Source organism: Ruegeria sp. H9 (assembly GCF_056532915.1).
This window is the reverse complement of sequence record NZ_JBQFNX010000007.1, coordinates 1-54,760: the sequence shown is the minus strand read 5'-3', so window position 1 is coordinate 54,760 and position 54,760 is coordinate 1. Positions and strand designations below refer to the sequence as shown.

56 protein-coding genes and 1 tRNA gene (1 of these 57 cut by a window edge) are annotated in these 54,760 nt (G+C 56.4%); 24 read left to right on the top strand and 33 right to left on the bottom strand.

From position 1 onward, the window contains the following. Positions 1-91, bottom strand: the 5' portion of a protein-coding gene (locus tag ACR0CZ_RS19760) for a hypothetical protein (protein WP_170395992.1). The gene continues 98 nt to the left of window position 1, outside the view; only the first 91 of its 189 coding nucleotides appear in the window; it begins with the start codon at positions 89-91; the stop codon falls past the left edge of the window. Positions 92-420: 329 nt separating this feature from the next. Here ACR0CZ_RS19760 and ACR0CZ_RS19755 point away from each other — a divergent pair, with 329 nt between their 5' ends. Beyond that, positions 421-807 (top strand): excinuclease ABC subunit A, encoded by a 387-nt coding sequence (locus tag ACR0CZ_RS19755; RefSeq protein ID WP_480503983.1) that lies wholly within the window; start codon positions 421-423, stop codon positions 805-807. A gap of 238 nt (positions 808-1,045) precedes the next feature. Here ACR0CZ_RS19755 and ACR0CZ_RS19750 read toward each other — a convergent pair whose 3' ends face one another. Next, positions 1,046-2,482: an arylsulfatase gene (locus tag ACR0CZ_RS19750; protein ID WP_170395990.1), complete on the bottom strand. Its 1,437-nt coding sequence runs from the start codon at positions 2,480-2,482 to the stop codon at positions 1,046-1,048. 354 nt (positions 2,483-2,836) lie between these two features. Here ACR0CZ_RS19750 and ACR0CZ_RS19745 point away from each other — a divergent pair, with 354 nt between their 5' ends. Next, positions 2,837-4,681, top strand: coding sequence for a DUF3604 domain-containing protein (locus ACR0CZ_RS19745; protein ID WP_480503980.1), 1,845 nt, complete (start codon positions 2,837-2,839; stop codon positions 4,679-4,681). 197 nt (positions 4,682-4,878) lie between these two features. Here ACR0CZ_RS19745 and ACR0CZ_RS19740 read toward each other — a convergent pair whose 3' ends face one another. The 4 genes from ACR0CZ_RS19740 to ACR0CZ_RS19725 form a co-directional block, all read right to left on the bottom strand. Continuing rightward, on the bottom strand, positions 4,879-6,120 hold the full coding sequence (locus ACR0CZ_RS19740; protein ID WP_170395986.1) for a membrane dipeptidase: 1,242 nt from the start codon (positions 6,118-6,120) through the stop codon (positions 4,879-4,881). 51 nt (positions 6,121-6,171) lie between these two features. Beyond that, positions 6,172-7,350 carry a carbohydrate porin gene (locus ACR0CZ_RS19735; RefSeq protein WP_170395984.1) on the bottom strand — a complete coding sequence of 393 codons (1,179 nt, stop codon included), beginning with the start codon at positions 7,348-7,350 and terminating at the stop codon, positions 6,172-6,174. Further along, the gene (locus ACR0CZ_RS19730; protein ID WP_480503978.1) at positions 7,347-8,051 is read right to left on the bottom strand and encodes a DUF3299 domain-containing protein; all 705 of its coding nucleotides are present in this window, start codon (positions 8,049-8,051) and stop codon (positions 7,347-7,349) included. The genes ACR0CZ_RS19735 and ACR0CZ_RS19730 overlap by 4 nt, the downstream gene beginning before the upstream one ends. An 86-nt stretch (positions 8,052-8,137) precedes the next feature. Next, the gene (locus ACR0CZ_RS19725; protein ID WP_170395980.1) at positions 8,138-9,535 is read right to left on the bottom strand and encodes an amidohydrolase family protein; all 1,398 of its coding nucleotides are present in this window, start codon (positions 9,533-9,535) and stop codon (positions 8,138-8,140) included. 139 nt (positions 9,536-9,674) lie between these two features. Between ACR0CZ_RS19725 and ACR0CZ_RS19720 the strand changes: the two genes are divergently transcribed. Then, positions 9,675-10,679 (top strand): AraC family transcriptional regulator, encoded by a 1,005-nt coding sequence (locus ACR0CZ_RS19720; RefSeq protein ID WP_170395978.1) that lies wholly within the window; start codon positions 9,675-9,677, stop codon positions 10,677-10,679. Between the two features lie 111 nt (positions 10,680-10,790). On the opposite strand, the gene ACR0CZ_RS19715 is transcribed toward ACR0CZ_RS19720, so the two are convergent. Then, the gene (locus ACR0CZ_RS19715; RefSeq protein ID WP_170395976.1) at positions 10,791-11,126 is read right to left on the bottom strand and encodes a hypothetical protein; all 336 of its coding nucleotides are present in this window, start codon (positions 11,124-11,126) and stop codon (positions 10,791-10,793) included. Between the two features lie 440 nt (positions 11,127-11,566). On the opposite strand from ACR0CZ_RS19715, the gene ACR0CZ_RS19710 reads away from it, so the two are divergent. Together ACR0CZ_RS19710 and ACR0CZ_RS19705 are read left to right on the top strand one after the other, a co-directional pair. Beyond that, the gene (locus ACR0CZ_RS19710) at positions 11,567-11,809 is read left to right on the top strand and encodes a zf-TFIIB domain-containing protein (RefSeq protein WP_170395975.1); all 243 of its coding nucleotides are present in this window, start codon (positions 11,567-11,569) and stop codon (positions 11,807-11,809) included. Positions 11,810-11,870: 61 nt separating this feature from the next. Next, entirely contained in the window at positions 11,871-12,122 is a 252-nt protein-coding gene (locus tag ACR0CZ_RS19705; protein WP_480503975.1) for a hypothetical protein, read from the top strand. A gap of 137 nt (positions 12,123-12,259) precedes the next feature. Here the strand turns inward: ACR0CZ_RS19705 and ACR0CZ_RS19700 are convergent, their stop codons facing one another. From ACR0CZ_RS19700 to ACR0CZ_RS19690, 3 genes are all read right to left on the bottom strand, one after another. Then, a complete protein-coding gene (locus ACR0CZ_RS19700; RefSeq protein WP_170395971.1) occupies positions 12,260-12,973 on the bottom strand; it encodes a hypothetical protein in 714 nt (237 codons plus the stop codon). A 246-nt stretch (positions 12,974-13,219) separates the two neighbouring features. Beyond that, the gene (uvrB, locus tag ACR0CZ_RS19695) at positions 13,220-15,406 is read right to left on the bottom strand and encodes an excinuclease ABC subunit UvrB (protein WP_170395969.1); all 2,187 of its coding nucleotides are present in this window, start codon (positions 15,404-15,406) and stop codon (positions 13,220-13,222) included. A 77-nt stretch (positions 15,407-15,483) separates the two neighbouring features. After that, positions 15,484-15,954: an SRPBCC family protein gene (locus tag ACR0CZ_RS19690; RefSeq protein ID WP_170395967.1), complete on the bottom strand. Its 471-nt coding sequence runs from the start codon at positions 15,952-15,954 to the stop codon at positions 15,484-15,486. Between the two features lie 154 nt (positions 15,955-16,108). On the opposite strand from ACR0CZ_RS19690, the gene ACR0CZ_RS19685 reads away from it, so the two are divergent. After that, positions 16,109-16,420 (top strand): ETC complex I subunit, encoded by a 312-nt coding sequence (locus ACR0CZ_RS19685; protein WP_170395965.1) that lies wholly within the window; start codon positions 16,109-16,111, stop codon positions 16,418-16,420. Positions 16,421-16,433: 13 nt separating this feature from the next. Continuing rightward, complete coding sequence (locus ACR0CZ_RS19680) at positions 16,434-16,916, top strand: GNAT family N-acetyltransferase (RefSeq protein ID WP_170395963.1); 483 nt, start codon at positions 16,434-16,436, stop codon at positions 16,914-16,916. Positions 16,917-17,018: 102 nt separating this feature from the next. Here the strand turns inward: ACR0CZ_RS19680 and ACR0CZ_RS19675 are convergent. Further along, a tRNA-Arg gene (locus ACR0CZ_RS19675) sits at positions 17,019-17,096 on the bottom strand. 211 nt (positions 17,097-17,307) lie between these two features. Here ACR0CZ_RS19675 and ACR0CZ_RS19670 point away from each other — a divergent pair. Beyond that, on the top strand, positions 17,308-18,018 hold the full coding sequence (locus tag ACR0CZ_RS19670) for an ORF6N domain-containing protein (protein ID WP_480503970.1): 711 nt from the start codon (positions 17,308-17,310) through the stop codon (positions 18,016-18,018). A gap of 5 nt (positions 18,019-18,023) precedes the next feature. On the opposite strand, the gene ACR0CZ_RS19665 is transcribed toward ACR0CZ_RS19670, so the two are convergent. Next, the gene (locus tag ACR0CZ_RS19665; RefSeq protein ID WP_170395961.1) at positions 18,024-18,377 is read right to left on the bottom strand and encodes an MmcQ/YjbR family DNA-binding protein; all 354 of its coding nucleotides are present in this window, start codon (positions 18,375-18,377) and stop codon (positions 18,024-18,026) included. A 100-nt stretch (positions 18,378-18,477) separates the two neighbouring features. Between ACR0CZ_RS19665 and ACR0CZ_RS19660 the strand changes: the two genes are divergently transcribed. Next, on the top strand, positions 18,478-18,708 hold the full coding sequence (locus ACR0CZ_RS19660) for an aspartate aminotransferase (RefSeq protein WP_170396104.1): 231 nt from the start codon (positions 18,478-18,480) through the stop codon (positions 18,706-18,708). Between the two features lie 66 nt (positions 18,709-18,774). On the opposite strand, the gene ACR0CZ_RS19655 is transcribed toward ACR0CZ_RS19660, so the two are convergent. The 3 genes from ACR0CZ_RS19655 to ACR0CZ_RS19645 form a co-directional block, all read right to left on the bottom strand. Further along, on the bottom strand, positions 18,775-19,254 hold the full coding sequence (locus ACR0CZ_RS19655) for an excalibur calcium-binding domain-containing protein (protein ID WP_480537247.1): 480 nt from the start codon (positions 19,252-19,254) through the stop codon (positions 18,775-18,777). A 36-nt stretch (positions 19,255-19,290) separates the two neighbouring features. Beyond that, entirely contained in the window at positions 19,291-19,698 is a 408-nt protein-coding gene (locus ACR0CZ_RS19650; protein WP_170395959.1) for a universal stress protein, read from the bottom strand. Between the two features lie 65 nt (positions 19,699-19,763). Next, on the bottom strand, positions 19,764-20,090 hold the full coding sequence (locus ACR0CZ_RS19645) for an antibiotic biosynthesis monooxygenase family protein (protein WP_170395957.1): 327 nt from the start codon (positions 20,088-20,090) through the stop codon (positions 19,764-19,766). Between the two features lie 74 nt (positions 20,091-20,164). Here ACR0CZ_RS19645 and ACR0CZ_RS19640 point away from each other — a divergent pair, with 74 nt between their 5' ends. After that, complete coding sequence (locus ACR0CZ_RS19640) at positions 20,165-20,908, top strand: hypothetical protein (RefSeq protein WP_480537246.1); 744 nt, start codon at positions 20,165-20,167, stop codon at positions 20,906-20,908. 38 nt (positions 20,909-20,946) lie between these two features. On the opposite strand, the gene ACR0CZ_RS19635 is transcribed toward ACR0CZ_RS19640, so the two are convergent. From ACR0CZ_RS19635 to ACR0CZ_RS19620, 4 genes are all read right to left on the bottom strand, one after another. Continuing rightward, positions 20,947-23,232 carry a glycosyl hydrolase family 28-related protein gene (locus tag ACR0CZ_RS19635; RefSeq protein WP_480537245.1) on the bottom strand — a complete coding sequence of 762 codons (2,286 nt, stop codon included), beginning with the start codon at positions 23,230-23,232 and terminating at the stop codon, positions 20,947-20,949. A gap of 136 nt (positions 23,233-23,368) precedes the next feature. Next, positions 23,369-23,770, bottom strand: a complete 402-nt coding sequence (locus ACR0CZ_RS19630; RefSeq protein WP_170395953.1) for a DUF4864 domain-containing protein — start codon at positions 23,768-23,770, stop codon at positions 23,369-23,371. A 48-nt stretch (positions 23,771-23,818) separates the two neighbouring features. Beyond that, complete coding sequence (locus ACR0CZ_RS19625) at positions 23,819-25,393, bottom strand: lysine--tRNA ligase (RefSeq protein ID WP_170395951.1); 1,575 nt, start codon at positions 25,391-25,393, stop codon at positions 23,819-23,821. A gap of 238 nt (positions 25,394-25,631) precedes the next feature. Continuing rightward, positions 25,632-26,510, bottom strand: coding sequence for a LysR substrate-binding domain-containing protein (locus ACR0CZ_RS19620; RefSeq protein ID WP_170395949.1), 879 nt, complete (start codon positions 26,508-26,510; stop codon positions 25,632-25,634). Positions 26,511-26,628: 118 nt separating this feature from the next. Between ACR0CZ_RS19620 and ACR0CZ_RS19615 the strand changes: the two genes are divergently transcribed. Further along, positions 26,629-27,378 carry an SDR family oxidoreductase gene (locus tag ACR0CZ_RS19615; RefSeq protein ID WP_170395947.1) on the top strand — a complete coding sequence of 250 codons (750 nt, stop codon included), beginning with the start codon at positions 26,629-26,631 and terminating at the stop codon, positions 27,376-27,378. 93 nt (positions 27,379-27,471) lie between these two features. On the opposite strand, the gene ACR0CZ_RS19610 is transcribed toward ACR0CZ_RS19615, so the two are convergent. Beyond that, the gene (locus ACR0CZ_RS19610; protein ID WP_170395945.1) at positions 27,472-29,046 is read right to left on the bottom strand and encodes an arylsulfatase; all 1,575 of its coding nucleotides are present in this window, start codon (positions 29,044-29,046) and stop codon (positions 27,472-27,474) included. A gap of 157 nt (positions 29,047-29,203) precedes the next feature. On the opposite strand from ACR0CZ_RS19610, the gene ACR0CZ_RS19605 reads away from it, so the two are divergent. Beyond that, entirely contained in the window at positions 29,204-30,103 is a 900-nt protein-coding gene (locus ACR0CZ_RS19605; RefSeq protein ID WP_170395943.1) for a LysR family transcriptional regulator, read from the top strand. 325 nt (positions 30,104-30,428) lie between these two features. Beyond that, on the top strand, positions 30,429-30,851 hold the full coding sequence (locus ACR0CZ_RS19600; RefSeq protein WP_170395941.1) for a tellurite resistance TerB family protein: 423 nt from the start codon (positions 30,429-30,431) through the stop codon (positions 30,849-30,851). Here ACR0CZ_RS19600 and dacB read toward each other — a convergent pair. The 3 genes from dacB to ACR0CZ_RS19585 form a co-directional block, all read right to left on the bottom strand. After that, positions 30,848-32,326 carry a D-alanyl-D-alanine carboxypeptidase/D-alanyl-D-alanine endopeptidase gene (dacB, locus tag ACR0CZ_RS19595; RefSeq protein WP_170395939.1) on the bottom strand — a complete coding sequence of 493 codons (1,479 nt, stop codon included), beginning with the start codon at positions 32,324-32,326 and terminating at the stop codon, positions 30,848-30,850. The two genes, ACR0CZ_RS19600 and dacB, sit on opposite strands and share 4 nt — an antisense overlap. Positions 32,327-32,393: 67 nt before the next feature. Further along, positions 32,394-33,014 carry a nicotinate-nucleotide adenylyltransferase gene (locus tag ACR0CZ_RS19590; protein ID WP_223117575.1) on the bottom strand — a complete coding sequence of 207 codons (621 nt, stop codon included), beginning with the start codon at positions 33,012-33,014 and terminating at the stop codon, positions 32,394-32,396. A gap of 32 nt (positions 33,015-33,046) precedes the next feature. Then, positions 33,047-33,517: an MOSC domain-containing protein gene (locus tag ACR0CZ_RS19585; RefSeq protein WP_170395935.1), complete on the bottom strand. Its 471-nt coding sequence runs from the start codon at positions 33,515-33,517 to the stop codon at positions 33,047-33,049. Positions 33,518-33,655: 138 nt separating this feature from the next. Between ACR0CZ_RS19585 and ettA the strand changes: the two genes are divergently transcribed. Both ettA and ACR0CZ_RS19575 read left to right on the top strand, forming a co-directional pair. Further along, complete coding sequence (gene ettA / locus ACR0CZ_RS19580) at positions 33,656-35,323, top strand: energy-dependent translational throttle protein EttA (RefSeq protein WP_010442471.1); 1,668 nt, start codon at positions 33,656-33,658, stop codon at positions 35,321-35,323. Positions 35,324-35,365: 42 nt separating this feature from the next. Next, entirely contained in the window at positions 35,366-36,031 is a 666-nt protein-coding gene (locus ACR0CZ_RS19575) for a hypothetical protein (RefSeq protein ID WP_170395932.1), read from the top strand. Positions 36,032-36,367: 336 nt separating this feature from the next. On the opposite strand, the gene ACR0CZ_RS19570 is transcribed toward ACR0CZ_RS19575, so the two are convergent. Next, complete coding sequence (locus ACR0CZ_RS19570; protein WP_170395930.1) at positions 36,368-36,961, bottom strand: REP-associated tyrosine transposase; 594 nt, start codon at positions 36,959-36,961, stop codon at positions 36,368-36,370. 327 nt (positions 36,962-37,288) lie between these two features. On the opposite strand from ACR0CZ_RS19570, the gene ACR0CZ_RS19565 reads away from it, so the two are divergent. Next, positions 37,289-37,495, top strand: a complete 207-nt coding sequence (locus tag ACR0CZ_RS19565; RefSeq protein ID WP_010442474.1) for a cold-shock protein — start codon at positions 37,289-37,291, stop codon at positions 37,493-37,495. 167 nt (positions 37,496-37,662) lie between these two features. Next, on the top strand, positions 37,663-38,217 hold the full coding sequence (locus ACR0CZ_RS19560) for a L,D-transpeptidase (protein ID WP_170395928.1): 555 nt from the start codon (positions 37,663-37,665) through the stop codon (positions 38,215-38,217). On the opposite strand, the gene ACR0CZ_RS19555 is transcribed toward ACR0CZ_RS19560, so the two are convergent. Continuing rightward, positions 38,214-38,828, bottom strand: a complete 615-nt coding sequence (locus ACR0CZ_RS19555; protein WP_170395926.1) for an SOS response-associated peptidase — start codon at positions 38,826-38,828, stop codon at positions 38,214-38,216. The two genes, ACR0CZ_RS19560 and ACR0CZ_RS19555, sit on opposite strands and share 4 nt — an antisense overlap. Positions 38,829-38,837: 9 nt before the next feature. Next, positions 38,838-39,458 (bottom strand): arylesterase, encoded by a 621-nt coding sequence (locus tag ACR0CZ_RS19550; protein ID WP_170396098.1) that lies wholly within the window; start codon positions 39,456-39,458, stop codon positions 38,838-38,840. A 69-nt stretch (positions 39,459-39,527) separates the two neighbouring features. Here ACR0CZ_RS19550 and ACR0CZ_RS19545 point away from each other — a divergent pair, with 69 nt between their 5' ends. Together ACR0CZ_RS19545 and ACR0CZ_RS19540 are read left to right on the top strand one after the other, a co-directional pair. Then, on the top strand, positions 39,528-40,223 hold the full coding sequence (locus ACR0CZ_RS19545) for an ATP-binding cassette domain-containing protein (RefSeq protein WP_170395925.1): 696 nt from the start codon (positions 39,528-39,530) through the stop codon (positions 40,221-40,223). Then, complete coding sequence (locus ACR0CZ_RS19540; RefSeq protein ID WP_170423815.1) at positions 40,220-42,748, top strand: FtsX-like permease family protein; 2,529 nt, start codon at positions 40,220-40,222, stop codon at positions 42,746-42,748. The genes ACR0CZ_RS19545 and ACR0CZ_RS19540 overlap by 4 nt, the downstream gene beginning before the upstream one ends. 2 nt (positions 42,749-42,750) lie before the next feature. On the opposite strand, the gene ACR0CZ_RS19535 is transcribed toward ACR0CZ_RS19540, so the two are convergent. After that, entirely contained in the window at positions 42,751-43,197 is a 447-nt protein-coding gene (locus tag ACR0CZ_RS19535; protein WP_170423813.1) for an Rrf2 family transcriptional regulator, read from the bottom strand. 94 nt (positions 43,198-43,291) lie between these two features. Between ACR0CZ_RS19535 and ACR0CZ_RS19530 the strand changes: the two genes are divergently transcribed. After that, positions 43,292-43,903: a gamma-glutamylcyclotransferase family protein gene (locus ACR0CZ_RS19530; RefSeq protein ID WP_170395920.1), complete on the top strand. Its 612-nt coding sequence runs from the start codon at positions 43,292-43,294 to the stop codon at positions 43,901-43,903. Positions 43,904-43,918: 15 nt separating this feature from the next. Here ACR0CZ_RS19530 and gltX read toward each other — a convergent pair whose 3' ends face one another. Together gltX and ACR0CZ_RS19520 are read right to left on the bottom strand one after the other, a co-directional pair. Further along, complete coding sequence (gltX, locus tag ACR0CZ_RS19525; protein ID WP_170395918.1) at positions 43,919-45,244, bottom strand: glutamate--tRNA ligase; 1,326 nt, start codon at positions 45,242-45,244, stop codon at positions 43,919-43,921. Positions 45,245-45,304: 60 nt separating this feature from the next. Further along, positions 45,305-45,478 carry a DUF1801 domain-containing protein gene (locus tag ACR0CZ_RS19520; protein WP_480537244.1) on the bottom strand — a complete coding sequence of 58 codons (174 nt, stop codon included), beginning with the start codon at positions 45,476-45,478 and terminating at the stop codon, positions 45,305-45,307. Positions 45,479-45,854: 376 nt separating this feature from the next. Here ACR0CZ_RS19520 and ACR0CZ_RS19515 point away from each other — a divergent pair, with 376 nt between their 5' ends. Then, a complete protein-coding gene (locus ACR0CZ_RS19515; protein ID WP_170802397.1) occupies positions 45,855-46,787 on the top strand; it encodes an MBL fold metallo-hydrolase in 933 nt (310 codons plus the stop codon). A gap of 3 nt (positions 46,788-46,790) precedes the next feature. Here ACR0CZ_RS19515 and ACR0CZ_RS19510 read toward each other — a convergent pair whose 3' ends face one another. From ACR0CZ_RS19510 to ACR0CZ_RS19500, 3 genes are all read right to left on the bottom strand, one after another. After that, complete coding sequence (locus ACR0CZ_RS19510) at positions 46,791-48,122, bottom strand: NAD(P)/FAD-dependent oxidoreductase (protein ID WP_480537243.1); 1,332 nt, start codon at positions 48,120-48,122, stop codon at positions 46,791-46,793. Between the two features lie 149 nt (positions 48,123-48,271). Beyond that, positions 48,272-48,613: a hypothetical protein gene (locus ACR0CZ_RS19505; RefSeq protein WP_170395910.1), complete on the bottom strand. Its 342-nt coding sequence runs from the start codon at positions 48,611-48,613 to the stop codon at positions 48,272-48,274. Positions 48,614-48,831: 218 nt separating this feature from the next. Then, on the bottom strand, positions 48,832-50,490 hold the full coding sequence (locus tag ACR0CZ_RS19500; RefSeq protein WP_480537242.1) for an NAD+ synthase: 1,659 nt from the start codon (positions 50,488-50,490) through the stop codon (positions 48,832-48,834). A 142-nt stretch (positions 50,491-50,632) separates the two neighbouring features. On the opposite strand from ACR0CZ_RS19500, the gene ACR0CZ_RS19495 reads away from it, so the two are divergent. Next, the gene (locus ACR0CZ_RS19495; protein WP_170395906.1) at positions 50,633-52,138 is read left to right on the top strand and encodes a 2-isopropylmalate synthase; all 1,506 of its coding nucleotides are present in this window, start codon (positions 50,633-50,635) and stop codon (positions 52,136-52,138) included. Between the two features lie 7 nt (positions 52,139-52,145). Here ACR0CZ_RS19495 and ACR0CZ_RS19490 read toward each other — a convergent pair whose 3' ends face one another. Beyond that, on the bottom strand, positions 52,146-52,811 hold the full coding sequence (locus tag ACR0CZ_RS19490) for an SDR family NAD(P)-dependent oxidoreductase (RefSeq protein ID WP_170395904.1): 666 nt from the start codon (positions 52,809-52,811) through the stop codon (positions 52,146-52,148). Between ACR0CZ_RS19490 and ACR0CZ_RS19485 the strand changes: the two genes are divergently transcribed. Beyond that, complete coding sequence (locus ACR0CZ_RS19485) at positions 52,792-53,007, top strand: hypothetical protein (protein ID WP_170395902.1); 216 nt, start codon at positions 52,792-52,794, stop codon at positions 53,005-53,007. The genes ACR0CZ_RS19490 and ACR0CZ_RS19485 overlap by 20 nt on opposite strands. A gap of 80 nt (positions 53,008-53,087) precedes the next feature. Beyond that, positions 53,088-54,659, top strand: a complete 1,572-nt coding sequence (locus tag ACR0CZ_RS19480) for a 2-isopropylmalate synthase (RefSeq protein ID WP_170395900.1) — start codon at positions 53,088-53,090, stop codon at positions 54,657-54,659. Positions 54,660-54,760: the final 101 nt, after the last annotated feature.

Here is a 54,760-nt window from a genome sequence, read left to right as displayed (position 1 = left end):
TGGTTGACAAACGTTCTCCGGCGATTTTGCCGGAGGTTTGCATCACAGCTGTTGTGCTGGACTCTTCAGTCACAAAGGCAGACTTGATCATGCGTTTCCCCTTGTCAGCGATCAAACGGAACAACGTCCCTATTGATCCAACACCGTCACTATGCCTGAGACTGTTTGAACACTCTGAGAATACATTGTTCACGTTCAGTTAATGTTGTTCGCGAAATAAAGACAAACGAATAGGCGGGCGACCAGATGGAGGAAGAACATCCCGTTTTGATGCTTTAGTTGAATTTGCGATGACAATCGCAGCCGATGATTTCAGCTCGTGAACAAACTGCTGCATCGGAAAGCGACTCTTCGCTTATGAACTCGCTAAGGCCCATTCAAGATCATATCTAGGCTAAGAAGCTGAAAAAGGCGCTGGGAATGAAAAAGATTGTTGGGATTCTAGCGGTGGCACTTACCGTGCAAGGCGCGTCATTTGCGAACGCCAGTGTCAGCTTGTGGAGCCTTAGCACGGGGCACGTTAGCGGAACCGGCGCCACCTCGCCGATCCATGTGAAATCCAAATCCGGACATTGTCCGCCGGGCTTGGCAAAAAAGGCAATCCCGTGCGTACCGCCTGGACAGGCAAAGAAATATCGACGTGGCGATTACATCTATGATGGGTATGTCCGCATTGATGATCCCAGCCGTTGGGGACTACGGCGCAACGGATATTACGTGCGTGCCGGAGATTATGTTTACGAAGTAAACCGTGAAACACATGAAGTGCTGAACCTGATAGGGGCAATCACCGACATTCTGAATTGAGAGCTGGTATCGCTCACCACCTTGAAGCACTGTTTGCGGCCATTCGGTTGGATTGCGGCAGTCGAAAGTATGGACTCGCTACGGCCATTCACTGTGGTGCGCTTGGACTGGTGGTGAAAGCCCTGAGCGGACCTTGATCGCCGTTTAGGGCTTCGCTCTTGCAGCAAGTCGCGAACTGCAAAAAAAGGTCGTTAGACCTAATGACGACTAAAGGCGAGTGTGCAGACAAAGACGCCGTTCAGTTTTTGGGTGGTTCGTAGGGATCGGGCGTTCCCGGTGGAATCGGAGGGTATTCCTCGAAGGTAGCGATGTGCTCTTGCAGCTGCGGAAGCGCCTTTTCGACCGCCCACGTGTAAGGGAAAAGTACACTTTCGCGCTCGTGTGGATCGTTCAATAGATTGTAGACCCTTGGTGTGTCGAAAGACTCCGTTGCGCCAAAAGCCGTCGTATTCTCTTTGAAAAGAACTTTCCAATCCTTCCATTTTACGCCGAATATTTGCTCTCCCATGTAAACGATCACGCCTTCTCGGTTTGAATTTGGCTGGACACCAAGAAAGAACTTCGACTGGTCGATGCCATCAAAGGCCCTGTCATCAGGCACCTTGCCGCCTGCGAATGCCGCAAGTGTCGGATAGAGGTCCATCGAATGGACAACATCGTTGCTTGCTGAGCCCGCGGGAATCTTACCCGGCCACTTGATCGCAAAAGGCACGCGCATGCTTCCTTCGAGGCTCGTGAACAGAGTGCCACGCCAGGGCCCGGCGGTGCCATGTACCGCTGGCATGGGCGAGACATTTGCGTTTCCAACCGGAAGAGCTTCGGGGCCATTGTCAGCAGTAAATATCACCACAGTGTCGTCGGAAACACCTGCCGCCTCGATCGCATCCACGATGCGCCCGACATAGGTATCTGTTTGAAGCAGAATATCGGCCCAAACACCATTACCGGTGGCGCCATCAAATTCCTCGGACGCGATATTTGGATAGTGAGTCTGAGTATAGGCAAGATAGATAAAAAACGGCGCTTCTTCGGCACTCTTCGCTTTGATAAACTCGATAGCCTTTTTCGTCAGGTCGCCGTCTATCTCGCCGCGATAGTCGAGATCGTAGTCCCGCGCGATGGTTGCTGGCTCACCTGCAACACCCTGCATCACAACAGGCTCTTCCAAGTTGGCTTCAGCAAATCCCGGAAGCGTGCGCCAGACTGTAACGTCAGTGGTCTCAACTCCGAAAAATTCGTCGAATCCTTGATTCGTTGGATATCGTCCTTCGGTCCAGCCAAGGTGCCACTTGCCGTACATGGCCGTGTTGTATCCCACATCCTTTAGCATCTCGGCCATCGTGATTTCCCACTGAGTTAGGCCGTAGACACCGCCGCCTAGTGGGACCGTGTGGTTGCCGCTCCGGATGCCATATCGTCCCGTCATGGTCGCTGCGCGGGACGGCGTGCACTGGCTTTCCACGTTGAAGTTCGTGAGTCGCAGTCCCTCCGCGGCGAGGGCATCCATCTCGGGGGTCGCTGTACCTCGGATTATGCCACCTCCATTGAACCCGGGTTCACCCCAACCAAAATTATCTAGAAATATGAATACGATGTTTGGTTTATCTTGAGCTGAAGCTCCCGTGGCAAATTGAAGGGATAAGGCCAGTAGGAATGTTCGCGACAACCATTTCATAACAACGCCTCCAATCAAGATCACAGGTTCAAGTCTGACGATCCAGGCCACCACTCGTCAAGAACACCCACTCGTTGCGGTATTTTCTCACAACGGCTGAGCGTTAAAGAATTGGGCGAAGCTGCGATCCGATTTTGGTCGAACTTCGCCCGGGGTCCTTGTGCAAAACTAAGAAAAACTGTTGTTTTCCTTGACGAACAGCCGGCTCAGATGTTGCCATGGGCTGGCATTCAGCTCGGCTGGGAGGTTCAAATGAAGTTTTTTCTGACGACATCAACAGCAATAGTTTCCGCAGCATTCATAACAAGCTCTTCACATGCTCAAGAGGCCGCTCAAGGTGGGCAAGTTGGAGAGATGACCATATCAGTTGATGATATGCGTGAACCCGCGCCTGCTGATTTCTCACCTTATGCAGGTCGAAACTTTCCTACACGACCTCTGTGGGGTGACACTCACCTGCACACGTCAAATTCGCTCGATGCGCGGGGATTTGGCGTCATTCTGAGCCCCGACGATGCCTATAGGTTTGCACGTGGTGAGGAAGTCACCACCTCGCATGGCCTCCGTGTGCAGTTGTCGCGCCCGCTCGACTGGCTAGTCGTTTCCGATCACTCTGATGCCATGGGCGCCATGAATGAAATCGTAGCAGGGAACTCCACTCTGATGCGAGACCCAACGCTTCGAGACTGGAACGAGCGCCTAAACGCTGGTGGGGACGTTGCGCTTGGTGCAACAATGGAAGTTATTGAAACCTTTGCGGGCATCACCGGAGACGCTCTTCCCGAGGCTGTTTCAGATCGCAGGTTCGTACAATCCGTATGGGACGAGTTCACGCAAACTGCAGATCATCACAACGCCCCCGGCACATTCACTGCGTTCATCGGGTACGAATGGACGTCCACAGAAGGAGGCAACAACCTCCACCGCAACGTGATCTACCGAGATGATGCCATTCGCGCACGGCAGATGCTGCCATTCACAACCGCAGAAACTTTTAATCCCGAACGTTTGTGGGACTGGATGGAAACTTATGAACTAGAGACCGGCGGCCGTGTGCTGGCCCTTGCCCACAACGGTAACGTCTCCAATGGCCTGATGTTTCCTGTCGAGACCAACCCTGAAACGGGTGAACCATTGACAGAAGATTACGCAGAGCGGCGCGCCAAGTGGGAGCCGATGTATGAGATCACCCAGATCAAGGGCGATGGAGAAACCCACCCGTTTCTCAGCCCGAATGATGAGTTCGCGGACTATGAAACCTGGGATAAGTCAAATCTGGGTCCGACACCCAAAGAAGACTGGATGCTTCAGTACGAATACGCGCGTGAGGCTTTGAAGAATGGTCTTAAACTAGAGGCTCAACTCGGCACCAATCCATACAAGTTCGGAGTAGTGGGCTCGACCGACAGCCATACGGCTTTGGCAACGGCGGAAGAAGACAATTTCTTTGGCAAACACTCCGGTGTCGAACCGGAACCTGGCCGTTGGCAGCATGTCGTTGGCGAGTTCGATACGACAAGGATTCTTGGGTGGGAAATGGCAGCCTCAGGTTACGCTGCAGTCTGGGCAGAAGATAACACGCGCGAAGCGATATTCGATGCCATGGAGAGGAAAGAAGTATATGGGACGACTGGTAGTCGCATCGCGGTTCGCTTCTTTGGTGGCTGGGACTTTACTGAAGCTGATGCAAAATCTCGTTTGCCCGCCGACGTCGGATATGAAAAAGGCGTTCCGATGGGTGGGGACCTCGCAACCGCTACAGAAGGCGCGGACTCCCCGACATTCCTGGTCGCTGCCCTGAAAGACCCGTTTTCCGGCAATCTCGACCGTATTCAGATTGTGAAAGGCTGGTTAAATGCCAACGGCGACACTGAAGAGCGGGTTTATGACGTGGCATGGTCGGGAGACCGCGAACCTGATGCGGACGGCAACCTACCGGCGGTGGGGAATACCGTGGATGTTGCAACGGGTACGTTTACCAATTCGATAGGATCCCCGGAACTGATCACTGTTTGGACGGACCCTGAATTCGATCCTTCTGTGCGGGCTTTCTACTACGCCCGCGTCCTGGAAATTCCCACACCGAGGTGGACAATTTACGATGCCGTTCGGTTCGGAGACGAATTGCCTGCTGAAGTGCCGACCTCAACACAAGAACGCGCTTACACTTCGCCAATTTGGTATACTCCCGGGGGGTGAAATATACCAAATACCTACGTCGTTGCTGTAAAAGCCCGGCAGTTCAGGTCGCCGCAACATTAGGCTAATCCGTTCATGCGACCGTCCGCTAAGAGCTAAACTCGGTCATTCGCAACCGATCGTAAAAACGTCCGCTTTGGGACCGGACGAGAATTTAAGGCACATTTTTTGGGAGGGTAGAGGCAAGCTCCATACGGTTACCGCGAATAGAATCCATCACGAAGTTCTTGCCTCAGACGCAAACGCTCAGGGTATTCTTTCATGAATTGCTCGGGTGGTTTGCCTTCCCAAACTTGCGCATAAACCCGCATTTTGTTGCCGCCATAGATCTTTGCAAGGTCCTCGTTTGAATAGCCCCGCGCCCAAAGGTCATCGGTTATCGCCGCAAGGATTTTGGCGAGTTCGCCGTTGCCGGTAGCCCCTTTGTTGAACGCGTCGATCATGTAGCCGCCATCATCGTACATACTCGCATTGTCAGTCGCCCACTGCACGACGAGTTCAAGTGAGAACATGTCATCCGTTGCGATTCCGACATGGTCAACTCCTACAAGTCGGACGTAATAGTCGATCATGTCAGCGGCCTGCTTGGGTGAGATATCTTCAGGCCAGACGCCGTCCATCATCCATTCAGTGAAGGTCGGAGAAATGTAGCCGCCCGATTTGGCCGCGCGCAGCGCCTCGTCGTCGGGAATGGCACGATAACACCCGCGCAGCGTCGCATTCGGTTCATTCGCGTAAAGACCAGCAGGGACAGAGTGCGTGTAAACAAAAGGCACACCGGGATAGGTCTCATCCATGTAGTCCATTGCGTCATTGGCCGTTTTTGAGCCAGTATGGCTCAGGTCCAGCAGGATACCGAACCTCACCATTTCATCGATGACCGACTTCCCCCAAGGGGTCAGACCAATATCGCGCCCGTTGTAGGCCGCCAATTGTCCTGAACCTGTGCGGAAGATGTCATTGTAGGCCAGGATCATACTCTTGATCCCCATATCCTTGAGCACCGCCATCTTCTTAAGGTCGCCGTCAAGGATCGTGGCCGTTTGGCTGTTCCAGATGACCGCCGTTTTGCCTTGTAAATGGGCAGCTTCGATATCGCGGGTTTCATTCACAATCAGGTAGTTTTCCGGTTGCTGCGCCATGGCCGCACGGAAGTGGTAATGCTGATCCAGAAAGGTTTCGAAAGACATATCTGCAGCAGCCAGCGTCATTTCGTGCCCTGTGATACCGTTCTCGCGAGCACGCTCAAAGTATGTGTGAAGCTGCTCGTCTTCGGTCCAGCCGGTGCCGTGGGGGCTGGCCAACATGCCAAGGACAATTGCGTCCTGCACAAATTGCTTCGCCTCATCTGACGCTTCCCAAGTCTTGCTTTCCTCGCTGGCGTTCAATGCGCCCCCAATAGCAATCGCTATGGCACCTAGGGCTAACAAGGTCTTCATGTCCGAACCTCCCAATCTACTTTGCTTTTTGGTTGTCACTCTCGAACCATCTCAGAAAACGATCCGAGTTCTTAGACCGAACAGCATAATGCTATCCTGCGTGGGGTTCAGCAGCGGGTCAGAAATGAACTGCAGTGATGGCGTGATCTGCAGCCCGGGTGATATTGAAAAACGATAGAATGCTTCGAGCGTGAACTGATCACCGTCTATGCCCCTTGCCTCGGCCCAGTTCAGTCCCAGCCCGGCCAGATCGGTATTGCGACCGTAATATCCCAGACCCGCAGAAACGGACCGATCATAAAGCGCCGCTGTCCCTTTTGAGGCCCCTGCCCTGAAGAATGGCATCCATTTATTGCCAACAAACCAAGCCGCTGAGAAGGCAGCCCCATAATCTTCAGGGCGGCTACCATCGTCGGCTGCATCCGCATGCCAAAGGGTCAAATGGATATTGTCAAAGTAGATGCGATCAAAGCCGGAGGTGTAACCAAGCTCGAGTGACTTGAAGAGATTGCCATCGCTAAACACATCAAAGTTTGGATCAGACGGGTCGGCGTTTGCGTCTGAGATGCTCGCAACAGCGTAGAAGTTTTCGCTCAGCTTTACCCCACCGGCAATGCCAAGGCCTTGATTGGGTGTGTTAATAGTCGGATTGGTATTGAAAGACAGGTTCTGGAAACCGCTGTATGGGCTGACCAACCCATAAATGTCCACAAAGTCCGTTACATCAATCTGCCCGACTTGCAGCGTCCACGCGCCGTTCTCGGCCCTTTGCGTCCAGAATAGATTGGTCAGCAGCAAACCATTATCGTTGAAGGCTGTCCCAGTGATCGAAAGTGCTCCGCCATCCAGCCCAAGAAACTGTGGGGCAACATCAGTGTAACTGTGCCGATCTTCGATCTTGAATGTCAAAGAGCCGCGTTCAGTTGCCTGCCAACTACCGTAAAAACGCGCAATTCCGCTTGCCGCTTCGCCGGTTCCAAGATCAGCATTCGTGGATTGGCCCAATGCCAAGTAGTCAATATTGAAGCGAAAACCGTCCTCTGCCAGTCGGTCTTTCCACTGAAACCAACCTGGTGCGATATTGCGTGGAAAATCGGTACGGTATTGCGGATCGGTTAGCCCATCGCCGGGCTCTAGATCAGCTTCAACTGAAGATGGTCCGGATAGTCCTTGGGCCGACGCTGCGCCAGCAAAGGCAATACTCAATGCGGCAAACAGAAGTCTTATCATTCAGACGTCTTTGCCCCGCTGGTCTTGCGAGCTCCCGCCGCCCGGATGCGATCGGCGGCGCGCTGCCTCCATTCAAGCCTGTCTGCTTCAGTCTCCAGAGTTTCGACACGTTCCGTCTCCAACTGGAACGTCGCATTCATAGGCATAAGGCCGTCCACAACCATCATGTTCTGAACAGAAGGATTGATGGTCAAAGTGCCCGTCAGCCGAACGGGTTCGTGGAAATAGCTGGGCGTCCAGTCGCCGTTCAGCCGTACACGGATCATTTGGTTGGGCGGAGGTGGAGGCATGTGACTGCACATCCCGCGTTCCGGCACCAGATAGGCGACAGGTCGCCCATCCGGATCGCTCGGGGCGGGAATGGCAAAGCCCACGAGGGTGATTGTTTGACCGTCGAATTGCGGATTTCCATTTGTACCGGCTTTTCTTCGACGTTCCGTTACGACCTCTCGCTGATCCAGCAGCCAGTCGACATCAATACCATCTGCCGCCAAGGCATCCTCAGTCTCGGTCAGAAGCTCTTGCCATTTCTGCCTTTCTTCATTGCTACCAGATTCCCGCTGCAATCTGCCGCGCAGCCTTACGACGTAAAGAACATCGTCGAACTGTTCAGCGCTAAGTTCGCGATAGGGGTCTTCAAAGACCTGCGCGGACGGGTCAGGCAGGTCAGACCAGTCTAACGCGGTTCCTGGCGTCGCCATGACAGGATGAGCACACCAAACCAACCCTGCGAATACTATGGAGCGGAAGCAATGTCGCATAAATACTCTCCGGCTGTTCAGACAGGTCAATCCAGCGTGTTTTTGTAGATGACGCCGTCCTTCATGATCAGGCGGATCGTATCTGGGCTTTCAGGCCTCGGGTCGGCACCGAACCATTGATCACCCGTGCCAACAACCGTGAAGTCTTCAAGTGGGTTACCATCGATGAGCAGGATATCCGCATAAGCTCCTTCCTCGATAACGCCCAGTTTTCCGGCGGTATACGGGTTCATAAAGTCACCTGACAAAGCGACCACCTCACCACCCGTCGATGTCAGCGTCACCATCGACGTGTAGGGTCCAAAAAACTCATTGTTCAGGTGCTTCTCGTAGGCAATCTGGATATTGCATGCCTCGACCGAACCAACACAGTCGGTCTGGAACCCTCGCTTCACCGGGCATTCCTTCATATTGTCGATGTAGCCTGCAAATGTAGCCGAGGCGGACTTTGCCTTAGCAAGGCTCGACGGGACGTTTGCCACTGCCGGGATATCGAGCAATCCGGGATCGAAGGCCGTCAGGTTGGTGGTAATGTATGCCCCTTTTTCGTTCATGACTTGGGCAATTTCACAGTCAAACGAGAAGCCATGTTCGATCGACATCACACCCGCATCTAGCGCGCTCAGGATTGCTTCCTTCCGATAGGAATGCGCCATGACATAGCTGCCATACTCGTTTGCCACCTGTACCGCAGCTTTGATTTCCTCAGGCGATCCAGCCAGCAACTGCCACGGATCGAAGGCCGATACGACGCCACCAGATTGCATGAACTTCAACTGCGTCGCGCCCATGCGGAAATTGTTGCGTGCGAACTTGTAAACGTCATCAACACCGCTAATTTCCTGCGCCAAGTTCAGCCTGCTCATGTTTGTTTCAGACCCGGGCGGTGCGGTGAAATTCGCGAAGTCAGCGTGACCACCTCGCGTTCCGATAAATGCACCAGATGGAAAGTAACGCGGGCCGTCAATTTGGCCTGCGTCAATTGCGCGACGTAACCCGCCATTGGCGCCACCCGCATCCCTGACTGTGGTGAAGCCCTGCATCAAATACATCTCGGCCATCCGTGCACCGTGTATGGCAAAGTCCTCCCACGTTGTGTTGGCCTCCATCGCAGGTAACGTAGGCCCCATCAGCATGAGGTGCGCGTGCAGTTCAATAAACCCGGGGGTCAGTGTCCGTCCCTCTCCGTCAATGACCGTAGCATTGGGGGCATCGATCGCATCGGTTGATACGGCCTTAATCAGATTACCCTCGACCAATACGCTGGCATTCTCGATACGCTGTTCATTCACGCCATCGAAGACATGCACATTGGTAAACAGCGTTTGAGGTTCTTCTTGATCCTGAGCCTGCGCGGACGTTGAAAAAGATAGACCTGCAGCGACAATTACCGTCGAGCAAAGGGACATTCGTAGACCGGACATAAGCACTCCCTTCATATTCGTGTTTTGCAAACTGTAGTCCGGAAAATCTTGGCTCGGTTGCCACTTTCGAATTAGGATGTTCGAAAGTGATTGAAAAAATGGCCACTTCTTAAAACTAATCCAGACAAGGGTGACGAGCTTGCCTTTCAACTCCACCTCTCAAGAGCATAGCGAGGGCTTTATTCGCCTCTCCTTAGCTGCTCCGTTCCTGCAATATCTCACCGAACGTAAGATCAATCCGCAACCAGCATTGGATCAGGTCGGCCTGAAAGCTGAACTTTTGTCTGACCCAGCCGTGTTCGTGCACTCAGAGTTGGTCTACGGTTTGGTAAATGCCTTCTCAGAAGTGTCAGGAGATCGATACCTTGGACTGAAAGTAGGGGAGACGTTTGACCTGCAAGAGTGGCCTCCGTTCGCTCAGGCCCTGCAATCGACAAAGACGCTGTTCGAGTTCTTTACCCGTTTCGTCGGCCTTGTACCGCAGGAATCCAATTCTGTGCGACATAGCCTTGTCGTTGAAGCAGACAAAGCGACTTATCGAATCGAAAGGCAACAAGAGCCTACTGTGCCGCCGATTCAGGTGACCGGTTTTGGTGCCGCAATCTATGTACGCCTATTGCAGACCGTCGTCGGGGATGCCTGGGATTCTTCGCGTGTGCGATGGGAAAGCAGATACATCAACGGTCTGCCTATCGACTACAAGGGGATCGAGGTCGGCCTTGGGACCGATCCCGGAATGCAGATTAGTTTCCCTGTAGAATGGTTGTTTTTGCACCATGTCTCTGAGGGCTCTGCCAAGCCCATCGCCTCACCGCGACAAGATGAAGAAGTAACCGTAGTAGCTGCTTTGCGATCTGTTTTGCGCGATAAGCTGGATGAAACCGATTTGGGACCAGAGGTGGTGGCTGGATTGTTGGGAATACAGCCGGAACGGTTTCTTAAGGCGCTTCAGCAGCAAGGCACAACGCTGCCCCGCGAAATCAAACGGCTGCGTGTCGATGTCGCCAAGGAACACCTCGGAGAAGACAAAATGACAATAGCTGAGATCGGTCTGATGCTCGGCTACTCCGACAAATCCCATTTCACACGCTTTTTCAGGGGCCAGACCGGAATGACACCGACAAAGTTCCGTCTGGGTTCGTAATTACGTTGCAAATGCGCGGATCGACAGGGCGAACTCGACCTCGCAACAAAAGCAAAGGCGCGACCAGACTGCCGTCCCGACCGCGCCTTAAATCATTCTATTCGAACGCCATTATTGGCCCGTGGTCTCTACGCACGTTCCCTTGCCCCATCCTGACTTGCTGCCAGAGGCAGAGTAATCAAACGTGCCCTTCTCAGGGTGAACGTTATAATTCAGCGTGTAATCCTCACCGACATACAGATAGGTCAGGGTGTCGAGACCGGGAAACACATCCACATCCTTGTCGATATCCCCGATCGTGATGTGGCCCTTCTGCTGGCCATCATACTTCACAAGCCGAGCGGCCATTTCCGGGTGTTCCGCATCCGGTGCCTCACATTCAAACACCCGTTCCTCGGCGAATGCGGCTGCAGGCAATAGGGTAAGAAGCAGAGCTGCCTTTTTCATTGATTTCCAATCTGTATTCGATCTGTTGCACTGCGGCGGCTATTGACGATTTTGGGCGGAATTTTGTCCAAACTCGGGTCGTTCTGCGGTCTCGTTGCACGCATCTCGTTAGACCAATTCACGTTTGGGTTTCGCCTGCGTTTTGAGGTGAGCCCTAAGCACATTTCCATCGCGTTTTGGGGAGTATCCAACCCAGCATTGAGGGCTCGAAGACAGAGACAATGGGTCTATGCGCCCATCAGCTGCTGAGAAATTTCTTAGGGTTCATCATGGCAGCCATTTGGAACCTCAATTTGTGAATTCCAATGCTGAAGGGGGCAGCGCGGGACCGGGCCAACTCTGCCCTATAGCTTTGCCCATAGCGGGACGTGCGGTCGCAGTGGGGTGAAAATCCCTGCGCGCGCTCCCATCTGTTCAGGACAGAAAAAGGAGAGCGTCTGATGCAATGTCCGATTGATGGAACTCAGCTGGTAATCACCGAGCGGAGCGGGGTCGAGATTGATTATTGTCCGCAATGTCGTGGCGTGTGGCTGGACCGTGGAGAACTGGACAAAATCATCGATCGCTCTGCCGACCATACGCCGCCGCCACCGCCGCAGCGGGGTTTTGATGACCGATCTGATCACGGATACCGTAAAAAGAAGAAACGCGGCGGCTTTCTGGATGAGCTGTTTGACTTCTAAGACGTTGGCACCGTGATCTGAGAGGGTTTTATCGGTTGTTGTATAGTCACGGGTGAGATGGGTGCGAGCACCCATCCTACGCTTTCTGAACACTTTGAAATCCGAAATCATGGGCATGCCAGGCATGCACAGTTTCACCAATGCGATGAACGAGGATGGCACAGGCTTTGTGATCTCGGTTGTGGAAAGCGAGGAGACCTCGAACGCGAATGCGCCCAAAGTGGCCGAAATCTGGGGTCAGTTTGCGGAATATCTGGAAGGCCCGCCAACACCGGTTGGGTATGATGTGGTTGCCGTTTGGGATAAGGAGTGAAATGTGGGGCGGGTTTTCCCGCCCTTTCTTTTATGCAGGGTGTAGGATGGCGTTTCACCCATGGATGGTGACAAAAACAATGGGTTCAAGCAGCCATCCTAGCCTCGTTTTTGATCGAGGAGCAATTGGAGTAGATTTCAACTAAAGTACTTCTGTTCGCAAAAAAACGTTCGACCAACGGCATTTGTCGTGGTCAATACACAATCTAGTGGCTCCCAATTTGGTCTCTCCTCTAGTTCAATGTTCTCTCCGAGCATTGTCGAACCAGACATTAGACTTCTGACCCAGCCGAAGGCACTGCTGCAGGCTATGAATACGGCTGAAAACGCCGAGAAAGCGTCCTCTAAAGTTGGCTGGCAAGTAAGGTTATAAGCACTGTGTTTGGCTTTGTTGTAACGGTTGAACCAAGGTAGGCTTGCCGACGGCGAACTATCATCCCAATCCTTAAATGGACTCAAAACGATGCCAAACCTGGTAAAGCTCACAGAATGGTCTGCGAGACGCATCGGTTGCTTTAGTTTGACCAAATGCGTTGTATTTAGTTTTCTGGGCGAGTTTTCCCAGTTGGCTTTCAGAGCCGTTGCCAAGAGATTTTCTAACTGAATGCATGAACCTATAACGCTTCGTGAGATACGAGCGCCTGTAGTTTTCATATTGGCCTTTTCTGGAGAAACCGTTTGGCAAATTTCCAAAATATCGGAAAGTTGCATTTCCAGAAATACCACTAACTTTCTCTCTATTTCATCGGACTGCAAACTCGGGAACTTGTACATTGGAGCATTCGCCATCGAAAGCTGAAGAAGAGGTCGTGCGATATAGGGAAACGCGCAGTTCAGACCCAAGTTTGCCATAACGACTGAGGTCACCCTGTGGCCAATGTCTGTAACTCCGTTTTTGCAGATCACCTCATTCCAGTTTTTCAGTATCAGAGCCGGATCAGTAGTATTCAAGCTTCGCCTATCAAATTCGTCGCAGTATATACCAGTGTTCCAAGTAGCCTGAGATCTCGAGTAGACCTCTATCAAACCATGAGGGCCATCCTCGAATCCACACCGAACCCCATGCTCGCTCAATCCCCAAAAAATCGGCATCAGACTTTACCTCTTCCGCCGCTTCACATTTCCGCCCCTTTGCCCCGGCCTGCCAGCCGTTGACCTCCCGCGCGATTTCACGGCGTCTTCCGAGGCTTTCTCGACTGCCCATTGGCGGGCCATGGGATCGTCGGCGACGGCCAGATCGACCGCCTCCAGTCGTTTGATCTCATCCCGGATGTTGGCGGCCTCTTCGAATTCCAGGTTCTCGGCGGCTTTGCGCATCTGCTCGCGCAGGCCGTCCAGATGGGCCTCTAGGTTGGCGCCGTGCATCGGTTTGTCGATGGTGGCGGTGACTCGGTTCATGTCGACGTCGCCTTCGTAGAGACCGGCCAGAACGTCCTCGACGTTTTTCTTAACTGTCTCAGGTGTGATGCCGTGTTCCTCGTTATAGGCAAGCTGTTTGGCGCGGCGGCGGTTGGTTTCGCCCAGGGCGCGTTCCATCGAACCGGTGATCTTGTCGGCATACATGATCACCCGCCCATCGGCGTTGCGCGCGGCGCGGCCGATGGTCTGGATCAGTGAGGTTTCCGAGCGCAGGAAACCCTCTTTATCCGCGTCCAGAATGGCGACCAGCCCGCATTCTGGGATGTCGAGCCCTTCGCGCAGCAGATTGATCCCGACCAGCACGTCGAATGCCCCCAGCCGCAAGTCGCGCAGGATTTCGATGCGTTCCAGCGTGTCGATGTCCGAGTGCATGTAGCGCACTTTGATGCCCTGTTCGTGCAGGTATTCGGTCAGGTCCTCGGCCATGCGTTTGGTCAGCGTTGTCACCAGCGTGCGGAATCCGTTGGCGGCCACCTTGCGCACCTCGTCCAGCAGGTCGTCCACCTGCATCGACACCGGGCGGATTTCAACCTCTGGGTCCAGTAGACCCGTGGGGCGGATCACTTGTTCGGTGAAGACACCGCCGGTCTGTTCGATCTCCCACTTCGCCGGGGTGGCCGAGACAAAGACGGATTGCGGGCGCATGGCGTCCCATTCCTCGAACTTCAGCGGGCGATTGTCCATGCAGGATGGCAGGCGGAACCCGTGTTCCGCCAGCGTGAACTTGCGCCGATAGTCGCCACGGTACATGCCGCCGATCTGCGGGACGCTGACATGGGACTCGTCGGCGAAGACAATCGCGTTGTCCGGAATGAATTCGAACAGGGTTGGCGGCGGTTCGCCCGGCGCACGGCCCGTGAGGTAGCGTGAGTAGTTCTCGATCCCGTTACAAACGCCGGTGGCCTCGAGCATTTCCAGATCGAAGTTCGTACGCTGTTCCAGCCTTTGAGCTTCCAGCAGCTTGCCCTCGCCGACCAGCTGATCCAACCGGATGCGGAGTTCCTTTTTGATCCCAATGATCGCTTGATTCATCGTTGGCTTCGGCGTGACGTAGTGCGAATTCGCATAGACCCGCACCTGCTCCATCGTTGCCGCGCGTTCGCCGGTCAGCGGGTCGAACTCGGTGATGGTTTCCAGTTCCTCGCCGAAGAACGAGAATTTCCAAGCACGGTCCTCAAGGTGGGCCGGCCAGATTTCCAGGGAATCGCCACGCACCCGGAAGGACCCGCGCTGGAAAGCCTGATCGTTGCGGCGGTACTGTTGGGCAACCAGATCAGCCATCACCTGCCTCTGGTCATACTCATGACCCACCTTCAGATCCTGTGTCATCGCTCCATAGGTCTCGACCGAACCGATACCGTAGATGCACGAGACCGAGGCGACGATGATCACGTCATCGCGTTCCAGCAGCGCCCGCGTGGCCGAGTGGCGCATCCGGTCGATCTGTTCGTTGATCTGCGATTCTTTCTCGATGTACGTGTCCGACCGCGGCACATAGGCTTCTGGCTGGTAATAGTCGTAATAGGAAACGAAATACTCGACCGAGTTCTCTGGGAAGAAGCCCTTGAATTCCCCGTACAGCTGCGCTGCCAGCGTCTTATTTGGCGCCAGGATGATCGCAGGCCGCTGCGTTTCTTCAATCACCTTGGCCATGGTGAAGGTCTTGCCCGTCCCGGTCGCACCCAGCAGGACCTGATCTCGCTCACCATCATTCACACCGCCTGCCAGCTCTTTGATCGCCGTCGGCTGGTCGCCAGCCGGTGCGAACTCGGTGTGCATGACGAACTCCTTGCCGCCCTCCAGTTTCAGACGCGCGCGCACGTCGTCTGCGGTCAGTTGAGTCTTGTCGGAATGGGCATAAGGCATGGGCGGGCTCCGGGTCAGGCCCCTACATTTGTTCTTATTTTGTCCATCTGCAAGGGCTGATCTGGATTCATTTTCAGCTAAGCGGTCCGGGGTTGGGCGTCGGGGTGCGTTTGAACCTTCGCCGCCAAGGCCGACAGGTTCTCGGCCAGTACGCGACCCATCATCATCTTCAACAGGGTTTGTCCCATTAGCCAGCCCAACGGTCCATATTTCATACGAAAATCCATACTCCAGATAACACGGCTGCGCGTGTCGGACAGCGGTGTGATGGCAATCGCCGCCTGTGCTTCGCGCAGAGGCATCGCCATCTGCGACAACCGCACGGCGTAGCCGCGGTCAACCTGCCAATCCATCACCTCTTCGACCAATGATGTGCCGTTCGCGAAGTGACACCGGCGCTGTGACCCAACACCATCCGATCCGGCAGTCAAAGCATCAACCGATATCACCTGCGGGGCAAACTCATCGATATGCATAAAGCGGCGGAGGATGGCCCAAATCTCATTGGGTCGGGCGTTGATGTCGAGGTGGCGTTCTTGGTGAAGCATCCTGCTGTCCTTTTATGTCTGCGCGCTTTCTACCCCGAACTAATGACAATACCTGTCATTAGGCAGTCCATGCGACCCGCGACAATTGTCATCTTGTCCCGGCGCGCGCTCTGACGCATAAACGGCTTCAGCCAAGTGAGTACGGAGAGGCGACATGCGCGCACGGATTTACCAGCCTTCGCGAAACGCGATGACCTCGGGGATGGCCAAAACCCGCAAATGGGTTCTGGAATACGCCCCGGCTTCTGCGCGTGAGGTCGATCCGCTGATGGGCTGGACCTCGTCCAATGACACCCAAACGCAGGTGCGTCTGAAGTTCGATACCAAGGAAGAGGCGCTGGACTATGCCAAAGACAATGGTATCGACGCGCAGGTATGCGAGCCGCACAAGCGCAAGCCGAACCTGCGGGCGCGCGGCTATGGTGAGAATTTCGCCACTGACCGGCGCGCTCCCTGGACCCACTGACAAGGCCCAGTGAATGATCGACATCCGCCAAGCAGACCCCGGCGCCAAGGATCTGCGCCCGATCATTCAAGCGCATCTCGCCCATAGCTGGGACGCGACACCGCAAACCTCAAATCATACGCTGGACATTGATGCCCTGCGCGAGCCGGGCATTCGCTTTTGGGCTATTTATGAGGCGGGTAAGCCCTTGGGTTGTGGTGCGCTTAAGGCGCTGCCGGATGGCACTGCCGAAGTTAAATCGGTGCACGTGGTTACTGCTGCGCGCGGCCGAGGATTGGCGCGTGTGATCATGAACCATCTTGCCGATCTGGCCCGAGCCGAGGGCGTTTCCGCACTTGTCCTGGAAACTGGCGCAAATCATCTCTCGGAATATGACGCAGCACGCAAGCTATATGAAACATTGGGATATTCCTATTGCGGTCCGATCTACGGCTATGACGCCGATCCAAACAGCGCGTTTATGCGGTTGGACCTTACGTTCAGCCCAAAACGCTGAGGGAAAAGCTGAATGCACCCGCTTGGTGCAGTCTGACCGACCGCTTTGAATTCAGATATAAGGGCCGTACCCTTGCCCCGTTTCGAAAAACATCTGAAAAAATGGCGAGCCGTGGAGGACTCGAACCCCCGACCTGAGAATTAGAAGTTCCCTGCTCTAATCCAGCTGAGCTAACGGCCCGGTCTTGTTCCGTTTGTATCAGTCAATCCATTAGGATTGTCAACTTGATAGAGGGCAAGCTTGTTCTTTCAAAAAGGTTATTTCCATCAGGGTATTGGCCGAATCTGACAGACCTCTCGGCAAGAGACATCGAACCTACCTGCAGTTCAAACTTGCAGCCCAGCGCGCCCTGCGTCACGTTTGAAATCACAAATTGTGATTCCAAACGGATATGATGACGAACCCGGAAAACCTGCCCAGCCCTCAAGAGGTCCAAAACGCCATTCATCGGGTGCGCGGTGTACGCGTGGTTCTGGCAGAAGATCTGGCGCAGTTTTACGGGAAATCCGTCAGCGCCTTCAATCAGGCCGTCTCGCGCAATAAGGATCTGTTCGAAGGCTACCGCTTTCAGCTTTCCGACGCAGAGGTCGCGGATTTGCAATCACAGAATGTGATCTCAAAACCCGAAGGCCGCGGTGGCCGACGGGTCAATCCGTGGGTCTATACCGACTACGGCGTAGCTATTGCCTCGACTTTGTTTAAAGATCCGCGCGCGATCAGGATCACGCGGATGATCACCGAAGCCTTTGTTGACGGCACCAATGCGCTAGCGGAAACCCCGCGCAACCCGCCTGAGATTCTGCCACCGCAAAATGCCCCTACGCAGTTGCTTCCAAATGGGGATCAACTGCGTGATCTGGCCGAAAACATCCTTGATTCCGGACAGCAAAGCCTTGTGGACTACATCGCCAATCCCACCACCAAACGGCAGCAGGCGGTGGCAGTGATCATGAAGACCCTCGCGGAAACGGCGGGCGAAGAGGTTCGCACACAACATGACCGTCTGCGCCTGAGCATCGCCGAACGGCTGGCCAGCGGAGACTATGCCGACGATGATGACCGGAAAAAACTGCTTGAGCTGCTGCACGCCATGAAAGACTGACCGCCTTAAAGGCCCAGCTCTGCCCGCGCCTTTCTGGTCAGCTTAGCTACGACCAGATCGTATGAGATTACAATATGATCTCGCAGCGACGCGTCGCTCATGCCACGTTCATCGTAAACCTGCAGCCATTTCATACCTCGCGATGCCAGATAGGGCGCTGGGCGGATACCTGGCTCATCTCCGAGGACCTCAAGGGCAAGATCGGTGGCCTTGAAGGTAAACGCATCCTTTCCGTCGTTCCAACCACAGATGGCAAAGACTTTGCCGCCTACTTTCCAGACATCTGCGTTGCCCCACTGCACGACATGGCTGGTGGCTTTGAGGTCCGAGCAAAAGGCATTGAATTCATCACGAGTCATCGCGGCGACTGTGGCGCTCTGGTCAGGACAAGGCAAGACCCGCTTTGCGGGCGCAACTTTCTTTACCCAGCATTAACCTAGCTGCGCCAAATCATAGGTGATGTATAACTGTAATTCTCCCCTCTCGCCTGAGGTTTGGCTCAGTGATCTATTCGCCTCCAAGGCGGTGCAGCAAGGTGGCGTAATCCGTCGCAAGGCGCGCGATATAGAGCGATTTGCCGGGATGGAGCGTTTTATGGCCGAAATCAATCGTCGCGGTTATCAAGTGGCGGAAAACTCGGGCCAGATCGTAATCTTCTGCAACCGCGCACCCGTGCGTTGGCTCACCTGAGCCACGCAACGCTTTCTTGAAAAGAAAGCGCCCCGAAATCTTTTCAAGATTTCGCCCCCCACCGATTCAAGGCTTCAAAAACTTTGCCGTTCCGACAGTGCGCTGTTTCGGGGTCTGAAGATTCCGGGGATTGGCTTGGATATCTCCCGGCATCGCGACATTGCGTGGTTTCTGCAAGGCAAACGAGCCACAGGCGACACCATCGCCATCGGGATCATTGCGCTTATGATATCCGGGCCTCCCTTCGCGAAAAGGCCCGAAACCCAGCATCTCCACCGCATCACACCCAGCCAGCGCCACCAGATGGATCACCGCTTCATGACGTTCGTAGTCTGAAACGCGCAGGTAGACACCGATTGCGATCATTCCTGTGGTTAAGGGCAAGGCCAGCACCATCAGTAGAATACGCACCGGAGACAGAGCCTGCCTGCGCAACGCGTCTGCCCGCCGTTGCCGCCGTGTAAGACGAGGGTTCGGATCGGTGTCTTTCGTTTGTTTCCCGGTTGTCATGCCATAGGTCTTACACGCGGTATGTGGCAAAGCCATGGCCGCAATCGGGGTCGGCTTGGAAAAAGCTCGACCTTATCGCACCACATGCACGGCACATTTGGCGTGGCGCACCACATGGGTCGCTGTTGAACCCAACAACAGGTCCTGCATCCCCGGGCGGTGCGAAGCCAGGATGATCAGGTCAGGCTTATTAACTTCGGCCCAGTCCAGAATCGTTCGCCCGGAATGGCCTTCAACCACCAGCCCCTTCGCATTCGGGACGCGCGCCGCCAGAGCATCAAGCTCGGTCTGAATGGCCTTGCGGGCTTCGGACAGATACTCGGCAGGCATGTACGAGATCGCATAATCCGGAATGTGCTCTACCACATGCAGCAGCGTAACCGCAGCCTCGGGCGTCGACAGTAGTTCTGCCAGCTTCAACGCTGCCGAGCTGTCCCGTTCAGCATCAAAGGAAATGGGAACAAGAATGTTATGATACATGGCTCGCGCCTCCGTAGTTGTGCCGCTATACTGCGCGACCGGTGGTGGCCGTGCATTGACTCAGATCAGGTCTCACCGAATGTCTCGGCGACGTCGTACATCACGGGTTCAAAGCTCTTGCACAGCTCGTTAACCCTGCGATTCCGCTCTCGCATTTCCGGTGTGCGCAACATCGCCAGGAAATCCTCGCGGCGCTCCCATTGTGAATAATTGGCAATCCGCGTCTGGGCATCATTCACATGCAATCCGGCTGAAATGAAACCCGGCTGTTTCGAAATGAACTCGGCATAAGCATCGGTCAGCGCCTCAAGAAGGTCCTGGCAGGTTCCGGGGGTCATCTCGAAGGTGGTGATGACAGTCTGATAGCTGTTGGTTTTGGAAATCTGCGGCATAAGGCTCCTCCTTTATAGCTGACCCGAGCCTAGCACAGCTTTTGAAAACGCCACCCTTTTCCTGCACATAGACAATGTTTTTGGATCAAAAAATCTTTCTCGAAGATGAACAAGAAACTAACCATCCGTTAACCATGTCTGCCGATGCTGCCCCCATGGCTCGTCTGGTTCTCGTCATTCCGCTGCTTTTTATGGTGTGCACTCCGGCATGGTCCGGTGCGTGGCTCCGCGAGAAGGGGTCAAGCTTCACCGCGTTATCTGTGACCGCTTTCAAAGAGGAAGACGTCTACAAGTACAAAACCTCGCTTTATACCGAGTGGGGATTGCGGCCGAAACTCACGATCGGACTGGATGCCGAGGAGCATCAGGATTTGTATGGGCACGCGCTGGTCTTTGCACGCGTGCCGGTTGCAGACATGGGGTCAGCAGGGCGTCTGGCGGCCGAGTTCGGCGTTGGCGCGCACCATCGCCAGTACAGTAGTTGGGCAATGTACAAAGCAACACTTTCATACGGCAAAAGCATTCAAACCGGATTGGGAGGCGGATGGATCAATGTCGACGCAGCGCTCGAAAACCGCACCCATGAGGCAGTGATCCGCAAATTGGATTTCACGGCCGGTCTGTCCTCGGGTCGACGGTTTGACCCGCTCCTGCAGATCGAAACTTCTTATGTTTCGGACCGACCATGGTACTGGAGGGTGCGACCTTCGCTGATGTATCGCCCAAAGACGGGCAGACTCACCTGGATTCTGGGTGCCGAGCGCAATTCGGCTGATGATAACATCGGGATCAAATTTGGATTGTGGCGCAGCTATTAAAGATGGGCCGCCTACATTCAGGCGGCCCACCGCATCAATCAGGTATCAATCCGCAGAATGGTCGAAACCGCACCACGCAAGCCTTCGGACCAGCGCAGGCGGATATCGCTCTGGCCCGATCCCTGTCGCAACTCGACATATGGCGCGGTATAGCGCACCGCATTCAACGATGTCCTGAGGCTTCCCAGGGCAACAACCGCATCACACCCGCGCGCCCTGCCCCCGAACGGCAATTGGCCCTGCGAACTGACGGTCCAGGCTGATGACGGTGAGCTTTGCGTGTGCTGCAGCCGCAATGGATTGGCGCAAGGCGTATCGATGCCGTGAAACGTATTGTTCTCGAAACACACCCTCTTGTGCCTTTCCGGGTCGAGATCGGCAAAACTGGTATCGACCCGGTCCACTCGGTCGATCCGCACGTTGTTGACACGGAACTTGTTGCCGGTGACGGTCAGCCCGTTCAAGAAATGCCCTGTGCCATGGGGGCGGATCACCAGATAGCTGAACCAGGGGGCAACATCGCTGGCATAAAAGATGTTATCCGTGATGCTCAGCGCGCTGAACGAGAAGCTGGTGAAGTAATCCGGGTTGGCATCGTGCTCGTTGGTCCATTCGATAAAACAGTTATCGACATAGTTCTCGGCGATGGACGAACTGTTATAGCCGCCGATGATCACCAACCCAGCGTTGCGCACCCCGTTCGCGACGTTGTCGCCCTGGAAGAAGTGGTTGCCCAGCACCAGATTGTTGTCGCCACTTAGCACCGCGAAATGATGGAACCGCGTGGCCCGGTTGTGGCGCAGCTTGACGTCGTTGGCATTGGCGTTCAGCGCGATTGAGCTTCGGTCCGGCACGTCCAGACTTTCCTCGGTCGACAGGAACTGACAGCCGTCGATCAGCATCCCCTGACATCCACGCCCGATCGAGGTGACGCCGCGATCTTTGGGGCGGCTGATGAAACAGTCCTTCAACACAAAGGTGTTCCCGCCCGGAGACAGCCGGATCGCGCTGCACCGACCGTTACACTGGAACTCGATCCCTTCCATGTTGAACTTCTGCAGCGCACTGAAACCGCTGAAATCCAGCAGGTACTTGAACGATGTGAAGGTGAAGGTCTGCGTCCCCGCAGCATCATAGGTCGGCGCGCTCAGCGTGATCTCACCCGTGCTTTCGTTTTTCGACCGCACATAAACCTCGCGCCCAACACCACTGCCGGTGACCAGCGAGCCCACAGGGATATTGGCCACATTGGCCACATTGGTCAGCGTATCGGGATCAGACGGGCTGTAAGTCGCGATCGAAGTGAAGGTTTCGGTATCCCAGGCCGAGCTGCTTTTGACGTCAAACTGCCCGTTACGCACCACGCGACGGGTGGCATAGCCTGTCCGGTTCGGCACTGCCGCCGCCATATCGATGGGTTCGGTCACCGCAATCTTGCGCCCGCCCAGATCCAGCGAATCATGGTCCGAGCTGTTCAGCAAAGCCTGAAACGCTTTTTTAAACGCCAGCATTTCATCACCAAAGGCGGTGATATAGGTGGGCAGATCGAAATTCTTGGTCAGCAGCAACATCTTGTCGACCGGCATCGTGACGGTGCCGTCAAATGCGACCTCGGACGCCATGTTAGTGTTCTCTTCCAGCCGGAACTCACCTTGCGGAATATAAACCTTGCGCCCGTTCGCTGCCTGATCCGCCGCCTCAAACGCTGCCGAGTCATCGGTGACCCCGTCACCCACAGCGCCGAAATCGCGCACGTCGACCAGACCAATCAAATCGCGCAGGAAGACCGAGGTCACATCAGTGATCTCGATATCATCCACCCGCACCACCGCACCGTTGGTGCCTTCGATATCCAATCCAAAATGGCCATAAAGCACCGCATTGCCCCAGGGCATGTCCACGCCGGGCCGCAGGCCTGTGCCCACGATGGCCGTCACCTCATGCACAGTGCCATAGCCGGTCAGCTGCACCGCCGGACCCTGCTCGGCCAATCCGTCCACGTGCGCATCTCCGGCTCCTCCGGCCCAGCCGGCAATCCGCACCTCGGGAAGCGGCCCGCTGATCGCCTTCACCCGCGCCTTGATCTGCAGATAGCAGCCCGGCAACAAAGGTGTTTGCCCCATATAGCGCAGCCGCTGCGGTTCTGCCGTCTTATAAATCTCCAGACAGCCTGCGAAATCCGCATCCGCCGGAACGAACACCCCCGTGCCCGACCCCTCATAGGTCGGAGAGCCCGGCGTGCCGTCGCCACTGGACCAGACCCCAAGACCAGCCGCATAGGCGGGCGGCATGAACACGATGCCGTCGGTGATTGCCTTGTTCATGTAAAATCCCTTTCCCAATCGCGCCAAGCACGCGCGCCAAAACCCGATCACGTCCGGGCCCTGAGCCCAAACGCATGGGTCTGAGTATCGAAAAGGAATTAAGCGCGGCTCTTACCACCGTGACGGTGGTGTTGCCTCAGGCCGCCGGGTCAGAATTGCCCAGCAACTGTACACCGTTGATCTTCCAGCCGTTTTCCCGCTGGATCATCTGGTAGTCCAGCAGATGCACCCGTCCGTCACCATCAGTGATCATGACCTTCTGCCACAGGGCTCCGCCAATCTCGCGCAGCTCCAGAAACCTCACATCCGCAGGCCGCCAGACCATAGGATAGCCGCGGCGCACCATGATCCCGAAATTCTCGGGATCGCCGAACAGCCGCTGGATATTGGGGCTGGCAAAGGTGAAGGCGGTGGCAAAGTCATCCGCCTTGAACGCCTGAATCTGCGCCGAGATATTGGCCTCAATCTCGTCACTCTGAGCAAAAGCTCCGGATGCCAGTCCGGCACTCAGGGATACAGCAAGCAATAGTCGACGCATGGGGCCACCTCCTGATGCAAAGGTAGCCCCACACGGGATCAGGTCAAATCAGACCAATTCTCCGGCCAGCGCCTTGTCGATCAGAGCAATCGTCTCTGGCACGCCATAAAGCGCGATGAACCCACCGAACCGAGGCCCCTGCGATGCCCCCAGCAGCACCTCATAAAGCGCCGTGAACCAGCCGCGCAGCGGGTCAAAGCGATCGCGACCAACCGCATAGACCACCGATTGCAACGCCTCGTCTTCCACTGGCCCATCATAGGCCTCCAACGCCGCCTTCAACGCCTCCAGCGCCTCGCGCTCTTGCTCTGTCGGCGCGCGATGCTTGCGCGTCGGTTTGACGAAATCATTGAAGTAACGCACCGCAAAGCCCGCCGCCTCATCCAGATCAGGATGTGTCTCGGCGGTCGCCGCAGGCGCATACCGGCGAATGAAGCCCCACAGCGCCTCTTTATCCTCAGCCCCCGAGACCGACGCCAGATTCAACAACATCGCAAACGGCACCATAAGCGTGGATTCAGGCACATTCCCACCGTGGATATGCCACACCGGATTGTTCAGCTGCGCCTTCAGGTCCTGCCCCTGATAGGCCCGCAACTGTTGATGATATTCATCATACGCCTTCGGGATCACATCGAAATGCATCCGCTTCGCGGTCTTGGGCTTTTGATACATGAAATAGGCCAGCGACTCGGTGGGCGCATAGGTCAGCCATTCATCGATCGAAACACCATTGCCCGACGACTTCGAAATCTTCTGGCCGTTCTCATCGAGGAACAGTTCATACGAGAAATGCTCAGGCGCACGACCTCCCAAAGCCCGGCAGATCGCGTCATAGATCTTTTCGTTGGTGGCATGTTCCTTGCCATACATCTCGAAATCAACACCCAAAGCGGCCCAGCGCGCGCCAAAATCAGGCTTCCACTGCAGCTTCACATTGCCGCCAGTCACGGGCAGCGTCCATTCCTTGCCATCCTCGTCATCGAAGGTGACAGTGTAGGTATCGGCACAAACTTTCTTCATCGGCACATACAGAACCCGCCCGGTCTCGGGATGGATCGGCAGGAAGATCGAATAGGTCTGCTGACGTTCTTCCCGCAGGCTTTTCAGCATGATGGCCATCACGTCGTCATACTTCTCAACGGCGCGCTTCAGAATCTCGTCGAACTGGCCCGAGCGGTAAAACTCGCGCGCCGAATAGAACTCATACTCGAACCCGAAAGTATCGAGGAACCGGCGCAGCATGGCATTGTTATGTTCACCAAAGCTGTCATGCGTGCCAAACGGATCGGGCACCGAGGTCAGCGGACATTGCAGATAATCCTGCAGCGCCTCGGGGTTCGGCACATTGCTGGGAACTTTCCGCATCCCATCCAGATCGTCAGAGAAACAGATCAGCTTGGTCGGGATATCCGACAGCGCCTCAAACGCGCGCTTGACCATCGTGGTCCGCGCCACCTCACCAAAGGTCCCGATATGCGGCAGACCCGAGGGGCCATAACCCGTCTCAAACAGCACATATCCCTTCTCCGGAGCGCCCTGCTTATACCGTTTGAGCAACCGCCGCGCCTCTTCAAACGGCCACGCCTTGGACGTCATCGCGGTTTCACGCAGGTCAGACATTTGGATACTCCATCGGGAAACGTGCCAGACACCCCATGCGCCCGGACCGGCCCCTGTTATTGTGCAGGTGCAGTATGAGTCAATAAAGGGTGGTGATTTTCATGCCTCTATGCGCATGAACGGCGTGCAATCCATATCTGGTCTTGGTTACAAGTGTCCGCAGCACGGGGCATTGCGGCATTCTGAAGAACGTAGTCTGTTGATCGCTCTCGCGGATTTGCAAGCAAGGCAAAAAAGATTAAATCGACATAAGCCATTTCCTGAAAATTCTCACGGTGACCCGTTCCTGATCGCCGGGGCGGCAGACGAAGTAGAGCCCCCGATCCAATGGAACCCGGCTTTCATCGAGGCGGATCAAGCGACCAAGTTCCAAATCCCTCTCCGCCAAGAGATGTCTTGCCAACGCTACACCTTGCCCGTCAATCGCAGCCTCCAACAGAACCGCGCTGTCCACGTACTTGATGCTCTGCGAATTGATCCGGTCAGCGCCCAGCCCGACCTGCGCAGCCCAGCTTTCCCACCCGACGTTGTAGGCATCATGCAAGAGTGGAAGATCAGCCACATTCTCGGCGGGCATCGGCAGTCGGGCTTTACCAACAAGGGATGGCGCTGCTACAACAATCAGGTCCTCTTGTCTTATCTGCTCATGATAGAGCCCGTCCCAACCGGGTTCCCCGAACCGCAGGGCGACATCGACCTCAGACGCATCAAAATCCGCAAATCGATCATTTGTGTCCAGCAGCAACGCGATACCCGGATGTTCTTGCTGAAATGAACTGAGCAACGGGACAAGCCATTTAAGCGCCAGCGATGTTGACAACGACACCGTAATCGACTGGCGGTGATGCAGCCGCTTCACCTCCATCACGCCCAGTTGCAACGCCGAAAATGCCCCGCGCGTCGATTGATGCAGAAGCTCCCCGGCACTGGTCAGTTCAACCCCATTTGGGCGGCGATGAAAAAGCGTTACGCCAAGATGCAGTTCCAGCAGCTTAATTTGCCGACTGATCGCCCCGTGGGTGACGTTCAGAACATCTGCTGCCTTGGACAGGCTGGAGTGGGTTGCGGTTTCATCAAAGGCCTGAAGGGCACGTAGATGTCTAAGGTTCTCCGGCATGTGAGAAAACCTAACAGCATTGTCCCAAAAACTCGATAGGTCTGCTTTGTTCCCGGCAGTTACACTGACCACAGATCAATAAACCTCACACACTGTGCGCCCAAAGAAAGGACACACCATGCCCGATACCAAAGTTGCTTTGATGACAGGTACAGGACAGGGAATTGGCCGGGGTTGCGCCATTGAAATGGCGAAAGCCGGCTATAAGGTTTCGCTTATGTCTCCTTCCAACCGCTCGGTTGAATTGGCGGAGGAACTTGAGGGCATTGGCCGTCGCGGCTCTGTATTAGATGTCGATGATTTGCAAGCGATGGTCGACGACACCATGAGCAAATATGGACGGATTGATGCAATCGTCAGTAATATGGGTCACGGTGGAACGGTGCCTGAAGCCATCAAAACCGTCGGTTTCGATCCTGACTTTGACGGACCGCTATTGGAACTCAGCGACGAGTTATGGCACGAAAGTCTGGACATGTATGTGCTAAATGTCGTCAAGATCGCCCGTATCGTCACGCCCATTCTGATCGAACAAGGCGGCGGTGCATTCGTAAATATCTCATCCATGAACACAATCGAGCCACGTGCGCCCTATCCCATGAGCATGCTGCGTGGAGCATTGCATAGTTTCTCAAAGCTTTACGGGGACCGATATGCACGGCACAACATTCGCATGAACAACCTGCTGCCGGGGTTCTGCGAAAACGTGAACCTGTCCGAACAGGCACGCCGGGAAATCCCCGCTCAGCGGCCCGCAACGTTCGAAGAAATTGGGCAGGCTTGCGTGTTTCTCGCCAGCGATGCAGCCCGGTATATCAACGGTCAGAGTATACTGTCCGACGGCGGGATGAACAGGGCAGTGCGATAGCAAAGAGGCGGTGAAGCGTGATTTTCGCGGCCCTCGATGAAATCCTTGACACAGATCGGGAGGCAACAGGTGATGCCCCCCGAGGTTTGATTTCTACTGCGACATCCCACCTTCGGTCGATATCTGCTCTTCGACATGGCCCTGGTTGGTTATGTCCGACCCCCGCGGAGGATAGTCCTTGAAGGTAGACAGGTGGTTTTGGACGATTTTGGCAGCAGGGCCAAAGGCCCACATTTTGTTGCCCATCCAACGGGTATACATCCCCGATTCCTCAGCTGCCTTTTCATAGGGATCGCGGCGCAGGTTGAACAGCAGGGGCGCGTTCAGTTCCTCTTTTGGACCTGCCCATCCTTCGGTTTGTATCGTGAAATGTGCTTTCCAATCACCATGGCGTACAGCTTGCAGGTCCGGACCTTCGTAGTAGATAATCTCGTCCCGGTTGCTCTCACCCTCGCCAGTCAGGAAAGGCAGTTGGTTGTAACCATCCAGATGCACCTGATAGCCCTCATAGCCCTTCAGTAGTGATCCAGGCAGATCGTCAGGTCCTCCGGCGGCGGCGACGAGGGTAGGCATCCAATCAAGACCGGCAAAAATACCGTTGCTTACGGTCCCGGCGGAAACTCTTCCGGGCCAGCGAATGATAGCAGGAACGCGGAAGCCGCCTTCCCATGTCGTACCTTTTTCGCCTCGGAACGGTGTTGTACCACCATCAGGCCAAGTCATGGTTTCGGGGCCGTTATCCGAGGTGAAGACTACAATAGTGTTGTCCGAGATGCCAAGTTCGTCCAGACGGGCCATGACCTTGCCCACGTTGTCGTCAAGCTCTTTCATTACTACATCCTGCAAACCGCGCCCGTCGCCCAGCATTGCCTCGTATTCGGGGCTCAGATGTGTCCAGACATGCGCTCGGGCCGGGGCCATCCAGACAAAGAAGGGCGTGTCGCTATCGACCGCGCGGTTGATGAAGTCCAGAGTATGGGCCGTCACCTCATCGTCGAGCGTTTTTTGCCGTTCGGGCGGAGCTGGGCCATCGTCTATTATACGCTGCTTTCCAACCAGCCCCCAGCGTGGATCTACGGTTTCATCAATTGTATCAGTGGCATAGGCGTGGATGATGTTCCGTGGGCCAAATGTGTCGTTGAATTTCTGATCTTTGGGCCAATCGGGGTCAGAGGTGTATTCCATCGCATTCAGGTGGTAGAGCCAGCCCCAATATTCATCGAAACCTTTCACAGTTGGCAGAAACTTGTTCATATCGCCCAAGTGATTTTTGCCGAATTGCCCGGTGGTGTAGCCTAGAGATTTAAGGATGTTGGCCAGAGTAGGGTCTTTTTCATTCAGACCTTTTTCCGGATCTCCGGGCAGCCCGACTGTGTGCATCCCCGTCCGAACTGGCAATTGTCCGGTGATAAAGGCAGATCGCCCTGCGGTGCAGCTTGGCTGTGCATAGTAGTCCGTAAGGCGCATACCATCCGCAGCAAGCTGGTCAAGGTTGGGGGTTTTGATACTTTTCACACCCTGATGATAGCTGCCCAGACTGGCCCAGCCGACATCGTCGGCCATGATGACAAGGATATTGGGCTGGTCGGTTTCGGCCAAAACTGGCAGGGCACAGACCGAAGCTGTAGCCAGCGTGGCGGAAACCACAATAGATCGAAAAATGAACATTTTTACCTCTGCGAACGTAGAAGACGATACCGGTGAAGGGAATATCGAAAGTCCGATCAGGGATAGCGGTCGAAACTTTCGCGTCGCAACAGAGCTTTACCGGAATTTCATATTGTGAAATCTAAAGAGCAAAACCTGAAATGTGTTTGACGGCATGATGAACGAAAACTCTTTGACCGCTTTTCTTACATTGGCTGAAATCGGCAGTTTCCAAAATGCTGCCCGTGCGATGGGTGTGTCCAACGCATCATTGTCCCGCTATGTCGGGCAGGCCGAGGACTATACGGGGCTTGTTTTGTTTCATCGAAGCCGAAACAACAGCACTCTGACACGCGCAGGGCAGGAGTTCTTGCCAATCGCCCAGGCGCTGCGCGAAGACCTGAACCAGTATGCAACGCGCGTGGCCGCTTTGCGCGAAACCGGGCCGGGCACTTTGCTGATCGGTTGCGGGCCTCTGACCACGAGAACCCTGATCCTGCCCGCCCTGCGATCAGTGCGGCAAGTGACGCCTGATCTTCGTTTCCGAATTCTGGTAAGCGCCTACGCACGACCGCTTGATTTGTTGCAGGCGGGAAAGTTCGACATGTTCCTCGGTGACCTGACCTACACACCCGAAGCTGACAACGTCGAGATTATGGTGATGGAGAAACAACAAATCCAGTTTGTGGCACATCGCGACCATAAGATTCATCAGCGTGGCCCGCAAACGATGGCAGGCATATTCGATTTTCCCTTTGCATCTCCGCATCTCCACAAACACTGGAAAGCCGCTTTGACAAAAGCACTTGGTGGCGGTGCTGAAGCCGTCGAAAAGGTGAATGCACAGCCGCATATCGAATGCGACGACTACAACCTCCTGACCGGATTGTTGGCAGAACCGGACTACATCGTGGGAGGGATGGCGGACACATTTGCGGATCTGATCCATGCAAAGACGGTGAAACCCGTGTCTATGGCACAGAACCTTACGTGGAACATCTGCGCAGCGCGTAAGTCACAGAACACTTCGGATGCTGTAGAATTATTCTGGAGTGAGCTTGCTAAATATCGGGCATGACCGGCGGTGCAAGGCATAGAAAAACGCCCAACTGAAACGCATCTTAGCTAGTGCCTGGTCGTTTCCGTATGGCCAATTAACTTGGCGAAGTTCTGCATTGGAATGCTGGCGGTGAAAGTCCGAAACGCTTGGTTCGCGACGCGCAGCACATGCAAAGAATAGAAGCCTGGTCGACGGCAGGTGTAAGCTCTCAACGGACGTTTACATCGCAGCCGAAATCACCCACCCTCATCGATCGCATTCATTGCACCCCAAAACTACCAGTTGAACCTCCTTGCACCCGCTCCTATCGTGCGGCAACAAACGTTTCATTCAGGACGACACCATGACCGAGCAAACCCCACATCCGATGTCCCCGCAGGATTGCCTTGTGGCGATCATGGTGGCGATTTCCGCTTCGGACGAGAACATCCGAACCGCAGAGCTGGTCAAGATTGAAGGCGCGGTCAACATGCTGCCGGTGTTTGCAGGCTACGACATCGACCGAACCCGCCGCGTCTCGCAGATCGTGTTTGATTTGTTTGAGCAGGTTGACGGGCTGGATGCCCTGTTCGGACTGATCCGTGACAACCTGCCCGAACGCCTGAACGAAACCGCCTACGCGCTGGCCTGTGATGTCGCCGCCGCTGACGGCACTCTGGCCGAAACCGAACTGCGTCTGCTGGAAGAAATCCGGTACGAGCTCAGCATCGACCGCCTGCACGCTGCCGCTATCGAACGCGGGGCACGGGCGCGGCATACAACCTAGCTACCGTAGAGCGCACCCCAACGCTCAATCAGATTGCGTTGCAATTTGCGGGACCGTCGGTTCCAGGCCCGCGCGCCGTCCGGGCGCTCGCGCGATGCACGCGGGATCGTGGCACGGTGCGCGGTATCGGCGGTGAAGATCGCAAACGCCAGATCCACCCCATCTGCCGTTGTCATATAACCGCCAAGACCCGAGACGAAGTTCAACGTCCCCGTCTTTGCGTCGACCTTGATCGGATGATCCTTGACCGGCTGCCCATTTTTGTCGGCCAGCGTGAAGGACCGAAGCAACGGCCGCAGCTCCTCTGATTGCCCCGCCGCCACCAGCGTATTGACCAGACTGAAGGGGGCCATACGTGAGGAACCGCTAAGTCCGGAATGATCGACCATCGCGATCCCATCTGAGCCAAAACGCTCTGCCGCCCACAGGTTCATTTCTGCGGCCGAGTCCTCAAGGCTCTGCGGCGCAACCCCGCGCGCCTTGGTGGCCGCCAAACCCACCATTTCGGCGGTTATATTGGTCGAATATCTCAGCATCCCCTTCAGGATGCTTTCCAACGGATCGCTCTGATGCACCACCAGTTCGGTCCCTTGCGGTGCTTGCCGCGTCACCTGCACCCGGCCCAGCACGATCCCATTCACGCGTGCCAGCGTGCGGAACACATCTCCGGCATAAAGCGCAGGCTTGCGTACCGGCAGCCAGCGTGCCCCGCCATTGCCTAGCGCGCCTTTGGCCACGGTCCAGCGATCCTGCCGCGCGCTTGGCTGATAGGTGTAGATCGGCAGGCTGCGGTTCTCGACCCGCATTGATGCCATATCCACCGACGGCCTGTAACTTGCGCTGCGCGCATCCATGGTCACGTCATAGCCGGTGCCCTCGCGTTTCCACTCGAAATGCACACGGTTGAAATTCAGGGAAATCCCGCTGATCGACGGGCTATAGCCCAGATGATCCGGCTGCCCCGGATCAATGCTGAAGACGTAGGGCAGCGCACCATCATAGACCTTGAACGCGCCCTTCACCTCGGTGATCCCGGCCTTGCGCAGATTGGCTGCCATTGTGGCCAGCGCGTCTGTATCCAGCAGCGGATCACCGCCACCCGCAAGGATCAGGTCGCCTTTCAGAATGCCATTCTCGACCGGTCCATCCGCGATCAAGCGCGTTTCGAACCGATACTCCGGACCCAGCACATCCAGCGCATAAAGCGCGGTCAGCGCCTTGGCGACGCTGGCTGGTGGTAGGCTTTGGCCCTCGCCGAACACCTCCAGCGGCGTTCCGGATTCCACGTCGGCCACGGCAAAAACAACCTCGCCCCTCAGCCCCGCCGCCTTAACCAGCCGCTCAGCCCCGCTGGGTTGCGGGCCACGCAGCACAGGGCGCAGAGACACCAAAGGCGCCTCGGCCAGACCTGTGCCCGGAACCAGAGACGCCCCTAATCCACCCAGAAACAAACGACGCGAAATTCGATCGACCATGGGTCTATTAGAATCCCAGAGCTTAAATGCAGACAATCACTTGATTAAGATTATGCGCCAAGTGGAGTCATTCGGGCAACACCCCATCGCTCCAATTCCCGCGATTGCGCAACTCGGTCGAACTGACGTCAACCATCGGCACGTTCACAAAACACCACGCCGGAGCCTCCGCCCGCCCCAGCAAATGCCGCGCCTGCCCATCGATACGGTACTTGGCATAAAGCCGAGCCGCCGGAGACATCCGAGCAGAAATCCGGTCCCCAGGCCGCGCCACAACGCCCACAGGCACGCTGTCCATGATCTGTCGCCAGTCTTTCCAGCGGTGAAACTGCGCCAGATTGTCGGCCCCCATCAGCCATACAAACCGAACCTGCGGATAAAGCCGCCGCAGCGCCGCCAGTGTATCCGCCGTCGCCCGCGTCCCCGTCAGCGCCTCAATATCCGTCACATCAACGCGCGGATGCTGCATCACGTCCCGCGCCGCCGCAACCCGCCGCTCCAAAGGCGCAGGCCCCCGCTCCTTCAACGGATTGCCCGGCGACACCAGCCACCACACCCGATCCAGCCCAAACGCCTTCATCGCCTCACGCGTCACATGCACATGGCCTTGATGCGGAGGATCAAATGACCCTCCGAACAACCCCACGACCTGCCCGGGCCCCGCATATGGAATGGTACTGCGTTCCATCCTCTGCTGATGTTCAGAACTGAGAGGTGTTGTCAATCAATCGGCTGCACCACATCGCCAAGCCTGACTTGCCCCGGTTGCACTACTTCGGCACACCATCCCCCATGCCCCCGCACAGCAGAATAGCCGCCTTTGCCCAACGCCTCCTCCATCCGACTGCACGGAGCGCATATCACGGTAAAGCGCAAAACGGCCTCCCCGACCTGCACCTCCCGCCCCTTTAGCGCCGCCAGATTGATCCCCGAAACCACCAGATTGCGCCGCAGGATCTCAGGCTTAACCGATCCTTGCCCCAGATAAGAGCCAATCGCCGCCAGATGTTCCTGCTGGATCAAAGTCACCGCCCGCTTGCCCGCCCGGCTGCGGTCGCCGTCGAGCCCATCGGCTGAGACCCAAACCTCGTTGCGCCCATCCAATTCCGCTCTGCGGCCAGGACGTACACCGATCCATGTCACCCGGCCCGGTTGCGCCCAACCGGCAATCAGTTCCGCAAGTTCTGCCAAAACCCCACCACTCCTTGTCGTGTTGGTTCTACCGGATCAAACGACCACAGAAAATTCACAAAACCACCAGCTTGCCCCGCCCGCTCGCCTCGGATATCCAGCGTTCCAACTTGATTTCCCCGACCCAGAGGACGCGACATGGCTGCCTATCAATATGTCTACCACATGCAGGGTGTCTCCAAGACCTATCCCGGTGGCAAAAAGTGCTTTGAAAACATCCACCTGAGCTTCCTGCCCGGCGTGAAAATCGGTGTCGTCGGCGTCAACGGCGCGGGTAAATCGACGCTGATGAAGATCATGGCGGGCCTCGATACGGACTTCACCGGTGAGGCATGGGCGGCCGAAGGCGCCAAGGTCGGCTATCTGCCGCAGGAACCCCAGCTGGATGAATCGCTGACCGTCCGCGAAAACGTCATGCTGGGCGTGGCCGCGAAAAAGGCCAAGGTCGACCGCTTCAACGAAATCGCCATGGAGATCGCCGAGAACTACTCGGATGAGCTGATGGAGGAAATGACCACCCTGCAGGACGCGATCGACGCGGAAAACCTGTGGGACCTCGACAGTCAGATCGATGTCTCGATGGAAGCGCTGCGCTGCCCGCCAGACGATGCAAACATCGCCAACCTTTCGGGCGGTGAGAAACGCCGCGTGGCGCTCTGCAAACTGCTGCTCGAAGCGCCCGACATGCTCCTGCTCGACGAACCGACCAACCACCTGGACGCCGAGACCATCGCCTGGCTGCAACAGCACCTGATCGACTACAAGGGCACCATCCTGATCGTCACCCACGACCGCTATTTCCTGGATGACATCACCGGCTGGATCCTCGAACTCGACCGCGGTCGCGGCATTCCGTACGAGGGGAACTATTCCGCATGGCTGGAACAAAAAGCCAAACGGCTGGAGCAGGAAGCCCGCGAAGACAAGTCCAAGCAGAAGACCCTGCAACGCGAACTGGAATGGATGCGTCAGGGCCAAAAGGCCCGTCAGGCCAAATCCAAGGCCCGGATCAACGCCTATAACGAACTGGCCGAACAGTCCGAACGCGAAAAGCTGACCCGCGCCCAGATCGTCATCCCCAACGGCCAGCGCCTTGGTGGCAAGGTGATCGAGGTCGAGGGCCTGTCGAAACACATGGGCGACAAGCAACTGATCGAAGGGTTGGACTTCGCCCTGCCCCCCGGCGGCATCGTCGGAGTCATCGGCCCCAACGGCGCCGGTAAATCGACCCTGTTCAAGATGCTCACCGGTCAGGAGCAGCCCGACAGCGGCACCATCACGCTGGGCGACACGGTCGAGCTGTCCTACGTTGACCAGTCCCGCGACGACCTGAAAGACAACGACACCGTGTGGGAGGCGATCACAGGCGGAGCCGAGATCATCCAACTGGGTGACGCGCAGGTCAATTCCCGTGCCTATTGCTCCTCCTTCAATTTCAAGGGTGGTGACCAGCAGAAAAAGGTCTCTCTGCTATCCGGCGGTGAACGCAACCGCGTCCACATGGCGCGTTTGCTGAAAGAGGGCGGCAACGTCCTGCTGCTCGACGAACCCACCAACGACCTCGACGTCGAAACCCTGCGCGCACTTGAAGACGCGCTGGTCGATTTCGCCGGCTGCGCTGTCGTCATCTCACACGACCGCTTCTTCCTTGATCGCATCTGCACGCATATTCTGGCCTTCGAGGGCGATGCGCATGTGGAGTGGTTCGAGGGCAACTTCGAGGATTACGAAGAGGACAAAAAGCGCCGTCTGGGACCGGACGCGCTGGAGCCTAAGCGGTTGAAGCATAAGAAGTTTGCGCGGTGAATTCCGCTTGAAATCAGTGTTCTAAGTTCCCATCTGGGATCTATGAACACTGCATTTCGTTTTGCAAAATGGTCGCTGGCAGCAATTGGTGTACTAGCGACTTTTATCGGTTTGTATGAGTATTTTTGGGCCACAAGAACGGCACCTTACCTCAACACGCACATTACGTCCTGTTCGCCCGAACAAGTAGGTGAGGACTTCGACAATCGCGAAGCTGAAAGGCAAGAATTTCTTCAGTTCTTGAATGATAATGCATGGTCTCTGGTGGTTCTCGACCTGATCGTGGATCATGATATGTGCGACCATCCCGAAGCTGTCTATTACTCTAAAGAATTTCCGGAGATTGTAGAATTCGAGCTTGGATATGATGAGCGCTATTCACCTGGGTATGGCGCGCAAGGAATGTTTAGGCAGGTCGGGGATTTCCATGACAAATCGTGGTTCTCCACTGTCAGATTTGAACAAAAACGCTTTTTTGATGACGTGATCGCTAACAGCAGTTTTGTCGACGATGACGGCGCGCACGGAATTGTCGGCGTTTTCTTCATTTCAAACATGAGCCACGAAGAAGGTTTAAACCGCTATGTGATCGTGCCCGTTCGGTATTCGTCAAAGAATGTATTGGTGTTCTCTTGCACTGTCGCCATTGAAAGTTCTGGCAATGGGCTTAAGCGTTTGAATTCGTATGTGTCCGAGTGTTTGCTTTGAAGTAGAAAGTAGGCCGGGCTTCAGCCCGGCACTCCGCATAACACCTGCGACTTCAACAATATCCACTATTGAATGGGATCAAACCAGTTAATCCAAGGTTCATGGTGGATGCCGGGCTGAAGCCCGGCCTACAAAATGCGGATTTCTATCCTTCGGCTATCGAAACGTACCCTCGATCACCTGTTCCGGGTCGGCCTGACCTATGCAGCTAGCGTAGGATGGGGTTTCACCCCATCACTCACTCAACGACCCTACCCGAACGCATGCACGATCTGTTCCCGCGCACCAAACCACTTGCAAACTCCAACCTCTCAAATGATGGGGTGAAACCCCATCCTACGGCTCTCCGAACGATCCCTCGGTGACCACACCACTCCACTCTGGATCAACCCGACCCGCACGAATATCGCGATGGATTGACGAATACGGCCAATCGGTCGGGCGCTCAACCAACCCGTGCTTCACCGGATTCCCCCAACAATACGCCATATGATTGCGGTAATCCTGTTCGTCCCGAATGGTGTGCTCCCAAAACCGGCGCTGCCAAATCGGCGCTTCGCGTTTGTTGGCCCGTAGGCCGGGCTTCAGCCCGGCATATCTGCCAGATTTCACAACGGGTAGGTCTGCGGATGCCGGGCTGAAGCCCGGCCTACGACTCGCCGCATTCACACGCATGGTAAACCGCGCCTTAATCGCACCCCACCGCGTCGAATAATCCGCCTCCCCCGGAGGCAAGGTCCAAACCGCGTGCAGGTGATCCGGCAACACTACAATCGCATCGCACCAGAACGGCCGCTCCCTCTGGGTCACCGCAAAGGCGGCCCGCAAATGCGCCACCTCTCGCACCAATAAATCCGACGACCGGTCGGCCAAAGACACGGTGAAAAAATACTTGGCTCCGGGAATGCGGACGCGTCGATAATCGCTCATGCTGCAACTTGATCATGACGAGGGTTAACGGATTCTGAATGCCACTCCGACGCGCCAGATAAATAACCGGACCTTATCAAAGCTCTGCCAACTAATAACCAAAACCATCGGCGGATTTTTGTACAAGACGGACGATTCCGCCTCAAACCCTTGTACAATCCATACAATCCGCCCTTGCCACACCGTCTGACCGATGCCATATCCAAGGGGCTTACGTTTTTCTATTTCGACCTACTGTCTCCTTCTACGGCGCTCAGTCTATCGATACAGACAACGACGCCGGGCTGCCGCATCCACGTGGGCAGCACTAAACAGGAGACAACGGATATGCCCGCAGGCACCGTAAAATGGTTCAACACTACCAAAGGCTACGGCTTTATCGCACCTGAAGATGGCGGCAAAGACATCTTCGTACACATCTCGGCTGTCGAGCGTTCGGGCCTCACCGGTCTGGCCGACAACCAGAAGGTCACGTACGAGCTACGCGCTGGTCGTGACGGCCGCGAAAGCGCCGACAATATCGAACTGGCCTAAGCCATTCAAAGGGCGGGATTTTTCCCGCCCTCTCCGCTATGCCCGCGCCCCGTGTGTGGCATAGGGAATACATCACAATCGGGTTATTCCTCCCCGGTGATTGACCAAATCCGCTATCATTTCAAAACTAGCGTTATGATTTCTTTGGTCATTTGAGGGATGTCACCATGTTCACACGCCGCGTATTTCTGGCCGGTACTGCCGTCAGCCTGCTTCCGGGCGTTGTCAGCGCCAAGAAAGCGGTCGAGTATGATCCCACGCCACAATTCGTGCGGGTCAAAAAGCAATTCCTACCCGGTCAGCTGCTGGTCGTTCCCCGTTCCTTCTACCTTTATTACATAACCGAACCCCGCAAAGCGATCCGCTATGGCTGCGGCGTCGGCAAAGCCGGACTGGAGTTCACAGGAACCGCAACTATCGACGTCAAGAAGGAATGGCCCACCTGGCGACCGACCGATGAGATGATCGAACGCGACCCGGTGGCCTATGGTCGGTTCAAGGACAACGACTATGTCCAACCCGGAGGGAGCGATAATCCACTGGGCGCGCGCGCTTTGTATCTGTTCCAAAACGGAGTCGACACCTATTTCCGCATCCATGGCACCACACAACCGCAAACCATCGGTCGCGCGGCCTCGAACGGCTGCATACGGATGCTGAATGAGCATGTAATCGATCTGTACAACCGGGTGCCGATTGGAACCGTGGTGACCGTGGTCTAAGCCGCCGACCAATCCACATCGTCGGCTTGTTCAATCCTCAGGCGACCTTCTGGCCATGGGCGCATCAGCTTCTGCGCCTCTTCTTCGGATCCATGTAACCAGCAATCCACATCCTGCGACCCCAGCAACACACCCATACGGTGGTGGATCGGCTTTATATCGGCATTTGGCTCGCAGGTGACTGCGGCGACCTGATTCACACGCTGCCCACCAGGGGCCTCCCAACTATCCGTAATTGCAGCAAATAACAGCGGAATGCCATCCTTCGCTGCGATACGCCATGCAGTTTTGCGCCGTTTCTCTCCGGTCCACTCGTACCAGCCATCAACTGGTATAACTGCGCGCCCAACACCTTCGAATGCGCTTTTGTCAAAAACCGTTTCAGAGCGAGCGTTGATAATGGTCTCCATCACCGGACGTCCGCGCGCATTGACCCTGCCGACCGGGATCATCCCCCAACGCATCATCTTCAAGCCTTCACCGGTCAATACCGTCACCTCCTGACCCGGTTGAATGTTCCTGCGCGGGGGTTGAGGCCCTACGTTATCTTTCACGTTCAGGAACTTAGCAATCTCGCCAATTGGTCGTGTGAGAAAAAACCGGCCTGGCATAGGACCCTCCTAATCGGCAGCGCGCTCCGCTAAAGCCAGTACAAAAGGTCCCAGCGCGTCAACGATCAGCGCAACGCCTTGGGCATTTGGATGGATGCCATCAGATTGCATGAACTGGCGCGCGGCTGCAGGATCGCCCTCGGTCGTGAGCCCGTCAAAGAAGCTTTCCGCATAGATCGCGCCATACTGCTGCGCCAGTTCCGGATACATGGCATCGAAACTTTGCTTGTAATCCGTCCCATAGTTCCCGGGGGCTTGCATGCCGATCAGCAGAACTTCGACATTCGCAGCTTCAGCGGTGTTCAGGATTGCCTCAAGATTGGCGCGCGACACATCCGGATCGATACCGCGTAACAGATCATTGCCGCCGAGGGCTACAATCATGCCATCGACCTCTGGCGTCAGAGTCCAATCAACGCGGGAGGCTCCTCCTGCGGTCGTATCCCCGGAAACACCGGCGTTGATAAGCTGAATATCCGCCCCTTCCTCCTGCAACCAGCGTTGCAGTTGGGGCACAAACCCGTCTTGTTGCGGAAGTCCATATCCTTGTGTCAGGGAATCTCCGAGCGCCGCAATCACCACCGGCTCAGCCGTCGCGGCAAATCCGCAACAGATGAACACGCCTGACATCAAACCCTTGCGCAGCTTCTGTATCGCGCCATATCCCAATGGACTGTACCCCTCTTGATGGCCTGATCGATGACGACACCCGTTCTCACCCTCCAAGATGCCGCATTATCGCTGGATGGCAATGCCGGAAGAGTGGATATCCTGCACGACATCACTTTGACTGTGAGCAAGGGTGAAACTCTGGGGCTGATCGGTCCCTCTGGTTCCGGAAAGTCTTCGCTACTGATGCTAATGGGCGGCTTAGAACAGGCAACTGGTGGACGCGTTACCGCATTGGGCCAAGATTTGACGAAAATGAGCGAGGATGCGCTGGCACGGTTCAGAAGAGATGCCATGGGCGTAGTGTTTCAGAATTTCCACTTGATTCCGACGATGACCGCGCTTGAGAACGTGGCGACCCCGTTAGAACTCGCGGGACACAAAGATGCTTTCCAGCGCGCCGCGGCCGAGTTGGAGGCCGTGGGCCTTTCACATCGTATCGATCACTACCCGGCGCAGTTGTCAGGCGGCGAGCAACAGCGTGTGGCGCTGGCCCGCGCTTCGGCCCCGCGCCCGCATATATTACTGGCAGATGAACCAACGGGAAATCTGGATGAAACCAACGGTTCAGCAATCATTGATCTGTTATTTGGACTGCGGGACCGTCACGGGGCAACTCTGGTTCTGGTCACGCACAGCCATACGCTGGCTCAGAAATGCGACCGCGTTGTGCGCTTGCGCGATGGGCGTATCGCCGAGGAATCCCAGCGTGAGGCCGCCGAATGAGCCTGCGTCTGGCCGGTCGCCTGGCCCGGCGCGAACTGCGCGGTGGGTTGCGCGGGTTTCGGGTGTTTCTGGCTTGCCTGGCTTTGGGTGTTGCAGCAATTGCTGCGGTTGGCATGGTGCGCCAAGCCATTCAGACCGGATTGCAACAAGAGGGCGCGTCGCTCTTAGGCGGCGATGCCCAGCTGGAGTTCACCTATCGCTTTGCAAATGATGAGGAACGTGACTGGATGGCGGACACCGCGCAAGCAGTGTCGGAGGTCGTCGATTTCAGGTCCATGGCCGTCACGGGTGATGGCGCAGGCGCGCAACGGGCGTTAACTCAGGTGAAGGCCGTGGACGGGGCCTATCCGCTGTTGGGATCGGTGGCTCTGGAACCCGCAGTTTCTTTGCCCGAGGCCTTGGCGGGCGCCGATGGGCTGCCCGGCGCCGTGATGGCTCCGTCCCTGATTGACCGCCTGAACCTTGCGATTGGGGACCAATTTGATCTCGGCACGCAGAGGTTCGTTTTGATGGCCTCGCTGGAACACGAACCGGATGGTGCGGCAGATGGGTTCTCGCTGGGACCGCGCACGTTGGTTCGAACCGAGGATTTGCAATCATCGGGCCTGCTGGCTCCGGGTACTTTGTTTTCCACCAAATACAGGATGAACTTGCCGCAAACCGCCGAGTTGGAGGCGCTGTCGCAGCAAGCCAGGCAGGCCTTCGAGGGAACCGGCATGCGCTGGACTGATGCCCGCAATGGTGCACCGGGGATATCCGAGTTTGTAGGGCGCCTCAGCGCGTTTCTGGTGCTGGTTGGTCTATCCGGATTGGCGGTTGGGGGGATCGGCGTATCGGCTGCCGTGCGCGCCTATCTGTCCCAGAAAACGGAAACCATTGCGACATTGCGGACTTTGGGCGCTGATCGGGCCACAATCTTTCAGACATACATGATCCAGGTCGCCGTTCTTTCAGGCGTTGGTATCGTCATGGGTTTGACCCTGGGCGCGGCGCTTCCAATGCTGCTGGCACCGGTTATCGAAACCCAACTGCCGATCCCTGCTGTATTCTCGCTATATCCGCAGCCCCTGTTCGAGGCCGCACTTTATGGTGTGCTAACCGCGTTCCTGTTTACGCTTTGGCCTCTGGCCAGAACCGAGGAGGTGCGTGCGGCAACATTGTTCCGGGATGCGCTGACTTCGGCAAGCAGCTTCCCGCGCTTGATTTATGTAATTGCGACTGCAATTGGCCTGGCCGTACTGATCGGAGCCGCCGCTTGGTTCAGCGGTTCAACCCGGTTGACTCTCTGGACAAGCGCAGGTCTGGCGGGGGCGCTCACTTTGCTGACCCTTTCTGCCTTTGCCATTCGCAAATTGGCCCGCGCGGGCGCTCCTTGGGCCAGAGGGCGTCCAGCCCTGCGGTGGGCGTTGTCCGCCATCTCTGACCCACGCGAAGGCGCAGCATCGGTGGTCCTGTCCCTTGGGCTCGGCCTTTCGGTCCTTGCGGCGGTGGGGCAGATCGACGGCACGCTACGCAATGCGATTTCGGGCAACTTGCCCGAGGTCGCACCCTCGTATTTCTTCGTCGATATCCAGAAGGATCAGATGCCCGGGTTCAGCGAACGTCTCGACACTGACCCTGCCGTCAGTCGGGTAGAAAGCGCTCCGATGCTGCGTGGGATCATTACCAAAATCAATGGGCGACCCGCGCACGAGATTGCAGGCGATCACTGGGTTCTGGACGGCGACCGGGGCGTAACCTACTCTGCCCGCCCCCCACGGAATGCCCGCGTGACTGACGGGGTTTGGTGGCCAGAGGACTACAGCGGCCCACCGCAAGTCAGCTTTGCCGCAGAAGAGGCCGACGAGATGGGCCTGAAACTGGGCGATGAGCTGACCGTTAATATCCTGGGCCGCGATATCACAGCTGAACTCACATCGCTGCGCGAAGTTGATTTCTCCACTGCAGGAATGGGTTTTGTCATGTCGATGAACCCCTCTGCCTTGGCTGGTGCCCCGCATAGCTTCATCGCTACCGTCTATGCCGAAGAACAGGCCGAGGCCGCCATTCTGCGTGATTTGGCCGGTCAATTCCCCAACATCACGGCAGTCCGGGTCAGAGACGCCATCGACCGGGTATCAGGCCTGCTGGCAGGGCTTGCGGCAGCCACGTCATATGGCGCAGGGGTTTCTCTGTTGACCGGGTTTTTAGTGTTGATCGGTGCGGCGGCAGCGGGCGAACCGGCGCGTAGGTACGAGGCAGCGATCCTCAAGACTCTGGGTGCCAACCGTGGGCGCATATTGCGCAGCTTTGCCCTGCGGGCAATCCTTTTGGGAGCAGCCGCAGGTTGCGTTGCTTTGCTGACCGGAATTCTGGGCGGTTGGGCCGTGGCTACTTATATATTCGACACAGAGTTCGCGGTCATCTGGCCATCCGCGCTTGGGATCGTCATCGCCGGTGTTGGCGTTACCTTAGGCGCGGGGATGGTCTTTGCCCTGCGCCCACTTTCAGTACGCCCTGCGCGCATACTGCGCGCCAGCGACTGAGTTCAGCGCATACAAGCGACAGGCTGCAATATTTTCAGCAATTGGTCATTGTCGCACACCAACGCATCGAGCGTGATTTCGTCCAGCGACGCATAAAACACCTCAGCCGCATCCCGCAGCGCCAACCGGAGGCGGCAGGCATCGGTCAGTGGGCAGGTGTTGTCAGCATCCGCAAAACACTCGGCAATCGGCAATCCGCCTTCGACATGGCGAAACACGGACCCGACCCGGATCTGATCCGCCGGGCGCGCCAGCGTCATGCCACCATTGCGGCCGCGTTGTGTGCTGAGATAGTCTAGCTGGCTCAGTTGGTTGATCACCTGTGCCAGATGGTTTTCTGAAATATTACAGACATCGGCGATCTCGGCCTTCGTGACCAGCCGTTCCTGATGTGCGGCGCAATACATCAAAACACGCACCGCGATATTCGTCCGTTTGGTAATCCGCATTAGGGCCTCCCGATTCTCAAGGTGAAGCTTTATTGCATGTCTCGTAAAAAGACTGTTTGACATACATCAATCGTCAAAGAAGGACGCGACCCGCATGGCAGACCCTTATTTCTTCGGCTATGGCAGCCTCGTGAACCTGTCGACGCATGATTTCCCCGACCCGCGCCCAGCGCGACTGAAAGGTTGGCGACGCGCATGGCGGCACACGGATCTGCGCCCGGTGGCGTTTTTGACCGCTGTGCCGGATGCTGATTCCGAGATCGATGGTATGATCGCCCATGTTCCTAAAAACGACTGGGCCGCGTTGGATGAAAGAGAATGGGCCTATGACCGCGTTCCAGCCACACGGTCGGTCACGCACACTCTGACGCAAGAGGTGGAAATCGCTGTCTACGCAGTCCCGCATGATCGACACACCGCGCCCAGCAATCACCATCCCCTATTGCTCAGCTATATTGATGTTGTCGTGCAAGGGTATCTGCGGGCTTTTGGACCAGAGGGCGCCGATCGCTTCTTTGCAACAACCGATGGTTGGGATGCTCCGATTTTGAACGACCGCGCCGAGCCCAGTTATCCCCGTCACCAACAATTGAAGCAGGCAGAGACCGAATTCGTGGATGACCGCCTGCAACGCGTTTCGGCGCAAGTTTTGCGACCCGGAGAACAAAGAAAGGCAGGTGATTTACCTGCCTCCTTCGTATTCTAAGCACTGACCCTGAAGTCAGCCGCGAGCGCGGATCACCTGCAACAGCGGCAGCAAGGTCGCCATTTCGGGCCCGCGCTCCATCCCCGTTAGCGCTTTGCGCAGCGGCATGAACAGGCCTTTGCCCTTGCGGCCTGTGGCCTCTTTCACGGCCTTGGTCCATGTGCCCCAAGTTTCCCCATCGAATGGGCCTTCGGGCAGCAATGAGACAGCCTGAGCGATGAACTCACGGTCCTCGTCAGCGATCAGGGGTTCGGCCCCATCACGACACAATTCCCACCATCCCTCGAGATCGCTCAGCGTGGTGATGTTTTCGCGCGCCATGGTCCAGAAAGGCTCGGCCAGTTCAGCAGGTACACCTGCTTTAGCAACGGCATCGGCCACATCGGTCAGCGGCAGCGATTGTAGATGCTTCGCAGTCAGCGGGAACAGGTCCTGCACGTCGAACTTGGTTGGGGCTGCACCGAAGCGTGTAACATCAAAGCCGTCGATCAACTCTGCCATATCCGAGCGCAGCTCAACCGGATCTGACGACCCCAGACGCGCCATCAGACTCAGTAAGGCCATTGGCTGCACACCCTGCTCTCGCAGATCGCGCAAGGCCAGAGTGCCCAAGCGTTTCGACAACGCCTCTCCCTGCGGGCCAGTCAGCAACGAGTGGTGCGCAAAACGCGGACAGGTCCCGCCCAAGGCCTCGATGATCTGAATCTGCGTTGCGGTGTTGGTGACATGGTCCGAGCCGCGCACGACATCGGTTACGCCCATTTCGGTGTCATCGACCACAGAGGCAATCGTGTAGAGAACCTGACCATCTCCTCGGATCAGCACCGGATCAGAGACCGAGGCCGCATCAATCGAGATATCGCCCAGAATGCCATCGTTCCATTCGATCCGCTCGTGGTTCAGCTTGAACCGCCAGACGCCGTTGCCGCGTTCGGCACGCAGGGCTTCTTTCTCGGCATCCGACAGATTCAACGCCGCACGATCATAGACCGGCGGCTTGCCCATGTTCAGCTGTTTCTTGCGCTTCAGGTCCAGCTCGGTCGGCGTTTCGAACGCCTCATAAAACCGGCCCATCTCGCGCAGCTTGTCGGCGGCCTCGGCGTAGCGGTCCAGACGCTCCGACTGTCGCTCAACCCGGTCCCAATGCAGGCCCAACCACTCCAGATCCTGCTTGATCGCGTCGACATATTCTTCCTTCGACCGCTCAGGATCGGTGTCATCGATACGCAAGATGAACGTACCGCCGGCTTTGCGGGCGATCAAATAGTTCATCAGGGCGGTGCGCAGGTTGCCCACATGGATGTAACCGGTGGGCGACGGGGCAAAACGGGTCGTGGTCATGGAAGTCTCCTGTTGGCGCGGCTCATCTCACATGGGCGCGTTTTTGTCCAGAAGAGGCTTTCAGGTTGGTTCAACCGGCCAAATGCCATCTAAGCGTTCGAGCCCGGCTTTGATGAGTTCACTAAGCACGTCGAGATCGATATCCGGTAGCTTATTCATATAGAGGCAGGATTTACCCAGCTTGTGCTTGCCCAGTCTTGATAAGATATCTCCGAATTCAGCATACCCGGGCATGATATAGATGGATGCGCCGCCTTACGCGGAGAGAACCCAGTTGCGAGAAAGTCGCCCTCACGCCCTGACGCATAGCGATAATGATATCGACCATAGCCAATGATCGACGGGCCCCACATTACTGGCGCATAACCTGTGGTTTCACGAAACAGCCTGTCCAGCACGTGCGCCTCCTCCGCCTTGCGGGTCGGCTGAATACTCGCCAGAAAATCAGCAACGTTTTGCTCGGTGGGTACGGTTTTATTCGCAGATGGCGGCATGAACAAAAATTAACACGTAATGTTCAACTACGCAGCCCATATAACAGTGCCATAGTATGGCCACAGGCCCAGACTGACCTAATTCTGTCAAACATGCTCTGACAGGGAGAACGACCATGACCATCAGATTGACTCGCCGGGCGGCGCTTGGAACGGTTGCGGCTCTGCCGCTTGCGGCAGCTACTTCGCCTGTTCTGGCCGCAGGTACCGAGACCAAAGCCAACTCTACAATAGCAAAATCGTTTCAACTGGGCGATTTCACCGTCACCACCTTGTTGGATGGCAGCCTGCCTCGTGATGGTGCGCAAGACATTTTCGGCGGCGGCGCCTCGGATGAAGATTTCGCCCGTGTATCGGCTGACAACTTCATCTCGCCAGATGTTGCGCAGTTCTTCTTCACGCCAACGCTGGTTAATACTGGGTCCGAGATGATCTTGTTCGATACTGGGCTTGGCCAAGGTGGAATTCAGGCCGCGTTGGCCGACGCCGGCGTAACGCCTGATCAGATCGATGTGGTGGTCATTACCCACATGCATCCCGATCATATCGGTGGTATGACAACCAATGATGCCGCGACTTTTGCCAATGCGCGTTATGTAACAGCAGCACCCGAATACGACTTTTGGTCAGCGCAAGACGCGGGCAACCGAGTGGGTGATATGGTTGCAGCCAAAGTCACCCCGATGGCAGAGAAGATGACCTTTATCGGGGATGGTGGTGAAGTCGCATCTGGCGTCACCGGTATGGCAGCGTTTGGGCATACTCCGGGCCATATGGTCTATCACCTAGAAAGCAACGGTCAGCGTCTGGTCCTGACGGCGGATCTTGCAAATCACTATGTCTGGTCCTTTGCACATCCTGAATGGGAAGTGCGATTCGACATGGACAAAGCCGCTGCAACGGAATCGCGCAGGAATGTGCTGGGCATGCTGGCTGCGGAAAAAGTGCCTATGATCGGCTATCACATGCCTTTCCCAGCCGCTGGGTATGTCGAATCCCGTGGCGACGGGTTCCGGTTCGTGCCGGTCAGCTATCAAATGATGGGTTAGAGGCTAAAAACCAGCATCCGGCCGCACTTTTGCCCCATCGGTGAAACGGGACAGGCGAAAGGCGGTCGGATCAACGCAAGGCGTGCTTTCCGTAACAAGGTCCGCCACTAATCGACCGGCGGCAGGACCGATGCCAAAACCGTGGCCAGAGAAACCGGTCGCAATATGCAGGCCCTGCACCGCGTCCACTTTCGAGATGACCGGGATCGCATCCGGGGTCACATCGATCAGGCCGGCCCAGCTTTGCACGATCTCCGCACTATCAAGCGCAGGCAACGCCTTGCGGGCGTTGGCCCACGCCCTTCGCAACACTTTCTGGGAAGGTTCCGGGTCGAGTACTCGGCAATGTTCAAACGGTGTCACATCGGTCGGCAGCCAGCTTCGATCCTCATTCGCCTCGACCATCCAGCGTCTCGAAAAGCGAAACCTTAAGGACCGCCACTCTTGCCGGAATGCGGGCAGAAACTGCAACCCGAGTCGGAAACTGTCAGGAACGATATCCACTGTATTCTCGTGACCCGAAGCTATGGTGTATCCCCCGTCCGAGCGCTTTCGAATGGCAAAATCATCACTCCAAAGCGACACCTCTGGCCCTGCTGCAACCGGAGAGGTCCGCATGACCGTATTGAGCACTTTGAGCTGTGGCAGAGTGATTCCAGCGTTCCCCGCAAACAGCCGAGACCAGGCTCCGCCTGCAAGTACGACTTGACTACACCTAACGCGGCCGCGTTCGGTGAAAACACCTGCGATCCGGCCCGCAGCAACATCGACACTTCGCACCGCGCATTGCGTCATGATCGCGGCCCCACGGTCGCGCGCCGCCTCGGCGATTGCGGGGGCCGCCCATTGCGGCTCGGCCCGCCCGTCCTGCGGCATGTAAAGCGCTGAGCGCAGTTTCATACTGTTGTCCGACAGCAACCAGTCCAGTTCAGCGCCGGATACCATGCTAGCACCTGTTTGCAGCCCTTCAACATGGTCCAGCCATCGCGTCAGGTTTTCATCGTCTCGTGCGCCAGATGCGCCAAACACGATTCCTGATTGAACATAGCCTGTGGCGCGTCCCAATCGCGCATCCAGCCCTTGCCAGATTCTAAGCGCCTCTTGCATCAGGGGGATCTCGCGCGGATCACGTGTCCCAAGGCGCACCCAGCCCCAATTGCGCGAGCTTTGCTCGCCCGCAATCCGGCCTTTCTCGCACAACAGAACGGAAACACCTCGCTCAGCAAGCTCGAAGGCAGCCGAAGCCCCGATGATTCCACCACCTATGACGACAACATCTACGTGTTTGGGAAGTGTGAGATCAGATTCGACGGGTGTCGGTGTGGGGCCTGGCATTAACCGCTCGGTGCTCGTTCATCGGAGCGACATCCAGCCTGAAGGCGATTTCACTGGCAATGTAGAAAACGGTTGGTCCCGGGCAATTGCCGGAACCTGTGGCCAATTGGCCAATGCGCGGCGAATTACGCCGCGCAGATGCGTTCAGATTACGCCGCCCCGGAAAGTTGCGCCCATTTCTGGCGCAGTACCGTGCTGAGCTTGGGATCGGACTTTGATGCAAGCGATTCCTGTGGCTGCAACACCGGAAATTCCGATCGCAACGGAACCGGGCCTGCCACCGCGCCGGGCGTCGGCTCTTCCTGGCTCATAATGTCTGCAATCGCAGCATCCAGCGCCTGTTCATCCAACTTGCGCGGCGCTGATTCCATAGGCTTCAACTGCAACGGAGAATGAAGCGGCTTATCGTATCCATTCGTCATTTGACCACCAATACCTTTACTGACATCCCAAACACGGATGCCTTTTCCCAGTTCCACAATCCCGGTCATCGGCTCTGAAAATGGCAGGCCAACCTACCGGATTGCGTCACATCCGCCCCATATGAGGCAGACCCCTGTCGTAAATGTGGCAAAAAAAGGACGCGCGTACAAGCGAAACATAGTCTTTTCATCGCACAACTGGCTGAAATGGATAAACAAACTGCCGCAGAAATCCGCATTACCATGCACTTTCGAAACAATGGTAAATTCTTCAATCAGAGCGGTGCTTACGTTCTATCCCGACAGCGATTTACAATCGGATAGCGGCGATCCAGCCAGAAGGCCCGCGGTGTCAACCGTGTGCCAGGCGCGGACTGGAAGCGCTTGTATTCACTAATGTAAATCAGATGTTCGACCCGCCGGGCCTCGGCCTCGTCAAATCCGGCTGCAACGCAGTCGGCGATTGAGCCATCCTGATCCACCAAAATATCAAGAATCGCATCGAGAACGGGGTAGTCCGGCAGGCTGTCGCTGTCTTTCTGGTCTTCACGCAATTCAGCACTTGGCGGCTTGTCGATCACCGAAGGGCGTATGACCTCACCCTCGGGACCCATCATCCAGTCGCGATGATTGGCGTTGCGCCAGCGGCAGGTCTCGAACACGCGAGTTTTGTACAGATCTTTGATCGGGTTATAGCCACCGTTCATGTCACCATAGATAGTGGCGTAGCCAACTGCGACCTCGGACTTGTTGCCGGTGGTCAGCAGCATCTCGCCAAACTTGTTCGAAATCGCCATTAGCAGAAGACCGCGCAGGCGAGACTGGACATTTTCTTCGGTCAGGTCCTCATTCAGCCCCGCAAAAAGCGGAGCCAAAGTGTTGGTTACCGCTGCGCGTCCCTCAGAGATCGGCACAAAGTCGTAGTGCACGCCCAGCGCCTTGGCGACGGCTTCGGCATCATCCAAAGAACTTTGGCTTGTATATTCCGAAGGCAGCATTACGCAGCGTACATTTTCCGCCCCGATGGCATCCACGGCTATTGCGGCCACCAGCGCCGAGTCGACACCACCCGACAACCCCAGCACAGCTTTGCCAAACCCCGTCTTACCCATGTAATCGCGCAGAGATTGCACCATCGCGCGATAATCCTGCTCCCATTCGTCGGGTTGCGGCACGACTTCACCAGCCACAATACGCCATCCGTCATCTTGGCGCGACAGATCGATATGGCTGACGGCCTCATCGAAGACGGGCATGCGGAACGCAAGCTCTCCACCCGGGTTCAATCCAAACGTAGCACCGTCGAAAACCTGATCATCCTGCCCGCCGACCATGTTCAGGTAGATTACCGGCAGACCCGTTTCGACCGTGCGAGCCACCATGTGGTTCAACCGGATATCGTATTTGTTTCGAAAATAGGGCGAGCCGTTGGGGATCAGCAGAAACTCGGCCCCGGTTTCTTCCAGTGTCTCGGCGACATCCTCGTGCCAGCCATCCTCGCAAATCGGGCTACCAATACGGACATTTCCAACCGCATAAGGGCCGCCCATAGGACCCGCATCATAAAGGCGTACTTCATCAAAGACGGTCTCATTGGGCAAATGATGTTTAAGAACTTTGCTGACAATCCGCCCACCATTGAGGATCAGGTAGGCGTTATAAAGCTTCCCATCTTCAACCCAAGGACCGCCGATGGCCAACGCCGGGCCGTCGGCACAGTCTTCAGCCAACGCCTGCACCGCATTCATCGCGGCCCGATGAAACGCGGGCTTCATCACCAGATCCTGGGTATTGTAGCCGGTTATGAACATCTCGGGCAGCGCCACAAGATCAGCCTGCGCCGCGCGCCCTTGCTGCCAGGCTGCAGCAGCCTTGGCGGCATTACCGTCGATATCCCCAACCGTTGGGTTCAATTGCGCCAGAGTGATGCGGAAACGATCGGCCATTTTTGCCCTCTTGCCCTCATGTCTTTCAGGGATTTAGCAGATCACACCGCGAGTGAAAGGCAAATGCGCCAAAAGCCGTTGCTCTGCCCTCGGCGGTATCTTAGTTTTGCGCCAACACAAACACCGCAGGCAGGTACAAAAAATGAAAGCGATCCGCACATCCCTTACCGCTGCAACGCTTACAATGCTGGCGACTTTTGCGATCGCCCAACAGGACGGTCAGATTGTCATCGCTGATGATGATGTCGGAGGTGTCTACGAGGGCACGTTCGAAAACGGGCTGCGCCATGGCACCGGCACTTACCGCCTGCCGAACGGTTTTGAATATTCCGGTCAATGGGTCGAGGGCGAGATTCAAGGACAAGGCACCGCGCGCTACGCCAATGGCTCTGTCTATGAAGGGACATTCACCAAGGGCCAACCAGAAGGGCGCGGCAAAATCGTCTATTCTGATGGCCAGTCCTATGAGGGCGAGTGGGCCAAAGGCACGATAAACGGTACCGGTATCGCGACATATTCCAACGGCTCGCGATACGAGGGCGGCTTCAAGGACGCCAGATATCACGGTCACGGCGTGCTGACCGGCCCGGATGGCTCGGTTTATGAGGGCGACTGGGTAAACGGCCAGAAAACCGGCAGCGCCAAGATCACCTACGCCGATGGAAGTACCTATGAGGGCGGCTTGAATGGCGGGCAACGGCATGGTCAGGGTAGTCAAGTCTGGGTCGACGGCATGACTTATGCTGGGTCCTGGGCCAACGACCAGATGGCCGGAACAGGCCGTTTGGTTCAACCCAACGGAGATGTCTACGAAGGCGAAATGGTCGAAAATCGCCGACAGGGCAAAGGCAAGTCCATATACGCCAACGGTGCGACCTATGAAGGCGACTATGCTGACGACCAGCGCCATGGTCAGGGCACCTACAAGGGCAGCGACGGGTTTGCGTACACAGGTGCCTGGCAAAAGGGCCAGATTGAGGGCCTGGGCGAGATGCTCTATCCCGATGGTTCGGTTTATATCGGCGACTTTCTGGATGACCTGCCTCATGGCAAGGGGCAAACGACATACCCCGACGGATCAGTTTACGACGGCAACTGGATCGCCGGGATTTTTGAGGGCACCGGCACGGCAACCTATCCCAACGGAACGGCTTATACGGGCCAGTTCAAAAACGCCCGCTTCGACGGCAAAGGTATTCTGACCTTTGCAAATGGCTATCGCTATGATGGCGATTGGGTAGACGGCGTCCGGCAGGGGAAGGGCAAGGCTACGTTTCCGGACGGGATCATTTACGAAGGCGATTTTCTGAATGGCAAGCGTCACGGCAAGGGAACACTGACCCGACCGGGCGGATACAGCTACACAGGCGACTGGGCCGACGGCAAGATCACTGGCTTTGGAACCGCCACCTATGAGACCGGGGATGTCTATGAGGGCAATTTCCTGGAAAACAAACGCCATGGTGACGGCACGATGCGTTTCGCAGGCGGCGAGGTTGAGACCGGCGTCTGGGAAAATGACACGCTGGCGACCGAGACAGAGATTGCGCCCGAAACACCCGCTTCGAGCGCCGAAACCCCTGAGCCCGACTCTACCCCCGACGCGCCCGCCCCTGACGCGACGGACCCGGATACAAACGACGGCTAAATCAGCCTTACCACGGCACGCGCTTGCCAGCCCAATCGTAAAAACTGCCCGAGTCAGCGGGGGTAAGTCCATTGATGACGGACAGCAGATTGGCTGCGGCCTCATTGGGTTCAACAGCCGGGTGGCGGGCAAGGTACTTTTCGGTAAAGGCCGTTTTGACTGTTCCGGGGTGCAAAGCGACACATATGGCCTGTTTGTGCGTGCGCGCCAATTCGATGGCAGCCGTATGTACTATCTGATTCACAGCCGCCTTGGCCGCACGATAACTGACCCACCCACCCAGCCGGTTGTCCCCGATTGAACCAACCCGGGCCGACAGCACGGCGATCACCGATCTGCGGTCGCGTGGCAGCAGGCGGTGCACGTGCTTCAACACCAAGGCCGGGCCAACTGCGTTCAGTGCAAACTGGTCCATCATCGCCTTCGCGGACAAGGTGCGCATAGATTTTTCCGGACCCATACCGTTAATCTCAAGCGCCCCTGAGGCTACCAGGATCAGATCAAACGGATCAGAAAGGGACGCCAGCATACGCTCTGCGCCATCCGGGTCGGTCAGGTCAAACCCATCCGTTGATCTGGCCAGTCGGGTGACTTTGACACCATCCGTTGTCAGGTGGTCATTCAAAGCGCGCCCGATACCGCCAGAAGCTCCGATGATTAATGCTGTTTTCATGCTCGAGAAGTTAGCCGAAAGCTTCATCGCTTCAACTCCACCGTCATTTTTGTTCCCCCGTAAATTTCCCGCTTTTCATTCGCCGCGCGCCCTGTATAAGCTGATCCCCATGATCAACCGCGCAGATATCGCTTTTGCAAACGCCGCACCCAGCGGCGCGTTGCTGCGTGGTCTACTGATCCTAATCCGCCTCTGAGCGTGCCATCCGGCGCGCCCGCTCAGAGGAGGACGCCCGCGCGCCAAGAGGCTTTAGGACAGAAGAAGAAAGAGAACCCCATGACAAACGTGACCGACCAAGACCGCGTCGTGATCTTCGACACCACCTTGCGCGACGGCGAGCAGAGCCCCGGCGCGACCATGACCCACAACGAAAAGCTCGAAATTGCCGAGCTTCTGGATGAGATGGGCGTCGACATCATCGAAGCCGGATTCCCCATTGCATCGGAAGGCGACTTCAAAGCGGTGTCCGAGATCGCCGAGCGCTCGAAGAACAGCCGCATCTGTGGTCTGGCCCGCGCCAATTTCGCCGATATCGATCGGTGTTGGGAGGCGGTGAAACACGCCGAGAAGAACCGGATCCACACCTTTATCGGAACCTCTCCGCTGCACCGGGCGATACCAAATCTGACGCAAGACGAGATGGCCGACAAGATCCACGAAACGGTCAGCCACGCGCGCAACCTTTGCGAAAACGTGCAGTGGTCGCCGATGGATGCGACCCGGACCGAATGGGATTATCTGTGCCGTGTGATCGAGATTGCGATCAAGGCTGGCGCAACCACGATCAATATCCCCGATACTGTCGGTTATACTGCCCCGGTCGAGTCTGCAGATCTGATCAAGCGCCTGATCGAGACGGTTCCCGGCGCGGATGAGGTAATCTTTGCCACCCACTGCCACAACGACCTTGGCATGGCGACAGCGAACTCTCTGGCAGCGGTCGCAGGTGGTGCGCGTCAGATCGAATGCACCATAAACGGGTTGGGTGAACGCGCAGGCAACACCGCGCTGGAAGAAGTTGTGATGGCGTTGCGCACACGCAACGACATCATGCCGTGGCATACTGGCATCGACACCACCAAGATCATGCATATTTCGCGACGGGTCGCGACCGTGGCCGGATTTCCGGTGCAGTTCAACAAGGCCATTGTCGGCAAGAACGCTTTTGCCCATGAAAGCGGCATCCATCAGGATGGCATGCTGAAGAACCGCGAAAACTTCGAGATCATGCGCCCTGAAGACATTGGGCTCTCTGGCACCTCTTTGCCGCTGGGCAAGCATTCGGGCCGCGCTGCACTGCGCGATAAGCTCGAAACGCTCGGGTATGAGGTTGGTGACAACCAGCTCAAAGACATTTTTGTGCGCTTCAAGGATCTGGCCGACCGCAAGAAAGAAGTCTTTGACGATGACCTCATCGCGTTAATGAGCGTCGACGACGAAGCGGACGATCATCTTCAGCTGGTGTCGATGAAAGTGACCTGCGGTACCGGAGGTCAGGCCGAAGCGACGGTCGAACTGGAGGTAGAGGGTGCGGACAGGATCGCCACGGAAAACGGTGACGGCCCCGTAGACGCAACCTTCCGGGCGATCCGGGCGATCTATCCCAACACTGCGCGGCTGCAACTGTATCAGGTGCATGCGGTAACCGAAGGTACGGACGCGCAAGCCACGGTTTCGGTCCGTCTGGAAGAGGATGGTATGATCGCCACCGGTCAGTCTGCAAATACAGATACGGTGGTTGCGTCGGCCAAAGCCTATATCCACGCGCTGAACCGCCTGATCATGCGTCGTGAAAAGGCTGGTCCGGGGGCAGATACACGCGAGATCAGCTACAAAGACCTGACCTGATCGAAGGGTAAGGCGAATGGCTCCCGCGCCCGCGGCGGCCCGGCTTCGCCGACCCTTCTTGGGTTTTGGGCCCGGCAGCGCGCCACTGGCGCGCTGCCGGG

What these genes read in the sequence shown, in the direction of transcription:
- ACR0CZ_RS19670 (WP_480503970.1), top strand. Translation starts at nt 17,308, where the DNA reads ATGATGACGAACCCGGAAAACCTGCCCAGCCCTCAAGAGGTCCAAAAC.
- ACR0CZ_RS19735 (WP_170395984.1), bottom strand. Translation starts at nt 7,350, where the DNA reads ATGATAAGACTTCTGTTTGCCGCATTGAGTATTGCCTTTGCTGGCGCA.
- ACR0CZ_RS19620 (WP_170395949.1), bottom strand. Translation starts at nt 26,510, where the DNA reads ATGCCGGAGAACCTTAGACATCTACGTGCCCTTCAGGCCTTTGATGAA.
- ACR0CZ_RS19545 (WP_170395925.1), top strand. Translation starts at nt 39,528, where the DNA reads ATGACGACACCCGTTCTCACCCTCCAAGATGCCGCATTATCGCTGGAT.
- ACR0CZ_RS19640 (WP_480537246.1), top strand. Translation starts at nt 20,165, where the DNA reads ATGTTTTTGGATCAAAAAATCTTTCTCGAAGATGAACAAGAAACTAAC.
- ACR0CZ_RS19625 (WP_170395951.1), bottom strand. Translation starts at nt 25,393, where the DNA reads ATGTCTGACCTGCGTGAAACCGCGATGACGTCCAAGGCGTGGCCGTTT.
- ACR0CZ_RS19560 (WP_170395928.1), top strand. Translation starts at nt 37,663, where the DNA reads ATGTTCACACGCCGCGTATTTCTGGCCGGTACTGCCGTCAGCCTGCTT.
- ACR0CZ_RS19635 (WP_480537245.1), bottom strand. Translation starts at nt 23,232, where the DNA reads ATGAACAAGGCAATCACCGACGGCATCGTGTTCATGCCGCCCGCCTAT.
- ACR0CZ_RS19755 (WP_480503983.1), top strand. Translation starts at nt 421, where the DNA reads ATGAAAAAGATTGTTGGGATTCTAGCGGTGGCACTTACCGTGCAAGGC.
- ACR0CZ_RS19575 (WP_170395932.1), top strand. Translation starts at nt 35,366, where the DNA reads ATGAACACTGCATTTCGTTTTGCAAAATGGTCGCTGGCAGCAATTGGT.
- ACR0CZ_RS19650 (WP_170395959.1), bottom strand. Translation starts at nt 19,698, where the DNA reads ATGTATCATAACATTCTTGTTCCCATTTCCTTTGATGCTGAACGGGAC.
- ACR0CZ_RS19565 (WP_010442474.1), top strand. Translation starts at nt 37,289, where the DNA reads ATGCCCGCAGGCACCGTAAAATGGTTCAACACTACCAAAGGCTACGGC.
- ACR0CZ_RS19750 (WP_170395990.1), bottom strand. Translation starts at nt 2,482, where the DNA reads ATGAAATGGTTGTCGCGAACATTCCTACTGGCCTTATCCCTTCAATTT.
- ACR0CZ_RS19570 (WP_170395930.1), bottom strand. Translation starts at nt 36,961, where the DNA reads ATGAGCGATTATCGACGCGTCCGCATTCCCGGAGCCAAGTATTTTTTC.
- ACR0CZ_RS19655 (WP_480537247.1), bottom strand. Translation starts at nt 19,254, where the DNA reads ATGGCTTTGCCACATACCGCGTGTAAGACCTATGGCATGACAACCGGG.
- ACR0CZ_RS19605 (WP_170395943.1), top strand. Translation starts at nt 29,204, where the DNA reads ATGAACGAAAACTCTTTGACCGCTTTTCTTACATTGGCTGAAATCGGC.
- ACR0CZ_RS19485 (WP_170395902.1), top strand. Translation starts at nt 52,792, where the DNA reads ATGATTAATGCTGTTTTCATGCTCGAGAAGTTAGCCGAAAGCTTCATC.
- ACR0CZ_RS19660 (WP_170396104.1), top strand. Translation starts at nt 18,478, where the DNA reads ATGTATAACTGTAATTCTCCCCTCTCGCCTGAGGTTTGGCTCAGTGAT.
- uvrB (WP_170395969.1), bottom strand. Translation starts at nt 15,406, where the DNA reads ATGCCTTATGCCCATTCCGACAAGACTCAACTGACCGCAGACGACGTG.
- ACR0CZ_RS19610 (WP_170395945.1), bottom strand. Translation starts at nt 29,046, where the DNA reads ATGTTCATTTTTCGATCTATTGTGGTTTCCGCCACGCTGGCTACAGCT.
- gltX (WP_170395918.1), bottom strand. Translation starts at nt 45,244, where the DNA reads ATGACCACGACCCGTTTTGCCCCGTCGCCCACCGGTTACATCCATGTG.
- dacB (WP_170395939.1), bottom strand. Translation starts at nt 32,326, where the DNA reads ATGGTCGATCGAATTTCGCGTCGTTTGTTTCTGGGTGGATTAGGGGCG.
- ACR0CZ_RS19665 (WP_170395961.1), bottom strand. Translation starts at nt 18,377, where the DNA reads ATGACTCGTGATGAATTCAATGCCTTTTGCTCGGACCTCAAAGCCACC.
- ACR0CZ_RS19740 (WP_170395986.1), bottom strand. Translation starts at nt 6,120, where the DNA reads ATGAAGACCTTGTTAGCCCTAGGTGCCATAGCGATTGCTATTGGGGGC.
- ACR0CZ_RS19505 (WP_170395910.1), bottom strand. Translation starts at nt 48,613, where the DNA reads ATGACCGGGATTGTGGAACTGGGAAAAGGCATCCGTGTTTGGGATGTC.
- ACR0CZ_RS19725 (WP_170395980.1), bottom strand. Translation starts at nt 9,535, where the DNA reads ATGTCCGGTCTACGAATGTCCCTTTGCTCGACGGTAATTGTCGCTGCA.
- ACR0CZ_RS19630 (WP_170395953.1), bottom strand. Translation starts at nt 23,770, where the DNA reads ATGCGTCGACTATTGCTTGCTGTATCCCTGAGTGCCGGACTGGCATCC.
- ACR0CZ_RS19490 (WP_170395904.1), bottom strand. Translation starts at nt 52,811, where the DNA reads ATGAAAACAGCATTAATCATCGGAGCTTCTGGCGGTATCGGGCGCGCT.
- ACR0CZ_RS19710 (WP_170395975.1), top strand. Translation starts at nt 11,567, where the DNA reads ATGCAATGTCCGATTGATGGAACTCAGCTGGTAATCACCGAGCGGAGC.
- ACR0CZ_RS19495 (WP_170395906.1), top strand. Translation starts at nt 50,633, where the DNA reads ATGAAAGCGATCCGCACATCCCTTACCGCTGCAACGCTTACAATGCTG.
- ACR0CZ_RS19515 (WP_170802397.1), top strand. Translation starts at nt 45,855, where the DNA reads ATGACCATCAGATTGACTCGCCGGGCGGCGCTTGGAACGGTTGCGGCT.
- ACR0CZ_RS19700 (WP_170395971.1), bottom strand. Translation starts at nt 12,973, where the DNA reads ATGGCAAACTTGGGTCTGAACTGCGCGTTTCCCTATATCGCACGACCT.
- ACR0CZ_RS19690 (WP_170395967.1), bottom strand. Translation starts at nt 15,954, where the DNA reads ATGCTTCACCAAGAACGCCACCTCGACATCAACGCCCGACCCAATGAG.
- ACR0CZ_RS19555 (WP_170395926.1), bottom strand. Translation starts at nt 38,828, where the DNA reads ATGCCAGGCCGGTTTTTTCTCACACGACCAATTGGCGAGATTGCTAAG.
- ACR0CZ_RS19500 (WP_480537242.1), bottom strand. Translation starts at nt 50,490, where the DNA reads ATGGCCGATCGTTTCCGCATCACTCTGGCGCAATTGAACCCAACGGTT.
- ACR0CZ_RS19535 (WP_170423813.1), bottom strand. Translation starts at nt 43,197, where the DNA reads ATGCGGATTACCAAACGGACGAATATCGCGGTGCGTGTTTTGATGTAT.
- ACR0CZ_RS19615 (WP_170395947.1), top strand. Translation starts at nt 26,629, where the DNA reads ATGCCCGATACCAAAGTTGCTTTGATGACAGGTACAGGACAGGGAATT.
- ACR0CZ_RS19680 (WP_170395963.1), top strand. Translation starts at nt 16,434, where the DNA reads ATGATCGACATCCGCCAAGCAGACCCCGGCGCCAAGGATCTGCGCCCG.
- ettA (WP_010442471.1), top strand. Translation starts at nt 33,656, where the DNA reads ATGGCTGCCTATCAATATGTCTACCACATGCAGGGTGTCTCCAAGACC.
- ACR0CZ_RS19510 (WP_480537243.1), bottom strand. Translation starts at nt 48,122, where the DNA reads ATGCCAGGCCCCACACCGACACCCGTCGAATCTGATCTCACACTTCCC.
- ACR0CZ_RS19540 (WP_170423815.1), top strand. Translation starts at nt 40,220, where the DNA reads ATGAGCCTGCGTCTGGCCGGTCGCCTGGCCCGGCGCGAACTGCGCGGT.
- ACR0CZ_RS19745 (WP_480503980.1), top strand. Translation starts at nt 2,837, where the DNA reads ATGACCATATCAGTTGATGATATGCGTGAACCCGCGCCTGCTGATTTC.
- ACR0CZ_RS19600 (WP_170395941.1), top strand. Translation starts at nt 30,429, where the DNA reads ATGACCGAGCAAACCCCACATCCGATGTCCCCGCAGGATTGCCTTGTG.
- ACR0CZ_RS19730 (WP_480503978.1), bottom strand. Translation starts at nt 8,051, where the DNA reads ATGGCGACGCCAGGAACCGCGTTAGACTGGTCTGACCTGCCTGACCCG.
- ACR0CZ_RS19520 (WP_480537244.1), bottom strand. Translation starts at nt 45,478, where the DNA reads ATGCCCGGGTATGCTGAATTCGGAGATATCTTATCAAGACTGGGCAAG.
- ACR0CZ_RS19550 (WP_170396098.1), bottom strand. Translation starts at nt 39,458, where the DNA reads ATGTCAGGCGTGTTCATCTGTTGCGGATTTGCCGCGACGGCTGAGCCG.
- ACR0CZ_RS19715 (WP_170395976.1), bottom strand. Translation starts at nt 11,126, where the DNA reads ATGAAAAAGGCAGCTCTGCTTCTTACCCTATTGCCTGCAGCCGCATTC.
- ACR0CZ_RS19590 (WP_223117575.1), bottom strand. Translation starts at nt 33,014, where the DNA reads ATGGAACGCAGTACCATTCCATATGCGGGGCCCGGGCAGGTCGTGGGG.
- ACR0CZ_RS19645 (WP_170395957.1), bottom strand. Translation starts at nt 20,090, where the DNA reads ATGCCGCAGATTTCCAAAACCAACAGCTATCAGACTGTCATCACCACC.
- ACR0CZ_RS19530 (WP_170395920.1), top strand. Translation starts at nt 43,292, where the DNA reads ATGGCAGACCCTTATTTCTTCGGCTATGGCAGCCTCGTGAACCTGTCG.
- ACR0CZ_RS19685 (WP_170395965.1), top strand. Translation starts at nt 16,109, where the DNA reads ATGCGCGCACGGATTTACCAGCCTTCGCGAAACGCGATGACCTCGGGG.
- ACR0CZ_RS19480 (WP_170395900.1), top strand. Translation starts at nt 53,088, where the DNA reads ATGACAAACGTGACCGACCAAGACCGCGTCGTGATCTTCGACACCACC.